Here is a 57,160-nt window from a genome sequence, read left to right on the forward strand (position 1 = left end):
CTGCGCTCAAGGACAATGCCGCGGTGAACGCGCCGGCGAGCGGCGGCGGAGACGACGGTAAGGACGAGTTGGTCATGCTGGAGGAGGAGATCGAGGGATACCGGGTGGTCCGGGCGATCGTGTGCAGCGAGGTTCCCACCGGTCGGATCGTCGCGCGAGATACCAAGAGCTACTTCGGCATCCTGCTCGACGACAACAATCGCAGGCCGATCGCCCGGCTGTGGTTCAACCGGACGAAGAAGTATCTCGGCATCTTTGACGAGCACAAGGTCGAGACCCGCGTTCCGATCACTGGGGTCGAGGACATCTACCTGCACGCCGACGCACTGCGAAAGACGGTAGGCAGATACCTCAGCAACGCCGGCCCAGCCGACGAGCCAATGCCGGCCGACCATCCCGTGCCGGACCCGAACCCGGTGCCGATCCAGGTGCCGTGAACCAAGCCGTAGGCATGACCCTTGAACGCACTGTGATCATCCCGTCACGCAGTGAATCGGATGGTGGATCATGGCGAGCACGGTTTTGGCCGGCGCCGTTCCGGACCGGGATGCCCGCCGCGATCGTCACGATCTGTACACAGTGGACACTGCGGCTGGTTCCCGGCCAGCGGGTCCGGGAGGTCGCCTCGGACACCCTGCGCCCCGACACGCTGCTCAGGACCGTCTCGGCCACCATGTGCGATCGCGGTCCATGTGGGACGGGCCGAAGGTGTGCGAGGATGGCCGGCATGACTGAACAGGAGCGGGCGGTCCGGGTCGGTGACATCGCGGCGTGGGTGTTACAGGTGGCACTTGCCGCGTACTTCGTCTACAGCGCGTTCTCCCTGTTCGGCGACGATTTCGTGAAGAAGTTCGAGGAGATCGGCCTCGGGCAGTGGCTGCGGTACCTCACCGGCGCGCTGGAACTGGCCGGCGCGATCGGCCTGCTCATCCCGCCGCTGTGCGGCCTGGCCGCGCTGGGCCTGGTCGGGATCATGGTCGGCGCGATCGGCACCGAACTGTTCCTGCTGGACAACGGGGACGCGAAGCTCCCCTTCCTGCTGCTCATCCTCGCCGCGGTGGTGGCCTGGTACCGCTGGGACACCGTGCGGACCCTGCCCCGGGTGCTCAGCCGGTCCTAGCCGGCCGTCACTCCCGGAAGGAGGCGGCGGCCACCAACGGGATCTCGGTCGGGCCGCCGGCGGGTCCCGAGACGAGCGTCCCGTTGACGGAGGTGGCGACGCCGTCGGCGGTTGATCCCATCGCCCACACGGTGCCGGTGTCCGGCGTCGTGCTCAGGTCGTGCAGGGAGCCGCCCCCGGGGCCGGTCGGCGGGCCGTCGATCCGGGTCCAGGCCGATCCCGTCCAGCGGGTGACGAGGGCCTTTCCGGGCTCACTGCGGTCGTCGTCGTCGCATCGCCGGATACAACCCCACCTACCCGCGGCCAGAACTCCACCGGTCCCGTCGGGGGCGAGGGTGTAGAGGTTGCTGTAGTCCGGTTCGGGAGGCAGGAAGTCCTGCCAGCGATTGCCGTCCCAGTGAAAGAACTTGTCCGCGGTGATGGCCCACACGTCGTCAGGTGCCAGCGCGACGACATCCCTCAACTCGCCCACTTCGGTCGTCACCGGAAGGACCGACCACTGGCGGCCGTCCCAGTGCAGGGCGAGCGGCGAAGACCCGGGGGCGGCGTCGGACACCCCGACGACCCAGACGTCATCGGCGGTTCGGGCGTAGATGTCGTGCAGGATCATGTTCTTCGCGCCGGGTACCGCCGGGGTCGGCGCCGTCCGCCACTCATTCCCGTCCCAGCGCACGATGTACGGGTGTGCGGCCTGTGGGTCGGCCGGGTCGACGCCACCGATCGCCCACGCGTCGTCCGCCGCGACCGCCGCCACCTTCCACAGTCGCCCGCCCATCCGGTCGCGCGGCACCGACGCGCTCTGCCATGCGCGACCATCCCAATGCATGGCAATGGGTTTCGGGTCTTGGGCCGTGCCGACCGTGCCGACCGCCCACACGTCGTCGGAGGCGACTCCGGACACACCCGTCAGCGGTGGCAGGTCGAACTGCTGCCACCGCTGCCCGTCCCAGTGCGCCGCCTTGGTGGAGCTGTCGTTGACGCGGCGGTAGCCGACGGTCCACACGTCGGAATCGCTGATCGCCGCGATAGCTGACGGGCGCTTGTTGTGAATACCCGGTGGGCGCAGCGTCCACTCGCTGGGAGCACCGGAGCCGACGTTCCCACCCCGTGCGGCAACCGCGGGGGTATCGCCGGTGTCCTCGAGGGAACCGACGGTCAGAACCAGGCCGGCGATCACGGCGCCAGTGGCCGCCATCGCGCCGGCCACCTCCCAGCGGCGCCTGCGCCGGAGCCTGGCGGTGGCGATGACGGCGTCCAGATCCACCCGGACGCTGCGCTGGTGACCGGGCGCCGCCAACCGGGAAATCAGCTGCTGCTCATTCATGACTGACTCCTTCCCGCGGCACCCGCGGTGGACTCCCGGTCCAGCCGGGTCAGCGCCGCCCGCAGGGTTTCCAGGCCCTTGGCGGCTTGGCTCTTGACCGTTCCCTCCGAGCAGCGCAACAACTCCGCCGTCTCGGACACGGACAGTTGCATCCGGTAGCGGAGAATCACGGTGGCGCGTCGTCGCGGCGGAACCTCGTCGAGCGCGCGGCGGAGCAACTCTTCCGAGCCGTCCCACTCCACCGACCCGGCGGGATCGGCCCGCTCGTCGCCGACCTCCGGCAGGACGCCGCTGCGGCTCTCCGCGCGCCGCCAGGGCCGGCGCTGCTCGTTCAGCCAGCACCGCAGCAGCGTCTTGCGCACGTAGGCGTCGGCGTAGTGCGGCCGCCGGATCCTGGGCCATACCCGGTAGACCCTGATCAGACAGGTCTGCACCAGGTCCTCGGCGAGGTGGTGGTCGCCGCACAGCGAGTACGCCAGCCGGCCGAGCGGGTCCATTCACCGCCTCGGCGAACTGGCGAAACTCCTCGTCGCCACCGGTGTCACGCAGGCTCACGGTTCCTACACACGCTCGACGCCGGCGCGGTTGCCCGGTCGTTGACACGGTTGCGCCACCGACTTACGTTCGAGGTACAGTCGAACAATGTTCGAAATATCGAACAGGGGAACGCCATGTGGCAGTTGTCCCGACGGAACGCGATGCGACTCGGCGCGTTGACCGCCGCCGTTCCGTCCGCCCTCACCGTCACCGGAACCGCGACCGCGGCGCCGCCGGCCCGGACTCCGACCGCCTGGGTGGTCAGACCCTTCGGAAACCATCAGGTGAGTCTCGCGCCCAGCCTGTTCGCCGCCAACCGGGACCGGATCGCCGAGTTCCTCCGCGGCTATCCGGCCGACCGGATGCTCGCCGTCTTCCGCGCCAACGCGGGCCTGGACACCCGGGGCGCCAACCCGCCCGGTGGCTGGGAGACCGCGACCGGTAACCTCCGCGGCCACTATGCCGGGCACTACCTCAGCGCGCTCGCCCTTGCCTACGCGGGCTCCGGCGACACGTTCTACCGGGACAAGCTCGACTACCTGGTCGGTGCGCTCGGCGAGTGTCAGGACGCGCTGAACGAGCAGGTCGGCCAGCCGGCGCCGCCCACTCCCCCGGTGAGCCGAGCGCCGGGCCGGTTCGGCAACGCGGTCCGGCTGTCCGGAACCGGCCAGTATGTCGCGCTGCCAACGGGAATCGTGTCCGGTCTGGCCGACTTCACGGTCGCGCTGTGGGTGAACCCGGCGGCCACGACCACCTGGTCGCGGATCTTCGACTTCGGCACCGGAACCACCCGGTACATGTTCCTGGTTGCGAGCGCCGGATCCGCGCCCCGGTTCGCGATCACCACCAACGGTGTCGGCGCCGAGCAGCGGATCAACGGCACCGCTGCACTGCCCACCAACCAGTGGACCCACGTCGCGGTCACCTTGCGGGGCAATACCGGCACGCTCTACGTCAACGGCACGCCGGTCGCCGCCAACGACGCGATGACCAGCACGCCGGCGAGCCTCGGCGCCACCGACCGGAACTGGATCGGCCGCTCCCAGTTCGGCGACCCGTTCCTCAACGCCGCCGTGGACGACCTGCAGATCCACGACCACGCCCTGACCGCGGCCGAGGTGCGCACGCTCGCCGGCGGGCAGCTCGGGGCGGGCAACGTCGCCTCGTACCGGTTCGACGAGTCCACAGGGGACGGTGCCGGCGACTCGTCCGGCAACGGGCGGGACGCCACCCTTGTCGCCGAACCGACCGGCGCCCCGGGTCCGAGCCATCGCGGATACCTTGCCGCATATCCGGAAACCCAGTTCATCCTGCTGGAGCGGTTCGCCACGTACCCGTCGATCTGGGCGCCCTGGTACACCTGCCACATGATCATGCGGGGCCTGCTCGACGCCTACCAGCTGGCCGGAAACCAACAGGCGCTGGACATCGTGCTCGACATGGCGGACTGGGCGCACAGCCGGCTGGCCCACCTGCCCCGCCCGCAGCTGGACCGGATGTGGCGGCTGTACATCGCCGGCGAGTACAACGCGATGGCCGCCGTACTGGCCGAACTGCACGCCCTGACCGGAAACCCGGCCCACCTCGAGACCGCCAGATGCTTCATCAACACCTACCTGTTCGAGGCGGCCACGCGGAACGAGGACATCCTCGACGGGCTGCACGCCAACCAGCACATCCCCCAGTTCCTCGGCTACCTGGCGATCTTCGAGCAGACCGGCGAGCGTGAGTTCTACGACGCGGTGGCCAACTTCTGGGATATGGTCGTCCCGCACCGGATCTACACCGACGGCGGCATGGCCGGCACCGGCGAGCTGTTCGGGGCCCGCGACGTGATCGCCGCGACCATCCAGGAGACCAACGCCGAGACCTGCCCGTGCTACAACATGCTCAAGCTGAGCCGAAACCTGTTCTTCCACGACCCGGACCCCAAGTACATGCAGTACTACGAGCGGGCCCTGTACGGCCAGATCCTCGCCTCCCGGCAGCACGCCAGAAGCGGCACGAACCCGCTGCTCACCTACTTCGTGCCGATGAGCCCCGGCACCCGGCGCAGCTACGGCAACCTGGGCACCTGCTGCGGCGGAACCGGCCTGGAAAGCCACGTCAAGTACCAGGACTCCATCTACTTCCAGTCCGCGGACGGCGACACGCTCTACGTCAACCTCTACCTCGCGTCCACTTTGGACTGGACGGAGCGGGGGTTCACCGTCGAGCAGACCACGGACCATCCCACCGATCCGACCGGTACCACCACCATCACCGTCAACGGCACCGGCCAGCTGGACATCAAGCTGCGGGTGCCGTACTGGTTGACCGGTGGTTTCACGGTCACGCTGAACGGCGTGCGGCAGAAGGTCGACGCGAGCACCGGCGACTACGTCACGCTGCGCCGGGACTGGCGGCCCGGTGACCGGATCGTGCTCACCATGCCGTTCACCCTGCGGGCCGAACGCGCGCTGGACGATCCGGCCAAACAGAGCCTGGCCTACGGCCCGGTGCCGCTGGTCACCCGCGCCGCGGAGACGACGTACCGGGAGTTCTCCTTCTACCGCGACATGGACCTGCGCGGCGACCTGTCCCGGGCTGTCGTCCCCGGTCCGGAGCCGATGACCTTCAGCACGCACGGCTACCCGGTCACGCCGTTCTACCTCGCCGACACCGCCCCCTACCACGCCTACTTCACCCGGCACGAGCCTCGGGTGGTGTTCGGTGCGGTCGACAGCGGCGTGCCGAACCTCGCCCGGGCGGACGGCCGGACCTTCCTCGACCAGGTCTGGGCCAACGCCCCGTTCCCCACCGGGGACCGGTTCCTGCGCACGGTCGACCGGGCCGGCACGCAATGGCGGAACCTCGGCCTGTTCACCCCGGAGCAGCACCAAGCCGTCCTGGCCGCCGCCGAGGCGGCGCACCTCGAACGCTGAGCCGTCCCGGCTCAATAGTCCACACGGTGCGCGTGATTGTCCACGCGACCGTTCCTAGCCTGGAGATTCATGATGCGATGGCAAGCGCTCCTTGCGGGCACGATCCTGCTGACCGGTCTGGTACTGGCGACGCCCGCGGCGGCCGTGCCACCGCACCTGGAGGCCGAGGATCCGCCGGCGATCTGCACGGGCACGATCGACAGCAACTGGCCGGGGTTCTCCGGGGCCGGGTTCTGCAACGGCACCAACGCCACCGGCGCGTTCGTGCAGTTCACGGTCGTCGCCACCGGCTCCGGCGCCGGGATGGCCACGGTCCGGTTCGCCAACGGCGGCACCACCGGCCGGCCGGCCGACCTGATCGTCAACGGCACCAGGCTGTTCTCGGTGCCGTTCGAGCCCACCGGCGCGTGGTCGACCTGGGCGTCGAGGAACGTGGGGTTCTTGGTCCCCGCGGGCACTTCCACGATCCGGCTCAATCCGACCACCTCCGGCGGCCTGCCCAACATCGACTACATCGACTTCGTGTGGGAGAGCCCACCGCCGCCCGGGAACTCGTTGTACGTGGCCCCCGGCGGTAACGACAGCAACCCCGGCACGCTGGCCGCACCGCTGCGCACCGTGCAACGGGCGGTCGACCTGGCCCAGCCCGGCTACACCATCAACCTGCGCGGCGGCACCTACGCACCGGCGACCAACATCCAACTGATCAAGAACGGCACGCCGAGCCAGCCCATCACCATGCGCAACCACAACGGTGAGCGGGTGATCATCGACGGCGAGAACATGCCACACACCCCGGCGCCGGTGGACGGGAGCATCCCGCGTCCGGAGCGCGGCGCCATCCACATCGAGGGCGACAACTGGCGGCTGATCGGTCTGGAGATCATCAACGGCCCGTACGCCATCTTCGGTCTTGACACGAACAACAACGTCTTCGACCGGCTGATCACCCGGGACAACTATGAGTCCGGACTGCACATCCAGGGTGCGTCGAGTAACAACCAGGTGATCAACCTGGACAGCTTCGGCAACCGCGATCCGCGCAACAACGGGGAGAGCGCCGACGGCCTGGCCATCAAGGAGGGCTCGGGCAGCGGCAACGTGGTGCGCGGCGCCCGGCTGTGGAACAACTCCGACGACGGCCTCGACTTCTGGGAGTTCCTGTCCCCGGTCACGGTCGAGAACAGCCTCGCCTGGGGCAACGGGTTCAACCGCTGGAACCTGCCCGACTACACCGGCGACGGCAACGGCTTCAAGCTCGGCGGCGGTGACGAAGACCTGCCCGCGGCCCACATCGTGCGCAACGGCATGGCGTGGGACAACTCGGCCGGCGGGTTCATCGACAACGCCAACCCGGGCCAACTGGTCACCGACCGCAGCACCGCCTGGCGCAACGGGGGCACCGGGTTCGACTTCGCCGACGCCGACGGAACGCTGACCAGGAACCTGGCCGTTTCCAACGGAACCAACTCCTCGCTGGGCGGAAACTCCAGCGGCAGCGGCAACTCCTGGGACCTCGGCGGCTCCTGGTCGTTCGTCAGCACGGATCCGGCCACCATCACCGGCGCCCGGAACGCGGACGGCTCGATCCGGTCCAGCACGTTCCTCCGCCCGACCAACGGCGCCGACGTGGGCGCCCGCTTCTGAGGTCAGACCTCCCGCCACTCCTTCTTGTGCAGGTACATCGGCGAAATCAACTCCTCGACGTCCTCCACCAGGACGGCCCGGCGCGGCGCGGCCGGGTCGTAGGCGATCGTCGCCCGCAACCCGATCACCGGCGGCGCCGTCGCCCGCTCCACCACCCGCACCGGCCGGTCGAGCGCCCGCGACTCGAACGTCAACCGGTACACCCGCCGACCGTTGATCCGGGTATTCGTCCCCGCGACCCCCACCAACTGCGCCGGAATCCGCAACCCCTCCGCCACCAGCCGGTCCCGCTCCACCGACCGCCGACGCCACCGCACCGCCAGCCACCCCACCCCCACCGCCATGGCCACCCCCAACCCGCCGAACACCAACATCAGAACCAGATACGTCGTCGGCCCGCTGTAACACGTGGCTCCCCCACGACACGGATAGCTCCGATCCACCTCATCCGTGGTGCGCCACAGAAACCCCAGGTACAACGCCGCCGGCAGCATCCACGCCACCTGCGCGACCAGCACCCACACAATCACCTTCCGAGCAGACCGCGGCATGGCCGCACGATAACCGCCGCACCCGCCCCGACCGCCCGCTCCGCCCCAACGACCGCCCCAAAGGACATCCGGCTGCTCACTGCAGGCGACGACGCACCCAGTTCACGAACAGCCGGATGGTCATCGCGAAGAGGATCAGGAAGCCGATCGAGCGGACCAGGTCGCCGGTGTCGCCGCTGAGACCGGTGTAGGCCGTCATGCCCCAGACGAACCACGCGATGTCGATGACCAGGAGAATCAGCAGCACCTTGGTGTCACGCTGGATTCCCTTGGGCCGCACGGGCGTAGCGTGGATGGTGTTGTTCGCGTTGATGGTGTTGAAGGTCTGGCCGCCCTGGTAGACGTTCTGGGTGCCCTGGTTGGCATTCACGACGCCGCCCGGCCCCGGCGTGCTGTGCTGATTGTTGTACACCCGCCCGGGAACGTTCCGGCCGCTCGGCGTTGTCATGGCCGCGGGACTCCTTCCGTTGCGGGGTAGATGTTCTGGGTGCCCTGGTTCGCGAACACCGTGCCGCCGGAGCCGGCCATGTTGTGTTGATTGTGGACACCCGTCGGGTTCGGTTCGGCAGCGAGATCGGATGACCCCAGGCCCGGCACAAGAGCGGTGAGGTGTTCCACGAGCGCGTCCAGGTCGGTGCGAAGCTGCCGGTGCCGGACCCGGTGTGCCTGGGTCAGGCCAAGTTGCCTGATGTCGTCGGGAAGTTCGCCGGGAGCCGGCGGAGCGGCACCGTCGAGAAGCACCGGAACGACCGGAACCTTGTGGCCGAAGGCGAACTTGAGCTCGCGGCGGACCCAGTCCCTGGTGTCGTCGAGGCGCCGGCGGCCGGACCCCGCGGTGGCGGTGAGCCAACCCGGGCCGATGACGACCACCAGCACGCGGCAACTGGCCAATGCCGCGCGGATGCTGTCCGGGTAGACCTGCCCCGGTCGCATCGAGTCGCAGTCCCGGAACACCCGGTGACGACCGAACCGCACACCGAGCACCGTGTGGAGCTGGGCAGCGACATACGGGTTGTCGTCACTGCGGTAGCTGACGAAAACGTCCACTGACGGAAAATCGCCCACCTGCCGACATGCATTTCGACGCGTTGTCACCGCACCTCCGACGATTGCCGACACACCTTTTAGTCGATCGTCGGTGCCAACCGTTACCACGGCCGGCTGGTGACCACTTTTTGTCCTCGTAACGCGGCCGGTGCCGTGATCGATGCGTCGTCATGACGATACGGACCCGCGGCCTTGACCAGCGGACCGTATCCCTCGAATGGAGGGAAGAGTGTCGCCAATCCGTTCCGTTCTCGCCTCGGATTCATGCCTTACATGTGGCGCCGAAACGGCCTCCGAGGACAGGTTCTGCGACCAGTGCGGGTCACCGGTGGCGCACGGCCGTGCCGACCCGACACCGACCGTCCACACGGAACGGAAACGCACGCGGCGGCGCCCCGAGGTCCAGACCAGTCCCGGTCCCGACGTTGCGACCGCCGCCGCGCTCGCCGGCCGGTCGACTCCGCTGCCACTTGCTCAGGTCCACGGCGGCCAGCCGGACATGTGCGTGGTGTGCGGAGCCGACATCGCGGTCGGTGCGGCCGCGCAGTCCTGTCCCGCATGCGGAAACTCGCTCGTCCTCGTTCCGGACCGCGCACCACCCGGCGGTCAGGCGGTCCTCGGCACGCTTTTTCGGCGCCGCACAGGACTGCGCCGGAAATGGGCCATGATCGTCGGGCATGCCACGGCCGGGCACAACCTGCTGCTGCACGACGGACAGGTTGTCGTGCTGCCCAACGACGCTCTGCCCGCGCCGGCAGAGCCCGAGCTGACCGGAATGACCGCGCCCGACCCGCTCAGCCCGGCCGGGCGGATACTGCTCTACGCCACAGCCGTCTCCGCCGGCGCGGTGTCACTGCCCTGGACTGCGGACCTGCTGCTGAACCACGCCTTCACCGTGATCTCCGCCGCGCCGTGGTTCAGTCGCGCCGCGGCGATCGACGTGCTCGAACTGGGCCGGCCCGACCTCTTGGCCCGCTGCGGTCTGAACCGAACCGAGATCATCTGGTTGACCCTGATCCATGCGGCGCGGCGGGACGACCCGGCCGCGGTCGTCGACGCCGCCGCCGCGCTCCCGCCGGACCGGTACCGCCGCAAGATCGCGGTGCTCGCCGCGTTCACCGGTCGAATCGAGCACCTACCCGGTGCGGCCGAAAAGCTGTCCGGCGCCCTGCGGGCATTCGCGCCATCCGATCCGCTGGCGGCGGCGCTCCGCCGCCGGCTCGGCACCACCGACACAAACCCGGCACAGCGGTTGGACGACCTCGCCCTGATCAGCACGCGGCTCTGCGCACCCCGCCAGATCATCCAGCTCACCGGGCTGGTCAGCGCGGTGCATGCGGATCCCGATGCACTGGCCCTGCTTGGCCCGCGCGGCCGGCTCGCGGTGACGCACGGCGGAGGTCACACGCCGGGCAAGGACTGCGGTCCCGTCGCGGTCGACACGGCACCGCTCGCCGTGCTCGACGACCTGATCGACCGTGGCACGCTCAAGGCGGAAACCCTGTCCGGCACGACCCGCCGGACACCGGAGCGGATCTACCTACTCGGCCGGCTGGCTCCGGAACAGCTCACCGGCGAACAGTTGGACAGCCTCGGCCACCGGGACGAAGCGATCCGGCGCACACTGGCCACCGGCCAGACCCAACTGTCCGATGAGGACCGGGCGGCTCCGATGGGCAGGCATGTCACGGCGCTGGACCTGATCCTGCGCAGACGGCACACCGCGGTGTCCGCCGACGACGTGCTGCCGGCGCACCGGCAGGCCGCCGAGCGGTTGGTGCGGATGCTGCGCGGGTCGGATGACGGCCAGGATCCGGCGACCCTGCTCGACGAGGCCCTGTTGTCCGACCGCAGCACCTGGCTTCCGCTGATCGGCCTGTTCGGGTCCGACCGGCTGCACACCAACGATCCCGGGTCGGCCGAGCGCTGCTCCGAGTTCTACGAATGGCTCGCCCTGGTCGCCGCGCGCGAACACCTGTTCCTCGCCGACTGGGCGGCCGGAGTGGCGGCCGCGCGCCGGTGCCTCGACCTCGCCACCGCCGAGCCGATCCGGGACGAGGCGCAGAACCTGTTGGCCTGCGGGCTGCACCACCTGGGTGACCACGCCGGTGCGCTGCGGGAGCTCGAGTCCGCGATCGAGGGGGAGTACTCGGTGGCGCTGCTCGCCAACATCGGCGTGGTGGCGGCACGACTCGACCCGGAGCGCGCCGCCGGGCACCTGGCCAGGATCGTCCGCGAGGCACCGACCGCCGCGATGCGCGTGAACGCCGCGCGGCGGGCCTTGGACATGTGGCGCAGCGACGCCACGAACGTCTGGCAGGGCGAGGAAGGTGCCCAGCTGCAACTGCCGACGGTGTTGCGGGAGCCGTTGCGGGCGGTGGTGACCGAGCGGATCGACATCGACGACTTCCGGGCGATCGCGGAGGCGATGGCCCTGTTCGATCCCGTCTGGCTGCGCGCACCCGGCAGCCTGGCCGGCTCACCGCACCGCAACTCCCTCGAGGCGCGGTACTTCGTCGCGCGCGCCGAGGACGGCCTGCTGCCGGTGGTCGAGATGTTCGGCACCGTCAAGGCCTGGGACACCGCACCGGCCTGGCTCGGCGACGCCCGCGACAAGCTCGTCGACGACACCATCGAGTTCCTCATCGATCACATCAACGATCCGGACAACGCGGCCGGCGTGATCGCGAAGGCGCTCGTGGAACAGGTCCGCGGCCTGGCCCCGCGGGCCAGGGTGATCCTCGCCCTGCTCGCGGTCGCGACGCTGACCTACCATCTGTCCGAACAGGACCTCGAGATCTCCGACCTGATCATCGAGCTGTTCAACACCCACGAGCGCAAGATCCCCGCGTTGGAGCCCGACGAGGGCAAGGTTCCCGCGAATCTCGCGGAGCTGTGTGTCCGCCGGATCGCGCTCAACCTTCAGCAGGCCAGGGGCAACGAGCTGGAGTCGATGCGGGAGCCCTACAACACCGCGCTGACCGTGCTCGACCGGGTACCGCGCGGCACGCCGCCGTGGTTCCAGGCGCGGGCCCAGGTGGCCGAGTTCGTCGCGGCATGCCAGCGCACCAGAACCCAGCTCCGCCCCTGGCTGCGCCGGTTGGCGGACGCCGATGTGCGGGAAACGGTGATGGATTTCCTTGAGCGTTGCCACGAGGTCGAGCTCAGGGCCGACAGAGTCCTGCAGAACTGAGGAGTCATGGCCGATCGCAACCCCTACCTGCTGCTCGGTGTCGACTACGGCTGCCCGCCGGACGCCGCGCGCAAGAGCTTCGCCAGGGCGGCCCGCCGGATCAGGCGAGCGGGCACCACCGAGATCACCACCGAGGATCTCACCTGGGCGCTGCACGAGATCCAGCACGAAGACGGCGACCCGTTCGACGCGGTCGACCTCTTCCGGGTACCGGCGAACCCGGACGTGTTCACGCCGGCCGGAACCGGGCTGTTCGCCCCGCCACCGGTACCGCTGCCCCGCGCCACGGTCACCACGGCCGCCGATGTGGACACGCTGGTGAGCGGTCTCGCCGACGACGTGTCGGCCCTGCTCGGCGCGGCCGCGGCCCACCTCGTCCGATTCGACTACGGCTACCAGACTCCTGGAGGAACCCGGATATGACGCGATACAAACGCGACCTGCTCGCCCGGCTCGACCGGCTGGAGAAGGCGGTCGACGCAATCGTCCGCTCGATCGAGAAGATCGAGGTGGCGACGATCGTGCGGGACCCGTCCTCGCAGCTGTCCGTCGACGCCTACGACGGGTTGCGCCGGCAGATCGTCGCCGCGGCCGGCGAGCGGATGGCGCATCTGTACCAGCTGGCCCGGTTCGCCGAGGCGGCGTCGGCGGCCACGCCCGCCGACGAGCTCGCCCCGCTGATCGACGAGTGGATGGGACAGGCGGGTCTCGAGCGGGTGACCGATCCGCACGACACCCGCTACTACGACGTGCTCGGCGGCGACGGTCCGGACTTCCGGGTCCTGCGCCACGCGTACCGGGACACCGTGACATCCCGGGCGGTCGTCATGGGCCAGACCGAACGGATCGGCGTGCCCGCCGGCAACGGGGAGGTCGTGGCGTGAACCCGTTCGGTATCGACTTCGGGACGACCAACTCCGTTCTGGCGCAGTGGAACGGGGTGGAAGCCGAGGTGCTGTCGATCGACACGCCGCCGGGCCAGTGGCAGAACATGGGCTTCGACCGGGTCCTCCCGTCCGTGCTCGGCATCGGCGACGCCGGCGAGGCACTGTTCGGCTGGAACGCCAAGCGTGCGACCGGCGGAAAGCTGAACGCGGTGAAGCGGCTGTTCGCCACCGAGAACACCGTGGACATCAACGGTCACGTCGTGTCGGTCGAGGAGGCCGCCGCCCTGCTGTTCGCGCACATCCGCAGCGCATCGGCGGGAGTGACGGTGAACCGCTCGGTGGTTACGATTCCGGCCAACAGTCGGGGGCTTGCCCGCTACCGGACCAAGGTGTCCGCCGGGCTGGCGGGGATCGAGGTGCAGGCACTGGTCAACGAGCCCACCGCGGCCGCCATGGCGTTCTCCATCGACGCCACGCACGACCAGAACGTCCTGGTCTTCGACTGGGGTGGCGGCACGCTGGACGTCACCGTGCTGGAGACCATCGAAGGGGTCTTCATCGAGCGGGCGTCCAAAGGGATTCCGCGCTCCGGTGGCATCGATCTCGACGAGGTCTTCGCCAACGCCATCACCGCGCAGCTGCCGTCGGCGCCGTCCTGGAGCCCGGCGGAGGAGGCGCAGTTCCGGCTCGAGGTGGAACGGGTCAAGATCCTGCTCTCCGACCAGCACGAGACCAATCTCCAGCTGCCGTCCGGTCGCTACGTGCCGGTCACCCGGGAATTGTTCATCAAAGCCATCAGCGGCAAGCTGCACGAGGCGATCCAGCCGATCAGGCAGTGCCTCTCCGACCTGTCGATCGATCCCAGAGGGATAGACCAGCTCGTGATGGTCGGTGGCAGCAGCAAGATCCCGGCCGCCCGGCAGCTCGTCTCCGAAGTGCTCGGCCGGGAACCGGCCACCGGCGCCGATCCGATGACGGCCGTCGCCCAGGGTGCCGCGATCGCGTCGGCCATCCTGCTCGGCCAGCTGGACAAGGACTTCTTCGTGGCGACCGAGCACGCGCTGGGCACCGTCGTACACAACGACGGTAGGCCATCCTTCAGCGTGCTCATCCCGCGCAACCACCAACTGCCGGCCAAGGCGACGGACAGCTACGTGCCGGCCGCGGAGGGACAGAGCTCCGTCCTGGTGCGGGTGATCGAGGGCGATCCGACCAAGCCGGTCGAGCACGAGGACAACGTCGTGCTCAAGGAGTGGCCCATCCCCGTCGAGCCCACCCGGAGCCAGGCCGACGCCTCGTTCACCATCACCTACGAGTACAACGTGGACGGGATCCTGCACATCACCGTGGTCGACCAGCTCACCGGCCGGCAGATGCTCCGGGACGACGTCTCCTTCGGCGTGACCAAGGACAAGACAGCGCTGGTGGAACTGGCCAAACGGGTGCACGCCACGATGCAGACCGGTACGGTGAACGGCTCCGGGCGCCGGGTGCCGGTCCCCATGGTGGACGCCGAGGCCGCCCGGCTGGTGGATCGGGCCAGAAACAAGGTGATCCCGTTCGTCGACGACGAGGAAGCCAAGCGGTTGGAGGCGATCTGCGGCGACCTCGAACACGCGTCTGGCGACGGGCTCGTTGAATGCAAAGGGGCGCTCACCGAGGCGCTGCGGCAGTACGCGTACCTGATGGTCTAGGTGAGTGGCCGTGCACCGGACGGATGCGATCACCACCGAGCACGCCGCGATCCTGCCCATCTACCTGGTGTGCGACCTGTCCAGCTCGATGCGGGAGGACCGGCGGGTGGAAGCGTTGCGCGACGCGCTCACCGGGCTACGCGACGCCGTCTGGGCCAACCCGGTGGTGAGCGACTGTGCCCGAATCGGCGTGATCGGTTTCGCCGGGCGGGCCTGGCTCTGCCTACCGCTGTGCGACATCGCGACCGTCGGCGACCTGCCCGTGCTCGAACCGGACGGCCTGACCAGTTACGCGGCGGCGTTTCGGCTGCTCCACCGGACCGTGCGGAGCGACGTCGAGCAACTCGCCGCGGACCAGTACCGGGTCTTGCGGCCGCTGGTCTTCTTCGTCAGCGACGGCGAACCGACCGACCGGACGGCCGAGTGGGTCGCGGAACTCGCGATCCTGCGCACCGCCGCCGTCCGCCCGGAGATCATCACGTTCGCGATCGGCGAGGCCAGCGCGGCGACGCTCCGGCAGGTCGCCACCGCCCGGTGCTTCGTGGCCAGCGTGGGTACCGCGGTCCGCGACGCGATCGCCGAGATCGGCGCGGTGGTGATCCGCAGCGTCGTCGCGTCCAGCACGTCCGGACAAGCCGCCGTAGCCGGTCCGCCGCCGGACGGCTTCGACGAGTTGGACTTGTTGTGACGCAACCACTCGCAATCGACGGCGCCGGCCTGCGGGCGGGTGCGGAGCTGGGCAGGGGCGGGCAGGGTCGGGTGGTCGAGGTGCTCGGCGGCGCGGGCCGGCCGGCCGGCGAACCGCTCGTCGCCAAGTGGTATCTACCATCGGTCGACTTGGATGCCGCGGCACTCACCCGGCTGGTGGCCTGGCGGCGCTCGCTCGCCGACGCCGATCGATCCACTGTGGACGATATCGCCGCATGGCCGCGGGCGGTGCTGCTGCGGCATGGTCGAGCCGCCGGCGTGCTGCTGCCCCGGGTGCCGCCACGGTTCTCGATACCGGTCCGGCTGCCGTCCGGATCGGCCGGCCAGGTGCTCAGTGAGCTGCAGTTCCTCATCGCCGGTCCGGATCTGCTGACCCGGCGCGGTATTCCCGACCTCGACCGCCCGGTCCGGCTGCGGGTCCTGGCCCGGTTCGCCGCCGCCGTCGCCGTGCTGCACAACCATGGGGTGGTCCTCGGCGACCTGTCGGTCAAGAACGTGCTCTGGTCGGTTGCCGGCGGCGAGCCGGCGGTATACCTGTTGGACTGCGATGCCCTGCGACTGACCGGAACCAACCCGGCGGTGCGGCAGCCGAACTCGCCGGGCTGGGACGACCCGGCATTCCCCGGCACCCAGAACCAGCAGTCCGACCGTTACAAGGTGGCGCTCACCGTGTTGCGCGTCCTGGCCCGTGACTTCCATACCAGGGACCCGGAGCGTGCCAGGGCCGCGCTCGGCCGCGAGTTCCTGCCGTTGCTCCGTGCCGGGTTGAGCGGCCGTCCGGACGTCCGGCCGGCCGCCTCCGCCTGGCGCGAACCGCTGTCCACGCTGTCAGAAGAAGGGATGTGACCGATGGGTGAGGAAAAGGCGAAGCTCCTCCCGTTCTATCTCGTGATCGACGTGTCCTGGTCGATGGACGGGCCGAGCATCGACGCGGCCAATGACATCGTTCCCAGCCTGCTCGAGGCGCTCGAGCAGAATCCGATTCTCAGTGACAAGGTGCGGTTCGGCCTCGTCGACTTCTCCGACGACGCCCGCGTCCAGCTGCCGCTGTGCGATCTGCTCGAGCCGAATCTCTTCGTGCCGACGCTGTCCACCCGGGGCGGAACCTCCTACGGCGTCGCGTTCCGGTTGCTGCGCAAGCAGGTCGAGCTGGACGTGATGCAGCTCAAAGCGGACAACTACAGCGTCCACCGGCCGGTGGTGTTCTTTCTCAGTGACGGCGCTCCGACCGACGAGGAGCACGACTGGCGCAGCGCCTTCGCCGAGCTGACCCAGTACGACCGGCAGAGCAAGGTCGGATTTCCCATGTACCCCAATGTGATTCCGTTCGGCGTCGACAACGCCGATCCGGTCATCCTGCAGTCGCTCATCCACCCGGCGACCGGCAACAAGCAGATGCGTATGTTCCTTATGGACAAAGGGAACACTCCGGCCGAAGCGATCAAGGCAATGGCCGAGATCCTGATCTCCAGCGTGCTCAGCTCCGGTATGAGCATGGCCAACGGTGGGCCGGGCGTCGTCCTGCCCGATCCCGGCCAGCTTCCGGCCGGTGTCTCCTCGTTCACCGCCGATGACGAGGACTTCCTATGAGCGGCACGGTTTCGGGCGGCAGGCACGCGTTACGCGATCCGCGACCGGAAGTCGAACCGGTGGCGATCGGCGATCCAGGGCGGGCAGCCAGGGCGGTGATACCCCAACCGGACCGACGATTTCCGTTCCGCCCCGCCATCGTGCTCGACGGCGTACGGATCGAAGGATCATCCGACGCCGGCGGCCTCGAGGTCCGGGCGGCCAGCCGGCGCGGGCTGTCCCATCAGTACTACGGCACCACCCGGCAGGACGAGTTCGGGTTCCTGGTCACGCAGGATCGCCGGTGGCTGGTCGTGTCGGTGGCCGACGGCGTGTCCGCAGGCGAGTACTCCCACCGGGCCGCGGAGATCGTCACCCGCGAAGGCTGCACCCGGATCGCCGGGCTGCTGACCGGCGTGGCACCCGCCGCGCTGGACTGGAACGCGGTCCTCGGCGAGGTGTCCGCCGTGGTCGTCGGTCAGGTCCGGGCGGAGCTGGACCTGCCCGGCGCGGATCTGCGGCAGGTGGCCGACCGGGCGGCCGCCACCGCCCTGTTCGCGGTCGTGGCGGTCGATCCGGACGACGGTGGCGGACGCACCGTGCACGTGATGTCCCTCGGCGACACGTCGGCCTGGCTGCTGCACTCCGAACGGGAGACCCGGTGGACCCCGCTGCAAGCGGTGAAGAACGCCGGAGCGGCGGTCGCTTCGTCGGCGACCGCGGCGGTGCCGCTGATCCCGCGGGAGCTGCCCCCTCCGGTGGCCGCCCGCCTCGACCAGGACGGCGTCCTGGTGCTGATGACCGACGGGGTGGGCGACGCACTCGGCGGCGGAACCGGTGAGGTCGGCGACCACCTCGCGCGGGCGTGGCAGCGGCCCCCCGATCCGCTGAACTTCGCCGCCCAGGTCGGTTTCGCCCGCCGCAGTTACGACGACGACCGCACGGTGGTCGCCGTCTGGCCGACACCGGCGCCGTCGTGAACGACGAGCTGGACCGGTCCGAGCTCGGCAACCTGGGCGCCGAGCTTGGTCAGGGCGGCCAGGCCGTGGTGTACCTGGTTCCCGAGCTGCGCCTGCCCGACGCGACCGGACAGCTCGTCTTCAAACGCTACAAGGGAAACCAGGTGTCGCCGAACGGACTCCGGGCCATCGTCGGAGTGCGCAGCCGGCTCGAGCCGCGAACCCGGGAGGCGCTCGACACGGTGGCCGCTTGGCCGGTGCGGGTGGTACGGGACAACGGCACGGTGTGTGGCGTGATCATGCCGCTGATCCCGGACACGTTCTTCCAGGAGCGTGTCCTGCCGTCGTCGGGCCGGCGCACCCGCGATCCGCGGGAGGTGCAGAACCTCTTCGTCGACCCGACGCTGGCGAACCGGCTCGGCATGCCTGATGTGTCGCTGCGTGACCGGTTCGCGATCTGCCGCGACCTGGCACTCGCGCTCGCGCTGCTGCACCGCAACGGCGTCGTGTTCGGCGACGTGAACGCCAAGAACGCGCTGTTTCGGCTCAACCCCGAGCCAACCGTGATGCTGGTCGATTGCGACGCGGTGCGGATTCGGGGCAACGCACCGGTCGTCCGGCAACTGAACGCGCCCGACTGGGACCCGCCGGAGGGACGGGTGCTCACCCAAGCGACGGACCTGTACAAGCTGGGACTGTTCGTCCTGCGGACGCTCAACCCCGGCCCGCGGGCCTCCACCGCTCGGGACCCCGGCCGGGTAGTGGGTCAGCTGGATACCGAGGGCCGGGCCATGCTGACCGCCGCGTTCGGCCCGCCGGCGACCCGCCCCGCGGCCGCGGCCTGGCGTGCCTACTTCGCCAAACGCGTGGTCCCGGCCGGTTCGCCAAACCTGGTGGCGGCCGTGCCGGTCCGTGGTCCGGCAGTGCCGGCCAGGTCGTCCGGTTGGCGTCGGGACCCGGCCACCGGCAAGTGGATCGCGATCCGGTGAGCCGCTTTCCGCGTGCGCCGGGTGGCCTCCCCCGGTGTGTCGTCTGCGACCGGGCCCCGTTCGGGCCGGTGGCAGAGTCGTTGCGGGGGGAGCTGACCTGCCTGTCGCACCCCGTATCCGGCCACTGCGCGTTCTGCGCGGCCGTGGCAACCAATCCACGCGGTCCCGGCTGGCAGGACGTCGGCGCGGGCCGGCTGCGGTGCCCCGGCTGCGCGGCCGAGGCGGTGAACACGGTCGAGGACGTCCGGGCCCGGCTAGGCGGCATCCGGAAGGAACTCGCGGATCTGGGATTCGCGCTGCACAGCCGGGTGCGGGTGCTGCTGGCCACCGCGGCCGAGCTGTCCGGCACACCGGTCGGCCGCCAGCACGGTCAGCCGCTCGGCGTGACCGAGCTGCGCCCGACCGGCGGCAGAACCGCCGACGTGGCAAGGATCCGCGTGCTGGCCGGACTGCCCGGCACCATGTTCGGCCGGGTCATCGCACACGAGCTCGGCCACGCCTGGCTCGCCCAGTTCGGCGCCCGTCCGCTCGAACCCACCATCGAGGAAGGTGTCTGCGAGCTCATCGCCTACGCCTGGCTCAAACGCGCCAACACCCCGTTCGCGCTCGCGTTGCGTGGGCAGCTCCTGACCAACCCCGACCCTATCTACGGCACCGGTGCCCGCACCGTCCACGCAGCCACCCGCCGCCACGGCCTCGAAACCGTCATCACCAGCCTCGCCACCTCCGGCCACCTCCCCAAGTGAGACTCCCATGGCCGGCGTCACTTCGGGCGGAGTTGGGTGGAGCCCTCGTAGGGTTGGGTGTGGGAGATGAGTTTGGCATAGCAGTCGTCTCGGGGGATCAACTCCGCGTTGCACCAGGTGTTGGCGGACGCTCCGTCCGGATAGGTCGACGATTGGATGGTGATCCAGAAGTCCGGGTACTTGAAGCTGGTGAAATCGCCGGACCAGAGTAGCTTGGCTCCGGGGTAGCGGGCCTTGAGTGAGCGGTGGTCACGCAGGATCTCCACGTAATTGTAGGTGATCCCATTCGCCACCAGACCCGGGCGTTTGCCGGACAATTGTGGAACCCAATACCCGACAAGCGATTCGACGGCAGGCCGGTCGGCCACCACCTGCCGTTCGAGTTCCGCCTTCGCCGTGGCGGCGTCGGTCACTTCGGGAACACGGGACGTGGTCGTCGTCGTGGTGGGCGTGGCCGGCGGTGCCACCACCGCGTTGCCGGGAGCGGGGATCACGGGTGGGACGGCCTGGGGTGTGGGCGGTGCCGACGTCGACGTTCCACTTCGGCCGATCATGATGGCCATCATGATCAGAACGAGCACGGCTCCGGCCGCGATGGGGCCACGTAGCTGACGCACGGGGCGTGGCCGGCGCGGCGACGACGTCGGCGGCGGTGTCCTGAGCGCGGCCGGCGGATTCGGCCGGGCGGGGGTGACGGACGGCTCCGGCCGCACCGGAGCGGCGGTTGGAATTGTGGCGCCACAATGTGTGCAGAACCGGGCCCGCGGACGGCCGGCGTGACCGCATTCCCGACAAGAAGCCATAACCCACCTCTTTGGCAGCGACTCACCCGGTTCTACAGGATAGGTGTCGCGCCGGCCCGGCAAGTGTTACCCGGAAACCTCGCGGAGGACAACATCTCAGGCGGTTCGAGCGATACACCGGTAGGCTGCACACCGCGAAACAGAAAAGGACAAACATTGTCACCGTCGCAGATATTCGTTGTCCACTTGCGGCCGCACCGGGACACCAATCCGTGAGCCCCCGGAGCGGCCGAACCGGGCCGCAAACACCGCTTCTCCTGTTGGCCGTGTTTCTTGGCGGATTCCTGGCCTCGGGGATCAGCGTTCCCACGCAGGTGTCCGGGTCGGCAGAACCGGTCGCGGCGGAGCCGCCCCCGAGGGCCGTCCCCGCGGCCACACCTCCACGGCCGACGACCGCGGCTGCCCGGAGCTGCGCCGAGGTGATCGCCACGCTCTCCGTGCGGCAGAAGCTGGGCCAGCTCCTCATGGTCGGGGTGAACCCGGCCAGCGCGGACGCCGCGGCAGCCGTGGTCCGCACCGGCGCCGTCGGCGGCATCTTTCTCGGCGGCACGGCTACCGACCTGCTCACCGAGAACGGCCTCGGCCCGGTCCGCGCCGCCGCGAATCTCCCCCTGGCCGTCGCCGTCGACGAGGAGGGCGGTCGGGTCCAGCGGATCGACGCCGTCGACGGGAAGATCCCCAGCCCGCGGACGATGTCCCGCACCATGAACCCGGACCAGGTCCGTGACCTCGCCAGGACGCGTGGCAGAGCCCTCCGCGCCAGAGGCGTCACCATGGATTTCGCGCCGGTCGTCGATATCACCGACCAGCCCGACGGCGCGGTCATCGGGGATCGCTCGTTCGGGTCCGATCCCGCCGTCGTCGCCACCTACGCCCTGGCGTTCGCGCAGGGCCTGCGCGAGGCCGGCATCCTTCCGGTGGTGAAACACTTCCCCGGCCATGGCCGCACGTCCGGCGACTCCCATCGGGGTCCGGTCACCACGCCGCCGCTGGCTCAGCTACGCACGCTGGACCTCCTCCCCTACCGCGCGATCCAGCCCACCCGACCGACCGCGGTCATGATCGGCCACCTCGACGTGCCCGACCTCACCGGTGGCCGGCCCGCCTCCCTCGCGCCGGCCACCTACCGCCTGCTGCGCACCGAGTACGCCTTCACCGGTCCGGCCATCACCGACGACCTTGGTGGCATGCGGGCCGTCACCACCCGTCATCCCCTTCCCGAAGCCGTTCTGCTGGCGCTGACCGCAGGTGCCGACATCGCTTTCTGGTCCTCGGGCGATCGGTTGCCCGAGGTGATCACCACCCTCGAGCAGGCTTTCACCTCCGGCCGGCTCCCGCTCGCCCGAGTCGACGAGGCACTCCACCGGACCCTGCGGGCAAAATCGATCTGCTCGGGTTCGTGAGCGCGAAAAGTTCGCTCTGCGAACTGAGGGTAGGCTGGGACGGTGCGAAAGGGCGCTGGGCAGGTCGGGGTGGTGACCGGGTTGGTGCGCACTTCGTTTCTGGTGAGTGCGGTATATGCCGAATCGGCTCGGGAGCATGGGTTGACCGCGCAGCAGGGGCAGTTGCTGTGTGTGCTGATGGCGCAGCCGTACGGAATGGGAGAGCTGAGTACCGTATTGGGGCTGGCCAAGTCGAGTTTGACCGGGTTGGTGGACCGGACCGAGCGGAATGGGTTGGTGCGTCGGGAAGCGGATCCGCGGGACACCCGGGCGGTGCGGGTGGCGCTCACCCGTCAGGGCAGCCGGCGGGTGGCGGAGTTCTATGCCGAGACCTGCCGGCGGGTCGACCGGTTGGCACAGGGGTTCGGGGCCGGCGACCGGACCCGACTGGCGGCGCTACTCGGCCGGATCGTGGCGGACAACATGGTTCCGCTGGTCTTTCTCGACCTCGACGAGGACTCCGATACCCGTTCATAGTTCGTTGCACGAACTAGTATTGTTCGTGATACGAATGGTTTCGGAGGAAACTCGTGCGAGTGATTTTTGGTTTCGGGGCGCACCCGAGCATCGGGGGCAGGGCCTAGTTGGTGCGCATGGCACGGCAGGCGGACCAGGACGGGCTCGATCTCTTCTCGGTGTCCGACCATCCCTACCTAGGTGAACGGTTGGACGCCTACGCCGCCATCGGGTTCGTGCTCGGCCGGACCCAGCGCATCTCGGGCCTGGCCAACGTGACCAACCTGCCGACCCGGCCGGCTCCCCTGCTGGCCCGGGCGGTCACCTCGCTGTCGGCGCTGTCCGGTGGGCGGATCGTGCTCGGCATGGGAGCCGGCGGGTTGTGGGACCGGATCGTCGATCTCGGCGTGCCGCGGCTCGCCCCCGGCGCGGCGGTGGACGCCTTCGAGGAGGCGATCATGCTGGTACGGAAGCTTTCCGGGGGCGGCCCGCCGGTCACCCACCACGGCCCGTACTACCGGGTGGACAAGATCGAACCGGCGCCGGTGGCGGCGCCGCCGGTGTGGACCGGGTCGGTCGGCCGGAAGTCCCTTGCCGCGACCGGACGGGTGGCCGACGGCTGGATTCCCGGCCACGCGGCGGACTGGCGCAGCCAGCGGTACCGGACATCGCGGCCGGTCATCGACGAGGCGGCGGCCGCCGCGGGCCGTCCGCACGGTGTTCAACCTTCCCGGCCGCATCACCGACCGGCCGCTGCCCGCCCCCCGGGACGACACCGGCCGCTGGATCGGCGGCTCGGTCGAGCAATGGGTCGCCGAGCTGACCGAGGCCGCGCTCGAGCACGGCGCGGGCGGCTTCACCCTGTTCTCGCCCGGCGGCGGCAGCCCGAGCCCGACCTCGCTCGGCCGCTGGGCCGCCGAGATCGCCCCGGCGGTCCGCGCGGCGGTCGCCGATGTGACCGAAACCGCTTGACCGCAAGGTTATGGCCCGGCTCGCACTACCGCGGTGGCGAAGCCGGCCGCGACCGGTTGGGTCGGGGTCTCCCGGCCGAAGGTGCGGTGCTCGGTCAGGGTCAGGCCGAGCGGGGTGAGGAACCGTTCGACCTGCGAGCGCGCGGGGGGCGGGAGGTCCAGTCCGAACATGAACGGCTCGCGAGTGAGCTGGACCATGGCCCTGGCATACCGCATGACCGGGTCCTTCGAGGCGATCAGCGCGGCGTTGAAGTAGTCGAAGGCCACGACGCTGCCGGGCGCGGTGCCGGCGATGGCGCGCAGCGTCTCCTCGACCGAGCGGCGGTCCAGATACATCGTGACCGCCTCCCACAGGAAGAACGCCGGCCGCCGCGGGTCGAAGCCGGCGGCGGTCAGGTTGGCCAGCCAGTCGTCGGTGCGGAAGTTCGCCGGCACGAACGTCACCCGGTGCATGTCCAGCCCGGTGCGGGCCAGCAGGTTTCGTTTGGTGCGCTGGGTATCCGGCTGGTCGAGCTCGAAACACCGGATGTGGTCGGGGATCCGGAACGCCCGGGTGTCATAGCCGGCGCCGAGCACCACGAGTTGATCGACCTCGGCCAGGTGCCGGTGCAGCGCGGTGTCGAAGAAGGTGGTGCGCGCGGCGGACTGGTGGATCATCGGCGGCACCCCCGGATACGGGTAGCGGTACAGCCGCTGCACGTACCCGGTGATCCGGTGGCCGAGCATCGTTCCGCCGGTGGTCAGCGTGAGGCCGACCCGGGAGGCGCCGGGCAGCACGGCCATCAGCCGCGCGCACGGCACGTCCGGCCTGGTGCCCAGCCGGTGCTGCATCCACCGGGTGTAGAGCGATGCCAGCGTGGTGGCCGACGTCCCGGATTCGCGGGCGAACACCAGCATCCGCACCAGGATCAGCACGTACCCGACGAGCGCGATCGGCAGCCAGGCGAGCTGGATCGCCCGGAACAGCACTGCGGAACCCATCGCCTCATGGTGGCACGGCGCCCCGCGCTTGGCGCGGGGCGCCGGCCGGGCTTCACCGGGGCGCGCTCGGCTCCCGGGCCAGGGTCTCGATCAGCTCCGCCGCCGCCGGCCACGGCCCGTAGCCCGAGGCCGGGTTGAGATGGCCCGCGGGGCCGATCGGGACCAACCGGCTGCCCCAGTCGCGGGCCAGGCCGGTGACGCGGTCGAGCGTGGCCAGCGGATCGTTGGTGCTGGCCGCGACGATGCTGGGGAACGGCAGCGGGTTCCGGGGAACCGGCAGCCAGCCGTTGCGATCCAGTTCGTCGAGGGTGGGATAGCCGTCGGGCAGCGGGGTGTCCAGATCCGGCGGGGTGGCCAGCAGCGCGCCGGCCACCGGACGGTCGTGCCGCCCGGCCCAGTGCACCGTGATGATCGCCCCGGCGCTGTGCGCGACCAGGATGACCGGACCGGTGACGTCCGCGAGCACCCGGTGGAGCGCGGCCACCCTTGCCGGCAGGGACAACCGGCCGTGCGCGAGCGGCGGCACGGTGCGGGCGCGGTCCGCCAGCCGCTGCGCCAGCAGCGTCTGCCAGTGGTCGGCGACGTGGTCGCGCAGGCCAGGGACGATCACCACGGTGGGACTGTTCATCGGGACTCCAGTCAGGCCGGCGGGCGTCCGGTCAGCTCGGCCAGCCGCCGCACCGCCGCCGGGTAGCAGCGCCTGCCGACCAGCAAGGCGACGATCGCCCCGAGGTAGATCAGCGGGGTCACCCGCAGGGCGCCGAGCAGGCCGATCCGGTCGGCGAGCACGCCGACCACGACCGGGCCGAGGGCCAGCCCGAGCAGGCTGTTGACCAGGGTCAGCGAGCCGAACCCGGTCGCCCGGATGCTCGGATGGGTCAGGTTGGCGACCATGGCGGTCACCGGACCGGACGCTCCGGCCGAGAAGAACGCGCCGAGCCCGATCAGCAGCAGCTGCGGGGTACCGGGGTCGAGGGCGAACCCGAGGCCGAGAGCCACCATCGCGATCAGGCCGTAGACGATCGCGGTGGTCCACTTGCGGGTCTGCGCCGCCCGGCTGACCCGGTCGGTGATGATGCCGCAGCCGACCATGCCGGCGCCGATGAGCAGGACGAAGATCGCCGCCACCGCACCGGCCCGGTCCGGCGCCATGCCGTAGTAGCGGTTGAGGAAGCTGGGCAGCCAGGCCAGCAGCACGGCCGCGACGAACAGGTTCAGCGCGCTGCCGACGTAGGCGAGGTTCACCGAGGCGATCCTGAACAGGCTGGACAGCGGGGCGCGGTAGCCGGTCTCCGGCGCGCCGACCGCGGCGCCGCCGTCGTCGATCTGGTGCCGGTTCACCCGGCGCTGGCTGACGAACGCCCCGAACAGCAGGGCCAGCACGAAACCGAAGATCGCCATGACGGCGAACGACCAGCGCCAGCCGAAGTTCACCGCGATCACGCCACCGAGCGCGACGCCGATCACGGAGCCGAACGACCCTCCGGCCATGAACGCACCGCTGAGGGACGCCCGGAGGCGGGGCGAGAAAACGCTGAGCACCACGGCGATGCCGACGCTGCCGTACGCGGCCTCACCGACGCCGACCAGGAACCGGGCGCCGAGCATCTGCCCGTAGTTCATGGCGACCGCGCACAGCAGGGTCGCCACGCTCCAGATGACCGCCATCAGCACCAGGCTCTTCACCCGCCCCCACCGGTCGGCCAGCAGGGACAGCGGGAAGGTGAGCAGGCCGACCATCAGCGCCACGACGCTGTTCAGCGCGGCGAGCCGGGAGTCGGACAGTTGCCACTCCCCCTTCAGCAGCGGAAAGACCGCGCTGAGCACCTGCCGCGACATGTAGTCGGACAGCAGCAGGGCGAAGGCGAGGCCGAACACGACCCAGGGGTAGATCCGGCGCCGTTGGGTCACGGTTCCGGATTCTCGCGCGACTCCGTCGACGGGTGGCGATTGCACTGCCATGGACTACTCCTCAGGCTGAACGGGAACTGACCTGCGTGAAACGAAACCCCCTGGGTGACACCGGATCCGGGGGCATGGACGGCCCCTGTGCCATGCCCCCGGCCCGGTATGACGGCGTCCGAAGTGGATGGTGCCGTCAGGCGTGGTGGGTGAATCCGACCTGACCCGGCTTGCGGTTCGGCGCGAAGCCGAGCTTGGCAAGGGCCTCGTCGGTGTCGGAGTAGTACTCGCCGATCTTGTAGATCTCGAAGGCGTCCTTACCCGTGGCCACCTCGCGGCCGAGCTCCCCCGCGATCCGGACCAGCTGCTCGACCTGCTGCACCGAGGTGAACTTCTGCCCCTTGCGGCCCCACAGCGTGTCCTCGTTGCCGCACCGGGTGTGCAGCCCCATGGCGATGGCCATCGTGTTGATCGGCAGCACGCTGCGCATCAGGGTCTCCAGCGTCAGGATCGCGCCGTCGGGCACCCGCCGGATGAACTCCATCATGTTGTACGGGTTCGGACCGTCGAACCCGCCGCCGATGCCGACCCAGGTGACGTTGAGCGGTCCGGTGTAGACACCGCGCCGGACCAGGCGCTCGACGGTCTCCAGCTGAGCGACGTTGGCAAGCTGGAAGTGCGGTTGGATTCCGTTGGCGCGCAACCGGCGCAGGTGCTCGGCGACCCACTGCGGCCCGGCCGGGACGTACATCTCCCGGTAGGCCTCGGCCAGCTCCGGCCGCTGCATCGAGGTGCCGGCGATGTCATCCGGAGTCATCAGCTCCATGATGTTCATCTGGTTGGTGTTGATGGCGATCGTCACCTGGTCCGGCGCCGGGTCCAAAGTGGTCAGCAGGTGCCGCGCCTCGTCGTCGAGCCACTTGGCCGACTCGCCGTCGTTCTCCGGGGCGAACGAGATCGAGCCGCCGATCTGCAGGATCATCTCCGGAACGGCCTCCCGCAGCCGGCCGAGCAGCTCGTTGAACTGGGACAGTCGCTTGGAACCCTTGCCGTTCAACTCCCGCACGTGGATGTGCAGCACGGTGGCACCGGCGTTGAAGCAGTCGACCGCCGCCTGGACGTGCTGGTCCATGGTGACCGGAAGGTCCTCCGGGAAGTCGCCCGGCTCCCATTCCGGGCCATACGGCGCCGCCGTGATGACCAGCTTCTCCTGGTTCTCCGGAAACAGTGCGTCGTCATGGAAATGCATGGTTGCCCTCCGGTCGAGTGTTCAGAATGGACGGTCGCCGACGATGCCCGCGCGCTCCATCTTGCGGACCGCCGGCCAGTAGTCCTGCACCGCGTAGTGCTGGGTGCACCGGTTGTCCCAGATCGCCACGCTGTTCGGCGTCCACTTCCAGCGCACCTGGTACTCCGGGATCGCCGCCTGGCTGATCAGGTAGCCGAGCAGGTCGGCGGCGCCGGGCGCGTAGTCGATGCCGTACCGGACGTTGGCCGGTGTGTGGAAGTTGGTGAAGTGCGTGGTGAAGGCGTTGACGAACAGCGCCTTCTCCCCGGTCTCCGGGTGGGTGCGCACCACCGGGTGCTCGGCGTCCGGGAACCGCTCGTGCAGCGCGTGCCGCTGCTCGATCGGCATCGCCGCACCGAAGCTGGCCTCGATGCTGTGCCGGGCCCGCAGCCCGTCGATCCGCTCCTTGATGTGGTCGGGCAGCTTCGCGTAGGCCTCGACCATGTTGACCCAGATGGTGTCGCCGCCGACCTTCGGCGTCTGCACGCACCGCAGCACGCAGCCCATCGGCGGGCTCTCCCGCCAGGTGGCGTCGCAGTGGTAGGCGTTCTCGTAGTGCTCGGCCGGGCTGTCCAGGTCCTTGTAGATCCGGACCAGGCCGGGGTGTTCCGGATCGCTGCCGGCCACCGGGTGGTCCTCGAGCTCACCGAACCGGCGGGCGAAGGCGACGTGCTCGGTGCGGCTGATGTCCTGGTCGCGCAGGAACAGCACCTTGTACTCGAGCAGCAGCAGCTTCAACTCGTTGAACAGCACCTCATCCCTGGCCACCTCGCCCAGGTTGACGTCGAACAGCTCGGCCCCGATCGAACAGGTGAGCGCCTGGTACCGGATGGTGGGCGCCACCGTGGCCGGCGGGTCCTGCAGTGCAGCGGTTTTGGACATCACGCACTCCTGTCGGGGATGGGGTTACAGCGAGAAGACCGAGGAGCCGATGCTGCGGCCGGACTCCAGGTCGCGGTGCGCCTGCACGGCGTCGGCCAGCTCGTAGCGCTGGTTGATGCTGATCCGGATCCGGCCGGCCTGGACGTGGTCGAACAGCTCGCCGGCCAGCTCCGCGCGGTCGGCGGGGTCGGCGATGTAGTCGGCCAGCGCGGGCCGGGTGACGAACAGCGAGCCGCCGGTGACCAGCTCCATCGCGTCGATGGGCGGCACCGGCCCGGACGCCGTGCCGAAGCACACCAGCAGGCCGCGCCGGGCCAGCGACTTGAGCGAGGTGGCGTAGGTGGCCGCGCCGATGCTGTCGAACACCACCGGTACGCCCGCGCCGTCGGTGATCTCCCGGACCCGGGCGGCAGTGTTGTCAGGGGAGTCCGCCCGCGGGCACACGAGCACGTGGTCGCAGCCGTTGGCGTGCGCGACCGCGGCCTTCTCCTCGGTGGACACCGTGCCGATCACGGTGATGCCGAGCAGCTTGGCCCACTGCGTGAAGATCAGTCCGACCCCGCCGGCCGCGGCGTGCAGCAGCACGGTGTCACCGGGCTTGAGCGGGTGGATTCGGCGCAGCAGGTAGGCGCAGGTGAGCCCGCGCATGGTCATCGCGGCCGCGGTGTTGCAGCCGATCCCGTCCGGCAGGGCGATCAGCGGCGCGGCCGGCATCACGCGCTCGGTGCTGTAGGCGCCGAGCGGGCTGCCGGTGTAGGTGACCCGGTCGCCGGCCCGCACGTGGGTCACGTCCGGGCCGACCGCCTCGACCACGCCGGCCGCCTCGACGCCCATGCCGGCCGGCAGCTGCACCGGGTAGAGGCCGGTGCGGAAGTAGGTGTCGGCGAAGTTGAGGCCGACCGCCTCGTGCCGGATGCGGACCTGGCCGGGGCCGGGATCGCCGACCTGGATGTCTTCCCAGCGCAGCACTTCCGGGCCACCGGTCTGGTAGTAACGAACGGCGTTTGGCACGGTGTCTCCATCCGTGTCGACGGCTGTGATGACGCCCACGGTAAGCAGCGAAAACCTCGATCGCTTATCCTCAAGTGACAAAGTGCTATTCATTCTGGGACAGGAGGGCAGCTGCCGATCATGAAGACCTTGGCCAGATACGCCGCCCTGACCAACTACGTGGAGGTGTGCCAGGGCCTCGGCGTCGCCGACCCGGCCACGCTGATGCGGGATGCCGGCCTCGACCCGGCCGGGCTCGACCTGCAGGACCGCTGGATTCCGGCCACGGCGATCGCCCGGCTCCTCGAGCGGACCGCCGCCGCCTCCGGGCGCCAGGACTTCGGCCTGCTCCTGGCCACCCGCAGGCGGCTGGCCAACCTCGGCCCGCTGAGCCTGGTCATCCGCGAGGAACCCGACGTGCGCAGCGCCCTGACCCTGCTGGTCCGGCACCAGAACATGTACAACCAGGCACTGCGCAGCCGGCTGTCGACCCACAACGGGCTGGCCACGGTGCGGCTCGGCTTCGACTTCGGCGAGCCGACCCCGGCCCGGCAGGCCATGGAACTGGCCGTGGGGGTGCTGCACCACCTGCTGCGCGGCTTTCTCGGGCCGGCGTGGAAACCGGTGTCGGTCTGCTTCACCCACACCGCACCCGACTCCGTGGCCACGCACCGGAAGTTCTTCGGCCCGACCGTGAAGTTCGACCACGAGTTCAACGGGATCGTGTTCTACGCGGGCGAGCTGGACACCCCGAACCAGATGGCGGACCCGCAGCTGCGCACCTACACCCGCCGGTTCCTCGGCTCGTTCGGCCCGGGCCGGGACGAGACCACGATGGACCGGGTCCGGGAGCTGATCGAGCTGCTGCTGCCCACCGGCCGGTGCTCGGTCGAGCAGGTCGCCCGCAGCCTCGGCATGGACCGCAGGACCGTCAACCGGCACCTGGCCCGCGCGGGCGAGTCGTTCTCCTCGATACTCAACACGGTCCGGATCAAGCTGGCCACCCACCTGGTCGGCGGCCGGCGCTACTCGCTGACCGAGGTCGCCGAGCTGCTCTCGTTCTCCTCGCCGAGCAATTTCTCCCGCTGGTTCCGTGGCGAGTTCGGCATGCCGCCCAGCCGGTTCCGCGCCCGGTCAGCCGAGCAGGAGCAGGCCGCCGAGCGCGGTGCCGGCCACCAGGAGGGTGGACAGCAGCCCGAGCAGCAGGGCGCGCGGCCCGGTACGCAGAACCGACCGCAGGTCCACCGCGCAGCCAAGGCCGAACAGCGCCGCGCCAAGCAGCGCGGTGGTCGCGGTCCTGGCCACGGCGAGCGCCGGGTCGGGTAGCCACCCGGTGGTGCGCAGCGCCGCGGCGGCCAGGAAGCCCAGCACGAACAGCGGCACGAGCGGCGGCCGCCGGGTGGTCGAACCACTGTGCGCCCGCCGCTCCACCAGGCTCATGCCGGCCACCATGGGGGCGAGCAGCACCACCCGGCCCAGCTTGACCACGGCGGCGACGGCCACCGCCGCGGCCCCGGCCGGCGCGGCCGCGGCCACCACCTGCGCCACCTCGTGCACGGCCAGCCCGGCCCACCGGCCGACCAGCGCGTCGCCGAGGCCGAGCGCCGATCCGGCCAGCGGCACGGCGAAGATCGCCAGCCCGCCGTAGAGGGTGACCAGGGCGATCGCGGTGGCCACCTCGTCGTCCCTGCGGCGCACCACGCCCTCCATCGCGGCGATGGCCGACGCGCCGCAGATCGAGAACCCGGTGGCCACCAGGACGGTCAGCCCGCGCGGCAGCCGGAGCAGCCGGCCGAGCGCCATCGTGCCGAGGAACCCGACCGCGACCGTGACCGCGATCGCGGCGATCGTGCCGGCGCCGAGGCCGAGCAGCTCCGGCACGGCGAGTTGCAGGCCGAGCAGCACCACGCCGGACCGCAGCAGGGTGCGGGTGGCCGAACGCAGGCCGGGTCGGGCCGCGGCCGGCAGCACGGGCAGGTTGCCGGCCAGGATGCCGAGCAGGACGGCGGCGGTGAGCACGCTCACGGCGGGCACCGCCAGGCTGACCAGATAGGACACGGTCAGGCCGGCGGCGATCACCCCGGCAGCGGGCAGCGCCGTCCGCGCCGGAGCGGTGGTGGTCATGGCTCCACGATCGGTTGGGCGGCGCGTCCTGGGTAGGCGTGATTTCGCCGCACCTCATACCCTCTGGCTATGAGTCAGGTCCCGGACCTCGAGTCGCTGCGCCTGCTCGTGCTGATCGGCGAGTGGGGCAGCCTCGGCAAGGCCGCCGCCGAGCTGCACATCGCCCAGCCGTCGGCGAGCAAACGACTGTCTACTTTGGAGCGCCGGTTGGGCCTGGCACTGGTGGACCGGACCCGCCGCGGATCCACGCTCACGCCGGAGGGCAGCGTGATCTGCGGGTGGGCGCAACGGGTGCTCGAGGAGGTCGACGGGCTGATCACCGGCGCGGAGGCGTTGCGGGCCCGGCGCCGCGCGGAGCTGCGCGTCGCGGCCAGCATGACCGTGGCCGAACACCTTGCGCCGGCATGGATCGGCGAGTTGCGCCGGGCCGATCCCGAGCTGTACGTGGGATTGCAGGTGACCAACTCGGAGACCGTCGGCGAGTTGGTGCGCTCCGGCGAGGTGGACGTCGGGTTCATCGAGTCACCCACCGTTCCAGCCGGACTTTCCACCCGCCGGGTCGGCGTGGATCGGTTGGTGGTCGTGGTTCCGCCGGCCCATCCGTGGGCCCGCCGCCGTCGTCCGGTGAGCACCGCCGACCTGGTCGCCGTGCCCCTGGTGGTGCGGGAACGCGGATCGGGCACCCGGGAGACGCTGGACCGGGCACTGCACCGGGCCGGGGCCGCGGCGGTGGCGCCGGTGGTGGAACTCGGCTCGGTGGCGGCGATCCGCGGTGCGGTGGTGGCCGGAGCCGGGCCGGCAGTGCTGAGCGAACTGGCGGTGGCGGTGGACCTGGCCGAGGGGCGGCTGGTCGAGGTGACGGTGGCGGACCTGGATCTGCGGCGAACACTGCGGGCGGTGTGGCCGGCCGGGCGGCGGCTGGTCGGCGCGGCCGCGGACCTGGTGGCGGCGGCGAGCCGGGCACGAGGTGATGTCAAGAAAGCTTGACATGGTGTCCGCACCGCTTTACATTGGCCCATGTCAACTTTCTTTTACATGGGGAGCGGCCGTGGCCTTCGAGGAGAAGCGCACGTGGATCATGCTGGTGATGGCGATCGTCACCTACGTGATCTACGCGATCATCGTTCTCGGCCGGATCGGCGACTACCCGATCAGCGAGCTTCCTTACGCCGCAACGCTGTTGTGGACGCTGGGGATCTCCATCGTGGTCTCGATCGTGCTCACCATGGTGGCCGGGATCACCTCGCCCAAGGGTGACGTCGGCCGGGACGACCCGAGGGACCGGGAGATCAGCCGGTTCGGCGACCACATCGGCTCGGCGTTCGTGGTGATCGGCGCGGTGGCCGCGCTCGCCATGGCGATGCTGGAGTGGGACTACTTCTGGATCGCCAACGAGATCTACCTGATGTTCACCCTGTCGGCGGTCCTCGGCTCGGTGGCCAAGATCGCCGCGTACCGCAAGGGTCTGCACCCGTGGTGAAGCCGACCAAGGTCACCAACTCGATCCGGTCGCTGCGCTTCGCGCACGGCGAGATGACCCAGGCCGAACTGGCGGAACGCATCGGCGTGACCCGCCAGACGATCATCGCCATCGAGCAGGGGCGCTACTCGCCCTCGCTGGAGATGGCCTTCCAGATCGCGCGTGTATTCGACGTCGGGCTGGACGACGTGTTCCAGTACCCGCAAGGAGAGGCAGAGGAATGAAGGCTATCGTCCAGGACGCTTACGGTTCGTCCGACCGGCTGGCGCTGCGGGACATCGACCCGCCGGTGCCCGGCGCAGGCGAGGTGCTGGTCAAGGTGCGCGCGGCCGGAGTCGATCCCGGCGTGTGGATCCTGATGGCCGGTATCCCTTACGTGGTCCGCCCGTTCGTGGGGCTGCGCACGCCACGCACCCCGGTCCGGGGCCGAGAGGTCGCCGGGGTGGTCGAGGCGGTCGGCCCGGACGTCACCCGGTTCAGACCGGGCGACGAGGTGTTCGGCATCGGCGAGGGCACCTACGCCGAGTACGTGAAGGTGCGGCAGCGGAAGCTCGCGCCGAAGCCGGCGAACCTGAGCTTCGAGCAGGCGGCCGCGGTCCCGATCTCCGGCTGTACCGCCCTGCAGGCCCTGCGCGACGCGGGCCGGATCCGGTCCGGACAACGGGTTCTGGTGATCGGCGCCGCCGGCGGGGTCGGCACTTTCGCCGTGCAGCTGGCCCGGCACTTCGGCGCCGAGGTCACCGGCGTGTGCAGTACGTCCAAAATGGACCTGGTGCGCTCGCTCGGTGCCACGCATGTGATCGACTACACCACCACGCCACTCACCGGAACCTACGATCTGATCATCGACACCGCCGGCAACCGCCGCCTGTCCCACGTGCGCCGCCTGCTCACCCCGCGCGGCACCCTGGTCCACGTGGGTGCCAGCCTCGACGGCAAACGCTGGTCCCCCGGACTCGGCCGCCCGTTCCTCGGCATGCTGCTGTCCCCGTTCGTCCGGCACCGCATGCCGTGGTTCCTCGCCCGCGAAACCACCGAAAGCCTGACCACCCTCGCCGACATCATCGCCACCGGCGCCGTCACCCCGGTCATCGACCGCACCTATCCCCTACCCGACGCCCCCGCCGCCATCGACTACGTGCACAACGGCCACACCGCGGGCAAATCCGTCATCACGATGTGACGAGAAGTCGCCCACTGAGTCAAAACCGGCCGGAGGCCGGCGCCTGCGGCGTCGGCCTCCGGCCGGTTGTGCGTGCGCATAAGTACGTATTACTCGTAGATTGTCCGTGGCTCGCCTGCTGGCGTTGCTCGCGACGTTTGCGCAGGCCGGCACCATGTTCACGGGTCTGGGCGTCGCGTCGGCAGCCGGAAACACCGCCACCACAGCGGCACCGGGCGTCCAGACACTTGAATTCCAGATTCGCTCGCGGTACCGCCCGAGCAAATGCCTCGACAACTCTCAACCCGGCGCCGTCACGCTGCTCACCTGTGCCGACCCGTCCCCCAACAGCCAACGGTGGCAGGTGGTCGGGTCGGGCGCGCCGCGCTGCCGCCGGATGGGAAACCCGGGGGTCAACGGAATCGCCTCGCCATCCTTGATCTTCCCCAGTCGCTCGACCAGCCCGCCGACCAGATCGGCAACGCTGGAGAACTTGCGACAATGCACGATCGCGTGCCGGTCATCCGGATCCCAGCTCAGGTAGGTGATCTCCACCAACTGATCCATCAGGCCGATCGCGGCGAGGAGTCCCAGCGGCTCGTCGCCGGTCAACCCCGGCAGATCCACCCGGTGCACTGCGGTCACGCCGGAACATTACGCTACTGACGCTGGACGACGATCGCGTTGACCCGCCAGAACTCCACGATGTCGATGGAGAATTGGAGGTCGAACGTGGTACCCGCGGTTCCGCCGTCGAGGGTGAACTGTTCCCAGGCCCATTGGTTGGCGGCCAGCGGAATGCCGCCGTTGACCAGACGCTGGCCGTTGACGGTGACGATCAGCGGGCGGGCCTCGAACTGGATGTCGCCGCGCAGCAGGGAAACCAGGTGCCGGCCGGCCGGGATCCGCAGCCGCAGTACCGCGGGTTGCTGCCCGGTCGCCATGTCCCGGCGCAGCGCGTCCGGTCCGCCCCGGTCCCGGGACTGCGGTGCGGTGCCGACCCAGCCGAACCCGGTGGTCGCGGAGTACGCGGTGGCCGGCTCCAGCCTGCGGTAGCCGGCCAGCAGCGAACTGGTTGCGCTGCCGGCGTCCAACGCATATACCGCGTCCTGGCCGGCGGGAACCAGATAGCTGCGGGCCAGGGGCACCCCGCCGGCCACCTGGCCCGGCACGGTCACCCGGGCCGTGATGTCCACTTCGGATAGTCGGCCGGGGAGCGACGTGCCGGCCGGCGGGGTGAGCGGGACGGCGGCGGTGGCCGTGGCGTTGGCACCGATCTGGACGCTGACCGGGGAAGTCGTCCAGCCGGCTGGAACCCCGAGGGTGACCGTGGCGGTCACCGCGCTCGCGGTTCGGTTGGCCACGGTCACCGCCGCCGTGGACACGCGCCCGGCCGGCAACGGAACCGGCACCGACAGCGCGGTAGCCTCGATCAGCGGTGCGAACTCCAGCCAGTCCACATTGAACAGATCTGCGGTGCTGGAGGTGTTGCGAGCGACCAGGAACAACTCACCGCTGCCACCGGGATCGGTGATGTCTGCGGTCACCGTGGTCCAGGTGCGCCACCCGCCGGTCACCGGCACGGCCACGCTGGCCAGCAGCTGCCCGGTCGGGCTTCCCCGGCGGATGTCGAGGAAACCGCCGGCGCCGGCGCTGGCCACCCGGAGCCGCAGGGCATCCACGCCGGCGAGGTTCACCGGCTCGAAGCTGATCCAGTCGCCGTTGGCGACGCTGCCGACCAGTTTGCCCGCGGTGCCGTCCTGGAGGTCGAACAGGTTGGTGCCGCTCTGCCTGGTGTAGTGGTCGGCCTCCTTGTGTCGCGGTTGCAGGATCGCCGAGTCGCCCCCGGTCAGCCGGGACACGCCGGCCGCGCCCCGGTCGGTGTACCGGGTGTCGACCACGTAGAAGATGTTGTCGTTCGACGTGTGCCCGTCGTCGACGATCGTCTGGATCACCCCGGAGCAGCCGCGGTACTGCTCGAGCGGATGCGCGTGCTGTGCATGGCCGAGCGCCGGCTGAGTGATCACCTGCTGGCAGTCGACGGTGCCGTCCTCGGGATCGGTCACCGTCGCCGAGAAGCCCACCGGGCCGCCGAAATCGAAGATCTGCCCGTCGACCGGCGTGGTCAGCACCACGCTCGGCGCGGTGTTCCCCACGGTGACCGGTACGTTGGCGACCGTGGACCGGCCGGTCGGGTCGGTGACGGTCAGCCGCGCGGTGTAGTCGCCGTTGGCGGGGTAGGTGTGGCCGGGGTTGGCCGCGGTCGAGTCGGTCGTGCCGTTTCCGTCGAAGTCCCAGGCGAACCGGATCGCCTGGCCCTGGTCGGGATCGGACGAGCCCGCGCTGGAGAACGCGACCGCCAGCGGCGCCCGCCCGGACGTCGGGTTGGCGGTGGCCCGGGCCAGCGGCGAGCGCTCCCCCGGCCGGACGTAGTTGATTTTGTACAGACCCGAGTCGAAGTTCGGGTCGCCGCGTCCGGACCCGCCGTAGTTGCTGCCCCACTCGATGACGTACAGCGCGCCGTCCGGGCCGAACTCCAGGTCGATCGGGCGCAGGAACTGCATGTTCGGCAGCACCCGGTTGATCGAGAACGGCTGCCCGTTCGCGTCCGGCCGGACTTCGAAGATGGCGTTGCGGGTCCAGTCGGCGACCAGCGTGGCGCCGTCGTAGTAGGCCGGGAACTTGTTCTCCGAGTTGAGGTTCGCGTCGTAGGGGTAGGTCGGGCCGCCGATCGCAAGGCGCCCGCCGCTGCCCAGCTCCGGCCAGGTGCCGGACACGCCGTACGGGTAGGGCAGCCAGGCCGGTCGGGCCGGTGGCAGCGTCTGCCGGCCGGTGTTGTTCGGCGAGTTGTTGGTCGGGCCGGCGGCACAGTTGAACGGCGCGCCGGACGCGCCGGTCGTGAAATTGAAGTCCACATAGGACAGGTTGGCGCCGATGCAGTACGGCCAGCCGAAGTTGCCGGCCGCGCGGGCCTGGTTGAACTCGTCGTAGCCCATCGGACCCCTGGCCGCGGAGTCGGTCTGGGCATCCGGGCCGACCTCGCCCCAGTACAGCCAGCCGGTCCGCTGGTCGACGTGCAGCCGGTAGGGCTGGCGGTTGCCCATCACGTAGATCTCCGGCCGGGTCTGCGCGGTGCCGGGCGGGAACAGGTTGCCGGCCGGGATCGTGTAGGTGCCGCCCGGCTCCGGGTGGATCCGCAGGATCTTGCCGCGCAGGTCGTTGGTGTTGCCCGAGGAGCGCTGCGCGTCGTTGGACTCCTGCCCGGGCCGCTCGTCGATCGGCGCGAAACCGTTGCAGCACGGGGCGGAGTTGTCGCCGGTGCCGATGTAGAGGTTGCCGGCGGCGTCGAAGTCCATCCCGCCGCCCTCGTGCGCGTTCACCTGCCGTTGCGCGGCGAAGGTGAGCAGGATCCGTTCGCTTGCCCGGTCGATCGTGCCGGTCGCCTCGTCGAAGGTGAGCCGGGAGACCCGGCTGGCCGGGTCGCCGAGCGGCGAGTAGTACAGGTAGAGCCAGTGGTTGCTGAGGAAGTCCGGGTCCAGCGCGATGCCGTGCATGCCATGGGTGTGCTCGACCAGCACGTCGAACCGGGCGGCCAGCCTGGTCAGCCGCGCCGCCGGGTCGTACACCTTGACCGCGCCGCCACGCTCGACCAGGAACACCCGTCCGGTCCGGTCGATGTCCATGTCCAGCGGGTCGTCGGTGTTGCCGTCCAGCTGGATCTTCTCGTAGCGCTCGTTCTCGGTCGGTCCGCAGTCGCCCGCCGTGGCGCCCGCCGCCCACTCGATGCCGCCGAGCAGGTGGGCCCGGAACAGCGGCTCGGCGTAGGCGGCGATCTCGTGGCCCAGCCCGGTGTACCAGGACCGGCCACCCTCGAAGTCCTGGCACCAGGAGATCGGGTGGTCGGCGCCCATCTGGTGCCCGGCGTAGCTTCGGGTGTCGAAGCTGGCCAGCACGTGCACGCCGCCCCGGGGGTTGACGTTGAAGTCGTAGGGTTCCTCGGTGCGCACCCAGTTCTGCGGCAGGTTCCGGGTCGACGGGTGCACCCGGTCGTCGACCTGAACGCTCACCTGCGCGATGGCCGGGTGCGTGGTGAACTTCGCGCCGAGCATGCTGTCGTACCACGGCCAGTCCCGGTCGCTGCCGCTGGCCGAGTGGATCCCCACGAACCCGTTGCCGGCCCGCACATACCGCTGCAGGGCCGTCCGCTGCGCGGTGTCCAGCACCGCCCCGTCCCGCCCGTTGGTGTTGTTGAAGATCACCGCGTCGAACGGGGCCAGCCCGGCGTCGGTGAACAGCGCCGCGTCGTCGGACACCGTGACCGCGAAGTCGTGCTGCGTGCCCAACTCGGCGATCGCCGCCTTCCCGGCCGGGATCGAGTCGTGGAAGAACCCGTTGACCTTCGAGAACACCAGCACGTTGAACCGCGGCGCTGGCTGCGCCGACGCCGGCAGGACAGCCAGGCTCATCAACACGGTCAGGCAGACACCCAGCACCCGAAGAGATCGCCCCATCGTCGCCACCCCGGTCTTGGCAAACGGCTTCCGGCAACGGTATTGCGCCGGGACCCGACCGGGCACCGCCGATCGGGTAGCTCAGTTCGGCCGCCGGGCCAGGCCGGCGGCGATGACCGACTTCTGGATCTCGGTCGTGCCCTCGTAGATGCGCAGCGACCGGATCTGCCGGTACAGGCGCTCGGGCACGCTGCCGGCGACAAGGCCGGCGGCGCCGAAGATCTGCACGGTGGCGTCGACGATCTCCTGGGCGGCCTCGGTGGCGTGCGCCTTGGCGATGCTGGAGTGGTGGGCGAACCGGCGCTGGCCGGTGTCCGCGGCCCAGGCGGCCCGGGCGACCAGCAGGGCGGCGGCGTTCAGCTTGATCTCGATGTCGGCCAGGCCGGCCCGGATCGTGGGCAGGTCGAAGAGCCGGCCGTCGCCGAGCGGTCGGGTTCGGGCCCGGGACAGGGCGGCGACGGCGGCCCGGCGGGCGAAACCGACGGCCGCCGCGCCGACGGTCATCCGGAACCGCTCGAGCACGTCCATGGCGAGCACGAACCCGGCACCGGGGCGGCCGAGCACGGCATCGTCCGCAACGCGGCAGTCCTCGAACGTGAGCTGGGCGCAGGACCGCGGGGCGAGCAACGCGATCGGCTCCGCCCGGACGCCGGGCGTGCCGGCCGGAACCAGGAACGCGGTGAGGCCGAGCGGGCCGGGACCCTCACCGGTGCGGGCCACCACGCAGTGCAGACCGGCGATGGTGCCGTTGGCGACCCAGGCTTTGTGTCCATTGAGGACGTAACCACCCGGGACCCGGTCCGCCCGCACCGTGAGGCCGGCGAGGTCGGAGCCGCGATCCGGCTCGGACAGGGCGAACGAGCTGACCAGCTCGCCGGCCGCGATGCCCGGCAGGTACCGCCTGCGCTGCTGCTCGGTGCCGTACCGCAGGATCGGCCGGGCGGCCAGCGCCTGGATCGCGAAGGCGTTGTCGGCCAGATCGTCGTGGTAGGCCAGTGCCTCGCGGATCAGGCACAAGGACCGAAGGTCCACTTCGGACTCGGTGTCGGCGTCGAGGAACGCGAGCCAGCCGTCCCGGCCGAGGGCCCGCTGGATCGCCCGGCCGGTGTGCGCCTCGTCCCCGGCCGGCTCGTCCCAGAGCGCCGTGTTGGTCGCGCACCAGTCCTGGATCCGCTTGGCGGTGTCCCGGTGCCGTTCCTCGTAGCACGGCAGCGCCAGGATCTCCTCGTCCAACGACATGGTCAGATCGCCAGCTCGGTGTCCGCGGCAGCGGCCGTGCCGGCCAGCTCGCGCCGGAGCCGGTGTTCGGCGAAGTAGGCGAACGACGCGTAACCGCGCCAGATCCGCCGCCACTCGCCGGGCACGGCCGCGGCCCCGAGAGTGCGCTGGACGTCGTCGAGATATGCGGTGATCACGTCGGTGGCCTGCCGCGAGTGGCCGGCGGAGATGTTGTCGATGGACAGGTGCGCCTCCTCGTAGGCGGTGTCCAGGCCGTGCCGGCGCAGCTTCTCGATCTCGTGCATGCGCAGTTCGCCGAGGCCGTACATCTCGATGGCCAGGTTGTAGCCGAGGATCTCGTTGTAGAAGGTGTCCGGGAACAGCGACAGGCAGAGCTGGTGGATCGCGGACTCGTACTGGCCGTGGGTCTCCGGCAGCAGGTCCTGGTCGCGGAACGCGGCGTCCCGGATGTGCGGCAGTGGGACCGACAGGTTGTGCAGCACCTGGTGGATCAGCGTGAGGTGGTTCTTGCGCAGATCGCCGCGACCCATCTCGTCCAGGTAGATGGAAAGCAGCAGCCCGTCGCTGCGCCGGTGGTAGCGGCCGGCGTTGCCCATCCGGTGGGCCCAGGCGCCGTCGATCAGGTTGCCGAGCGCGAACGCGGTCTGTCCGAAGATCACCTCGTCCCGGTCGGGGATGTCGGTCAACGGCCGGTACGGGCCCATCAGCTTGTCCCAGTAGATCCGCTCGACCCGGTCGAGCAGCGCCGCCGGGGAGTAGTCGAAGAAGCTGGCATCGGTGTACCGGCCGCGTGCGCCGTGCTCGAACAGGATCTCCGCGGCCAGCAGGCCCTCGATCGCCCGCTGCCGGGCGAGCGGCAGCGTGTTGGCGAAGTGCTCGATGTTGACCAGCCGGTAGAGCAGCTCGCGGTCGCCCTCGGGCTCCGCATCGGTGAACCGGACGTCGGCCGGCCGGGCGGCGGCGACCGCCGCGCGCCAGGCCGCGGCCCGGTCGTCCCCGACCTCGTTGCGGCACAACCGGATCGGCGGCAGGTCACCATCCTGCGCGCGGCGCACCCACTGCGCGAGGGTGGCCGCCTCGTGCTCGTCGAAGATGCCGAACATCGGGCCGCCGAACCGGATCGAGTCGAGGAACCGGCAACTTCCGGTGCGCAACGGCTTCACCTGGCGGGACCGGCGGAACTCGTCGAGAAACGCGGCCACGTCGAACTCGGGATCGGCGAAGGTCTCGGTGAGCAGCCGGCCGCGCACCCGCACGCCGCGGTGGTGGTCACCGGCGAACGGCGCGTGCCGTGCCACGATCGCCGCGACCCGGGTGTCCAGCGGCAGGTCGTCGTGCCACTGCGCCAGTTCGGCCAGCATGGCGACGTGTGCACGTTCCAGGCCGAGCACCAGCCGGACCGCCGCGCGCAGCCGGTTCCGGTCGGCCGCACCGGTGACCGAGTCCCTGGTCAGCTCCAGGTACTCGGCCAGCGCCGCGCGCAAGGCCGGCTCCGGCAGCGGCCCGGGCGTGCCGGTCAGCAGATCGTCGGTGCCGAGGGCGAGGAAGGCGTAGTGCACGCCGACCACCTCCGGCAGGAACGCGGCCGGCAGCCGGGACAGCGCGAGGTAGCAGCACGCAAACGCGGCGGTGAGCGGCCGAACCTCGGCCCGGCGCAGGAAGTCCTCGGCGCCGACCGGCGGCAGGTAGATCCCGGACTCCGCCAGTTCGCGGTGCCGAACGTGCTGCACCGAACGCTGGATGTTCCCCTCCCCCTTCAGCACGAAATGGTCCTGGAGCAACCGGTTGACGATCACCGAGGGCTGGGTTGCCGGCTGGGACAGCATGTCCAGCCAGCAGCCGGCGAGCAGGGCGAGCGGCGCGCGCTCGCGCAGCAGCATGCGGCGCCGGGACTCGTCCGGCACCAGCTCAGCCGCCGTCGCGGCGAGCTCGGCGCGGGCGGCGAGCACCTCGGCGGCGATGCCGTCCGCCGAGTCCGGGCCGGCGCCGTCCGCTTCGCCCAACATGGCGTGCAGGATCTGGCGCGCGGCAAGAAGAACCGGCTCGGACTCCTGGTCCCGCATGATCCGCTGGAAGGTCTCCGCCGGGCCTCCGGAAAGGATCTCGGCGGCCTCCACCCCCGCCCCCGGGCTGAACTCGAAGGCGGCCAGCGCCGAGGAGGTGATCCGGTCCGGCAGGCGGAAGGTGGCCAGCGCCATGGTGTCCCCTCTGGTCGACACGTCACAGACTCCGCAGCAGCACGCCGATCCGGGACCCGGGCACGCTCGCCGCGAGCAGGTAGTGCCGGCCGGCCAGCACGTGCCCGGCCGCCGTCCGGTCGACCAGGTTGATCAGCGGGTCGGCGGCGAAACAGTGCCCGACCCGCGTGATGTTGTCGGTGTACAGCTGGGCCGGCGTGCAGCCCGCCTGCATCTCCTTGAGCAGCACCACCGGCGTGAAGATGTTGGCGTGCATCAGCCCGGACACCTGGTCCAGCGTCAGGCCGAACGGTTTGAGCAGCTGATCGTTGACCCGCCGGGCCAACTCCACGCTGATCTCGTTGGACCAGTCCAGCTCCCGGACCCGGTTGGCCGCCGCGCAGGCCAGCAGCTCGAATCCGCCGGCCGGGCCGGGATCGTCGACCACCAGGCAGCTGGCCGCGCCGTCGCTGAACAACGCGAACTTCTCCATCCGCATGGCCTCGTCGGTGACCCGGTCGGTGGTGACCACCAGCACCCGGCGGTGCCGGCCGGCCCGCACCAGCGCATCGGCGACCTGCAGGCCGGCCAGCAGGTTGGTGCACCGGTTGATGCCCACGCCGAGGTAGTCCGCGTCGTCGGTGCCGATGCCGGTCAGGACGGTCTGCGCGAAGCTCCCGTGAATCCTGGTACCGACCGGAAAACCCGTCGAGCACAGCACGACCGCGTCCACCGAGACCGGGTCGAGCCCGGCGGCGCGCAGCGTCGCCGAACCGGTCTCGATCGCCAGTTCCTCGATGCTCCGCTCGGTGCGGCGCACCGTGCCCCACCCCCACAGGTCCGGCTTGGGCAGCATGCCGAACTCGGCGATCCGCTCGGCGAGGTTGACGATCGCGGTGTGCTCCTGCTCGATCTCGCCGAGCACGTAGTGCGGCGCGGTCAGGAAGACGGGTGCCGTTGGCATGGTCATGGCTAGATGACCTCGACGTGCTGATCGAGCGATTCGTCCAGTTCGGACACCAGGGTGGCCAGCAGTCGCGGCACGGCGGTCGGGTACTCGTCGAAGTAGAAGTGCCCGCCGTCGTGCCAGTGCTGGGCCGGCGGGGTCGTGAACTCGGCCCGCCACGGTTCGAGCAGGTTCTCCGCCACATGCCAGTCGTCGCGCCCGTTCACCAGCGTGGCGCCGATCGCGAGCGGGGCGGCCGGCCGGTACCGGTACCCGGCGATCAGGCGCAGGTCGGCTCGCAGACCGGGCAGCAGCAGCTCCTGCAACTCCTCGTCGGCGACGATCTCCGGCGCCAGACCCTCGTACCGGCCGGCCGCCTCGGCGAACTCACGCCCGTCCAGACCGGCGGCCCACACCAGGTACTCGGTCGGCAGCAGTGCCGGCGCGACACAGCCGGACAGCACCACATGGCGCGGGGTTGCGGTGTCCCGCAGCAGCCGGGCCACCTCGAACGCGACCAGTGCGCCGAAACTGTGTCCGAACAGGACGATCGGCGCGTCGGCGTGGCCGGCGATCGCATCCGCCGCACCGACGGCGAGCTCACCGATGCTTTCCGGCGGCGGCTCGGCGAACCGGTGCCCGCGTCCCGGGGCGCAGACGGCGAGCAGCTCCGCGTCCAGGCCGGCCTGCCAACCCAGGTAGCCGCGCGGATCGCCGCCGCCGTGCGGAAAGCAGAACACGTGCGCGCGCGGGTGTGCCGGCCGGTTGCCGGTCCGGAACCAGGAACCCGTCATCGGCCGCTATCCCTTGTCCACCGAGGCGACCGGCGCGGCCGGGCGCTCCGGTTGCCGCACGGCCGGTGCCGGTTGCCGGTCCCGCATCCGGGAGACCGCCACACCGGCCAGACACAGCAGGCCGCCGGCGACCGTCAGAGCACCCGGTACCTCGCGCAGCACGATCCAGGACAGCGCGACCACGAGCACCGGAACCACGTAGGTCGTGGCGCCGAGCGTTCCGGCCCGCAGGCGGTGCAGCGCGTACCCCCAGGTGGTGAAGGCGAGTGCGGTGGGAAACAGGCCGAGGTAGACCATGTTCAGGACGGCCGGGGCCGGCGCGGCCCCGACCTCCGTGACCAGTTGCCCGGCGAACGGCAGGCAGGCGACCGAGGCGACGACGCAGCCGAACGTGGTGACCTGCACCGCGGACGCGTGCCGCAGGGCCGGTTTCTGCGCCACCACACCGCAGGCGAACGCCGCGGCCGCGACCAGGCAGAGCAGCATCCCGGCCACCGAGCTGCCACCGCCGTCGGACACCGAGATTCCGATGACCGCGGTGCCGGCGAACGAGACGGCCAGTCCGATCAGCAGGAAGCGCGTGATCCGCTCGTGCAGCAGCCGAGCGCTCAGCAGCGCGATCAGGATCGGGCCGACCCCCATGATCAGCGCGGCGGTTCCGGCGTCCACGCTTTCCTCGCCCCAGTTCAGGGTCACCATGTAGAGCCCGAACCACAGCACCCCGGAGGCGATGATGCCCGGCCACGCGGCGCGGGACGGCCAGCCCTCGCGGCGGATCAACAGGATCGCGCCGAGCACGACCGAGGCCACCAGCATCCGGCCGAGCGCAAGCGCACCGGGTGAGAAGTACGGTGCGGCGGCGCGAATGGCGACGAACGCCGATGCCCACAGCAGCATCGTGGCTCCGGCGGCAACCAGGGCGGCCTGCTCGGTCCCCTTGGTACGGTTCATGTTCGCACCCTCCTGACGGTGCCGAATCTAACCCCGCGGCCGGCGACACACCCGCGTGCGAAGGACGTTGGCAACTTCATGCCATCCGAGCCGGTACGGCTCGGAATTCCGGCTTCCGGCCGTAGATTTCCGGTGCCCATCGAGCCAGGGAGGTCGAGCGCCGTGACCGTTGTCGCCGAGGAGCGCAGGAACGAGATCCGCACGATCGTGTGCGCGATCCTGGAGATCGACCCGGACGAGGTTTCCGACGCCAGCCTGTTCCGGGAGGACCATGGCGCCGACTCGTTGCGGGCCATCGAGATCCTGGCCGCGCTCGAGGAGGAGCTGCGGATCAGGATCGATCAGAGCGAGCTGGCCCGCATGGTCAACCTCGACGGTGTCTACCAGGTGGTCGCGGCCGCTCCGGCCCGGACGTGACCGGCGCCGCCGGCCGGCGCGTGGTGATCACCGGGCTCGGCGTCGTCTCCAGCATCGGCGTCGGGGCCGTCGAGTTCGGCGCGGCACTGCGCGCCGGGCGGAGCGGGGTGCGGCCGGTCACCGCGTTCGACACCACGGGATTCGAGCATGCCGTCGCGGGTGAGATCGTCGGGTTCGACCCGGCGCCGTGGATCGAGCGGCTGGCCCCGGCGGAGCTCGGCCGGGCCGGCGGGCTCGCGGTCGCCGCGGCCCGGATGGCGGTGGCCGACGCCGGGCCGCTGCTCGACGGGTTGCGCGCCCGGCACAGCCTGGTCGCGGTCGGCACCACCAACGCCGAGTCCCGCGACTTCGACCAGTTGGTGGCGCAGACCGTCGCGCACGGACCCGTTGGCATCGCGCCCGAACCGGCCCGGCGCACCAACGCCGGCCGGCTGTCCACGCTCATCGCCCGCGAGCTGGGGCTGACCGACGTCGAGGCGCTGACCATCCCCACCGCGTGCGCGGCCGGCAACTACGCGATCGGCTACGGGTTCGACGCGGTGCGCGCCGGTGACACCGACGTCGCCCTGTGCGGCGGCGCGGATGCGTTGTGCCGCAAGACGTTCGCCGGGTTCTACCGGATGGGCGCGATGGCCCCGGAGCGCTGCCAGCCGTTCGATGCCAACCGGAAGGGAATGCTGACCGGCGAGGGCGCGGGCATGCTGGTGCTGGAGAGCCTGGACCATGCGCTGGCTCGCGGAGCGCGGATCTACGCCGAGGTGCTCGGGTTCGGCCTGAACTGCGACGCGGACAACCCGGTGGCACCCAACGCGGACAGTGTGGCCCGGTGCATGCGGCTGGCGCTGGACTGCGCCGGGATCAAGCCGGACGAGGTCGACCTGATCTCCGCGCACGGCACCGCCACGCGGGCCAACGACCTCGCCGAGGCGCGGGCGATCCACCAGGTGTACGGCGACCGCCCGCCGCGCACCGTCGCGATGAAGTCGATGCTCGGGCACACCCTCGGCGCCGCCAGCGCGCTGGCCGCGATCGGCTGCATCCTGGCCATCGTCGGCGGGTTCATCCCACCCACGATCAACCACGAGGAGACCGATCCGGACTGCGCGGTGGACTGCGTCCCCAACACCGCGGTCGCCGCCGACCTGCGCGTGGTGCAGAACAACGCGCTCGCCTTCGGCGGCAACAACGCGGTGCTCATCCTCGGCCGGTACCGGGACGAACCGTGAGCGTGCGAGTGGCACCAACGCGGCACCGCCCGGCGCCCGCGGCGCCGGGCGCCGCAGGCGCCCGGCAACCCGGGCCGGCCCGCCCCCCGACACCCACGCGCCGCACCCACCAACACAAGCCCGGCGCCCACGGCGCCCGACCCGCAGAACCCTGCACCGCCCGGCGCCCGCGGCGCCCGACCCGCAGAACCCTGCACCGCCCGGCGCCCGCGGCGCCGGGCGCCGCAGGCGCCCGGCAACCCGGGCCGGACCGCCACTCGACAACGCCCACCGCTACAAGACCCGACTCCCCAACAACGACACCACACCCCGCGCCGCACCAACAACACAACCGGCCCGCACGCTCGGCACCCACGGCATCGACGCGGCACCGCCCGGCGCCTGCGGCGCCGGGCGCCGCAGGCGCCCGGCCAACCCGGGCCGCAGGGCATCACCCGGAGCCGTTGCTTTCCTAGGAGCACAACGTGACGTTGCTTTCCCACCGGAGCGTGATCTCCCGGTTCGCTGCCGTGTCGCCGTACGGGATCGGGGCGGCCGCGTTTGATGCCGGGATGCGGGAACGGCGGTCGTGTGCGGCTCCGCTGGACCCGGACCGCTGGGCGGTGCCGTTCGAGCAGGCCTGCCTGGTGCCCGGGTTCGACATCCAGACAGTCCTCGGCGCGAAGGGAACCCGGTCGATGGACCGGATCACCGGGCTCGCCGTGGCGGCCACGGCCGAGTTGCTCCGTGGCGACGACGGCGAGCGGCTCGACGGGGTTGGCACCGACGCAGCGCTGGTGCTGGGGGTCAACATCGGCAGCGCGCAGAGCATCATGGACTTCACCAGGGATTCGCTCGTCAAGGAGCTGCCGTACCTGGTGAACCCGGCGCACTTCCCGAACACGGTGATGAACTGTGCCGCGGCCCAGTGCGGCATCCGGAGCCGGTTGCGCGGGCCGAACGTCACGGTGTCCGGCGGCCGGTCCTCGGCGCTGCTCGCCCTGAACTACGCCCGCCGGTTGCTGCGGGCGGGCCGGGCCGGGTCCGTACTGTGCGGCGCCGCCGAGGAGTTCTCGGTCACCCGCGCGTGGCTCGAGCACCACGCGGCACCGAACCGGCCGGCGACGGCATCACTCGGCGAGGGATGCGCGATGCTGCTGGTCGAACCAGCCGGTCGGCGCTCCGGGCTGGCCGAGGTGCTCGCGATCCGACTCGGTGTGTTCGGTGCGCGTCCGGAACTGCCCGGTGTGCTGGCCGGCTGTGTGCGCGGCGTGCTCACGGAGTCAGGCACCGCGCCGGCGGAGGTCTGGGCGATGGCGGCCGCGCACGATCCCGAGCTGGCCGCCGCCGACCCGGATCGGATCGTGCTGGAGTCACTGGGTTGCCGGCCGCCGGTGCAGCTCCCGGTGACCGACCTGGTCGGTGACACCCAGGCCGCGTCCGGGGCGTTCGGGCTGGCCGGCGTGCTCGCGCTCGCGGCGCACGAGCCGGCCGCCGCCGGGCGCACCGCCCTGGTGTCCACTGTGGACCGGGACGGCACCGTGGGCTGCGTGCTGGTGCGGCTGGCATGACCGGGGTGACCGAGCGGGCGTGCGGTCCGTGGGTGGCCGCGACCGGCGGCTGGGACGTGGCCCGCGCCGGCGACACGGTCACCGCCGTGCTGCCGGTCCGGCCCACCGAGCCGGTCTTCACCGGTCACTACCCGGGTTTCCCGGTGTTCCCCGGCGTCTGTGTGATCGAATGTGTGCATCGCACCGCGCTCGCCGCACCGCCCGGCCGGATCGAGCCGGCGCTGGTCGCGGTGCGGCAGGCCCGGTTCCTCGCGCCGGTCCGCCCCGGTGACGAGTTGACCATCACCCTCGCCTGGTCGCCCGCCGGCGAAGAGTGGTGCTGCGCGGCCGAGGTGGCCACGGCCCGCGGCGTGGTGGCCCGGATGCGGCTGACCTACCGGGAGACCGGTGAGCCGGCCCCACCGGCCGCCGAGCCGGAGCGGCCGGTGGGTGGGCCGGCGTTCGGCCTGGACGGCATCGCCCGGCTGCTGCCGCACCGGTACCCGATGCTGCTGCTGGACCGGGTGACCGGTCTGGTTCCCGGCGTCCGGCTGACCGCAACGAAGGCGGTCAGTGGCAACGAACCCTGGTACGCGGGCGGCGGACCGGGCTTCGCCTACCCACCGGTGCTGGTGGTCGAGTCCTGGTGCCAGGCGGCCGGCGTGCTCACCGGATGGGACGACCCGGCCCGGGTGTTGCTGCTCGGCTCGATGACCGGCGTTCACCTTGCCGGACCGGTGCTTCCCGGCGACGTGGTGGAGCACCGGGTCCGGATGGTCACCGCCGCCGGCGGAGCGGCGGTGTTCACCGGTGAGTCCATTGTGGCCGGCCGGACCGTGCTTTCCGTGCGGCGGCTGGTGGTGTCGATGCGGGACGAGGGAGGCGAAACGCCGTGACCAGGCGGGTGGCGCTGGTGACCGGAGGTTCCCGGGGCATCGGCCGCGCGGTGGTGCTGCGACTGGCCGAGGACGGCTTCGATGTCGGGTTCTGCTACCGCACGGACGCGGACGCGGCCCGGATGGTGGCGAAGGAGGCCGGCGAGTTCGGCGCCCGGGTGCTGTGCCGGCCGGTGGACGTGACCGACCCGGACGCGGTGGCCGGCCTGGTCGCCGACACCGGCACCGAACTGGGACCAGTGCACACCGTGGTCACCTCGGCCGGCGTGGTGCGCGACGGACCCCTGGTGATGATGAGCCGGCCGGACTGGGACCGGGTGCTCGACACCAACCTCGACGGCACCTTCCACGTGTGCCGGGCAGCCGTCTTCGAGATGATGAAACGCCGGTCCGGCAACGTGATCACCATTTCGTCGGTGGCCGGCGTGCACGGCAACCCGACGCAGACCAACTACTCGGCGGCCAAGGCCGGCATCATCGGGTTCACCAGGGCGCTGGCCAAGGAGGTCGGCCGGTACGGCATCCGCGCCAACGTCGTGGCGCCGGGCTTCATCACCACCGACATGACCGCCGGCCTCGGCGACGCGGTGGTTTCCGATGCGGTGCACCGCATCCCGCTCGGCCGGTTCGGCCGGCCCGAGGAGGTGGCCGGGCTGGTGGGTTTCCTCGCCTCGGACCGGGCCGCTTACATCAGCGGCGCGGTGTTCCAGGTGGACGGTGGCATGGGCTGACCGTCGTCCGGCGCGCCGTGCAGCAGGCGCAGCTCGGCGGCCCGCGCGCCGGCCTGGAACCGGGACGCCGCACCCATGTCCCGCATGATGTCCGCGACGTAGCGCCGGTAGGTGCGCACCGAGACGCCGAGTCGGCGCGCCGCGACGTCGTCCTTGTAGCCGGCGCCGAGATAGTCCAGGATCCGCCGGGTCAGCCGGTCCCAGCCCGAGGCGGCCGGCACGTCCGGGTCCGCGGCGGTGCTGGCCGCCCGCCAGGCACCGGTGAACAACGCCCGCAACACCCGCAGGATGGCCGGGGTGTGGGTGAGGATCGCCGGCTCGTCGGACGTCGGATCGGCGTACACCAGGGCGACCCGGTCGTCGACCAGCACCAGTTCGTGCAGCGGCGCCTCGGCCACCCGGACCTGGACCCCGCTGCCGGCGGCCTCGTCCAGGAACCGCCTGCCAGCGGCGGAGAGCAGCGCGTCCGGCGAGCACAGCATGCGTACCGGTATGCCCGCTGCCGGCAGCCGGGCCATCTCGGCCAGCGCGGCCCGCGACTCGTCCGCGCGACACCGGGCCAGCGACGGGACGCACACCAGTTCCGCGCGGGTGAGCGCTACCAGCCGGTGCAGCGTCGCGCCGACGGTGTCCTCGTCGAGAAGTTGGTCGATCATGATCGCTGCCCTGCCACGCTCGCCATGCGGTGCAACGAAAACGACCGCGGCGCGCCGGTCGGGTCGCCGCCCGGACGAACGTACAGCTCACCCGACGCGGGCAGCAGCACCACGGTCGCGACCGTGCGCTCCCTGGTGATGTCGCCGTGGTCGGGCACGTGGACCGGCGGCGTGGACAGCACGGCGAGGTGGTCGGACACCCGCGCGGAGTCGGGCAGCGCCGCGACACCGGCCCGGCAGGCGGCCAGCCGGCGCACCGAGGAGTTGCGGGCGAACACGTTCAGCTCGTCCAGGGGCACGAGGTCGGGATGCAGCAGATGGTTGGTGTGCGCGGTCCACCGGGCCCGCACCACCCGGCGCCGGTCCCCCACGATCTCCAGCACCGCCGCGCTCGTCCGGTCGCACAGGGTGATCGACCGGGAGCTGGCCAGGCGCAGACCGCGTAGCACCGCGAGCGCACCGTCCACATCGGACGCGGTGTCGAGCACGTGCCGGATGGCCAGGTACGGCGGCAACCCCGGACCCCACCGGCCGCCGAGCACCAGGTTCAGCCCCACCGCCAGTCCGTCCGAGTTGACCCCGAGATAGCCGAGCAGTCCGGCGAAGCTGAGCACCAGCGCCCGGCGGCCCGACCCGGCGCGAGCCACGTCGAGCACCGCGATCTGGTCGTCCAGGTTGCCGTTGAGATCGATCGTCTGGGCCAGCACCGGTTCCGGCCCGGACACCGCGTAGGTGGTGCAGTCGCCGCCGGCCGGCACCCGCCGGTAGCCCATGATCTCCCGGCGCAGCTGCAACAGCAGCGCCTGCTCGTGGCTGATCCCGGCGCCCTCGGCCAGACCCCGGATCTCCGCGGCCAGATCCGGGGTGGCCGCCTCGATCTCGACCGCATGCGCCGCGATCGTGGCGCTGAGCCCGGCCATGATCAGCTCCGGGCCGGGCACCACGTGGTTGAGCCGGGCCAGCCCGTCGTCGAGGAACGCGCGCAGGTCGGACGCCCGCGCGGCGCCGTGCTGCCGGCCGATCGCGAACGGATCGCCCTCGGCGCGGACGAACGCGACCGGGCCGGTCATCCCGCGCCCATTCGGACCTTCGGCGCGGCCGCCAGCGCCCGCTTGACACCCGGCCACTCGGCGCGCAGCACGCTGTAGAACACCGCGTCGCGGCGCCGGCCGCCGGGCATGTAGTTGAAGCTGCGCAGCACACCCTCCTCCACCGCGCCGATGTTGCGCAGCGCGCGGCGGGCCGGCTCGTTGCGCTGGTCGGTCTTGAACTCGACCCGCTCGGCACCCAGCCGCTCGAACGCGTGCTCCAGCATCAGGAACTTCGCCCAGCGGTTCACGCCCCGGCCGCGGAACTCCCGGCCCAGCCAGGACCAGCCGATCTCGATCCGGGCGTCGGCCTCGGCCATGTTGCCGAAGCTCATGCTGCCGGCGGCCCGGCCGGTGTGCTTGTCGGTGATGTGGAACACGGCCCGGTGGCCGGCCATGTGGTCGGCCAGCGTGGCCTCGAAGTAGGCGTCGTACTCGGCGTCGGTGCGGACCAGCGACACGAAGTACCGCCAGATCTCCGGATCCATCGCGATGGCGCGCAACGAGTCCCGGTCGGCATCGGTGAGCGGCCGCAGCCGCACGTGCACGTTCTCCAGCGTCACCGCCGCCAGATCGGTCCAGGTCATCGCGCCGCCGCCTCGCCGGCCAGTGCATGCCGGGACAACGCGGCGACGACGTCGCGCAGCGTGCGCAGCGCGGCCAGGTCGTGCTCGGTGAAGTTGCCGACGCCGACACCGGTCGCGTCGCACACGGCGGTCACGAACAGCACCTTGTTCAGCGAGGACAACCCGTACTCGTTGACCATGTCGAGGTCGAGCCCGATGTCCGCGGGCGCGATCCCGGTGTCCAGCGTCCGGGCCAGACAGCTCCGGGCGGCGCGCTCGATCGCGCCGGTGTGGTCATCGTGCATGGATACCCCTTCGGTGGTCCTCGATCTCCGAGCGGTAGAGGTCGAAGATCCGGTTGCGTTGCGGTTTGTACTGCGACGTGAGCGTGTTGTTCTGGATGCTGAACCGGGGCCGGGCGATGACGATCTTGCGGATCCGCTCGTCGCCGCCGAACGCGGAGTTGGTCTGCCGCAGCGCCGCGGTGATCGCGTCCTCGTCGGCCGGATCCTGCGCCGGGGACACGACCGCGACCAGGTTCGTGCGATCCGCGCAGAGCACGACGCACTCCTCGATCGCCGCGCTCGCCTTGAGGTGCTCCTCGATCGGCCGCACCACGATCTTGCGCGCGTTGTCCAGCACGATCACATCGTCGGCCCGCCCGCGGATGTAGAGGAAGCCGTCCTCGTCGAGATAGCCGAGATCACCGGTGCGCACCACGCCGTCGGCGCCGAACACCCGCTCCGACTCGCCGGGCGCGGCGTACTCGTAGCGCCGGTTCACCGGATGGTCACTGCGCACGCTGATCACGCCGCCCGCGTCGAACAGCACCTGCTTGCCCGGCAGCACCTTGCCCACGCTGCCCTCCCGGTGCGCGCCGGGGTGGTTCTTGCTCACGATGCAGGTCTCGTTGAGCCCGTAGCCCTCGTAGAGCGGCAGCCCCGCGTCGGTGAAGAAGCGCAGCACCTCGGCGCTGGCCGGCGCAGATCCGGTCCACAGGTACCGGATCCGGTCGCCGAACAGGCCGCGCGCGGCCTCGACCCGGCAACCCGGCCTGGTCTCGATGTGCTTGCGGGCCGCCTCGTAGAACCCCGGCACGCCCATCACCACGGTCGGCCGGGTCTGCCGCAGCGCGACGAACGCGGCCTCATAGGTGCTGACCGTGACGTCGTGGCCGAAGCACAGCGCCGAGTAGATCCAGTACCGCTGCTGCAACAGCGACAGCGGCAGGAACACGAACAGGTCGTCCGCCGCGCCGTGCGCGAACATCTGCTGCACCGCGCGCAGCGAGCCGTCGATGCTGCCCACGCTCGCCGCGAGCGCCTTCGGCTGCCCGGTGCTGCCCGAGGTGAACTTCAGCGTGGTCACGTCGTCGACCGCGTACCGGGCCGGCGGCAACGCTTCCGGCGCCGGCCCTGCGGCCAACTCGCGGACCATCCCGATCGGACGGACGCCAGGTGCCCCGGCCGGCCGGTCGGTGAACAGCAGCCGCAGCCGGTAGCGGGCAAGCAGCTCGCCGTCCGCCGCGAACTTGCCGGACTCGAACCCGGCGGTCACCGCCATCAGGCGCAGGGCGGCCAGATCAAGCAGGACCCACTCCAGGCAGTTCGGGGCCAGGATGCCGATCCGGTCCCCCGGCCGGACACCGAGCCCGCGCAGCCCGTGCGCCACCCGCCCGGCCATCGCCCACAGCTCGGTCAGCTCGAACGACTCCGTGGAATCCAGCCGCACGAAGCGGATCCGGTGCCCGGCCTCGGGTGCGGCCGTGACGATCCGGTTGACGATCGAGTACGTCATCGGTCCCGCTCCGGCCGCTCGGCGTCAACGTACCCGGCCATCGCGCGGGCGGTGACCAGCTCGGTCAGCCGTTGCAGGGGGATGCTCACCCCGAACTCCTTGCGCACCCGGGTGACGATCCGGGCTGCGTCGATCGAGTTGCCGCCCAGCTCGAAGAAGTTCTCGTCCGGGTCGACCCGGTCGGTCCTGAGCACCGCCGCCCAGAGCCGGGCCACGCGGTGCGCGGTCTCCGACACCGGGCCGCCGACCGGTGCGGCGGCCGGGCGGTCCGGCGCGGCCCGGGCGGCCAATGCCCCCCGGTCGACCTTTCCGTTACGGGTCAACGGCAACCGGGCGTGCCAGACGAACGTGGCCGGCACCAGGTAGGCGGGCAGCACGGCGCCGAGCAACTCACGCAGCCGGCCGTCGGCCGGGCGCTCACCGTTGTCCGGCACCAGATGCGCGACCAACCGGTCGCCGCCGGCGCGCTCCTGCCGGACCACCACCGCCTGCCGCACGGCGGCCAACCGGGCGAGCTGGGCCTCGATCTCCCCGGCCTCGACCCGGTACCCGTTGACCTTCAGCTGGTGGTCGGCGCGACCGAGGATCTCGATCTCGCCGTCCGGCAGGTAACGGCCGATGTCCCCGGTCCGGTAGAGGCGCTCGCCCCGGCGCTCGTCGAACGGGAACTTCTCGGCGGTGCGCGCCTCGTCGGCCCAGTAGCCGCGGGCCAGACCGGTTCCGGCCGCGCAGATCTCGCCGGCGACCCAGTCCGGGGTGTCCAGGCCGTCCTGGTCCAGCACGTAGGCCCGGTTGTTGGCGTTGGGCCGGCCGTACGGGATGGTGCCGCGGTGCTCGTCGCCGGGAGCGATCGGATGCAGGATGTTCCAGATCGTGGTTTCCGTTGGGCCGCCGAGCGAAACCAGCTCCAGGTCGGGGTTGAGCGCGCGCAGCGCGGCCGGCAGGGCCGGCGGGATCCGGTCCCCGCTCAGCATGATCAGCCGGAGCGTCGCCAGCCGCTCCGGCCCGTCCGCCGCGGCCGCCTCGTGCAGCAGCGTGGCGATGGCCGGCACCGAGTTCCACACGGTCACACCGGCCGCGCCGCACAGCCGCACCCAGTGCGCGGCATCCGCCGCCCGGTCGGCGTCCGGCAGCACGATCGCCGCGCCCGCCGACAGCGCGCCGAACACGTCGTAGACGGACAGGTCGAAGGTGAACGCGCTGATACCGAAGAACCGGTCCGCCGATGTGACGGCGAACCGCGCGGTGCAGTCGGCGATCACGTTGACCGCGCTGCGATGGCTGACCATCACGCCCTTGGGCTCGCCGGTCGTTCCGGAGGTGTAGAGCACGTAGGCCAGGTCGTTCGGTCCGGCGCCGGGCAACGGCTCCAGGTCGGCCGGATCGCCGTCCGGCACCGGGCCGCCGCAATCGAGCCGGAGCACGGAAAACGTCTCGCCGGTCCAGTCGGTGTTGGTCAGCGCGTATCGAACCTTGCCGTCCCGCAACAGGAATTCACGCCGGGCGGCGGGCAGGTCGGCGTCCACCGGCAGGTAGGCGGCGCCGGCCAGCAGCGTGCCGAGCATGCCGACGATCTGCTCCGGCCCCCGGGTCATCACCAACCCGACCAGCTCGTCGCGGGCCACCCGTCCGGACCGCAGCCAGGCGGCGACCTGCCGGGCCCGGCGCAGCAGCTCGCCATAGCTCATGGTCCGGTGTCCGGTGATGATCGCCGCGGCGTCCGGGGTGCGTTCGGCGGCCGCGACGAAGGCGTCGGCCAGCATCGCGCCGGCCACCGGGGTGGCGGTGTCGTTGGCCGCGACCCGCCGCGCACGCTGCCCGGCGGGCAGCAGGTCGAAGTCCCGTGCCGCCCAGTTCTCCGCGTGGCACAACAGGTTCAGCATGGCCCGGTAGCCCGCGACCAGGTCTTCGACCAGCCCCGCCGGGAACAGCTCGTCCACCGCGTCGATCTTCACCAGCAGGCCGTCCGGCCGCTCGGCGGCGAACACGTTCACCCACACCTGGGGGGTCTGGCTGACCGAGTAGACCTCCGGCCCGAACAGCTCGAGGCAGGAACCGTCCAGTCCGTCCGGTGTGTTGCCGATGGTGCAGTTGAACGTGAACGGCATCCGGGCCGCTGTCGGGTCGGCCCGCCTGCGGGCCAGTTCGCGCATTACCTCGATGCCGGAGAAGTGCCGGTGGTCGAGGTCGCGGTGCATCCGGTCCTGGAGGGCCGTTGCCCGGTCCGCGAAGGAGATCCCGCGATCGACGGCAATGTCGACCAGCATGGTGTCGGAGAAGTTGCCGATGGCGTCGGCGATCCGCGGGTGGATCGGCAGCCGGTGCGCGACGGTGGTGGTGACGGTGAACCGCCGGCCGGCGCCCCATACGGACAGGGTCTCCGCGTAGGCGGCGAGCAGCGCCGTGGCCGGGGTCAGCCCGGCCCGGTGCGCCTGAGCCTTGAACGCGGCCCACGCGGTCAGGTCGAGGCGCACCGCCCTCGGGACGAACCGGGGGTGGGTGATCGCCGCGGGATCCTTGGCCAGCGGCAGGTTCGGGTGCGGTGCGAGGTCGTCGATCCGGTCCAGCCAGTAGCCGCGCGAGCGCCGGGCCGGGGCTCTGGTCGCGGCGTCCCGCAGCGCGGCGACGAACTCGGCGAACGGCAGCTCCGCGGTGTCCGGGAGGTTCTCGGGTCCGTCCCGGTACGCCCGCCACCAGTCCCGGTAGAACAGCAGGAAGCTCATGCCGTCGGCGACCAGCCCGTCCAGGCCGATGTGCAGCACCATCCGGTCGTCGGCCAGGATCGTCACCCCGACGGCCAGCAGCGGCGCGCGGTCGGCCGGCAGGATCCGGTGGGAGCGCTCGTGCCGCAGCCGCAGCCGGTCGGCCCGCTGCTCGGCCGGGGTGCGGTCGCGCAGGTCGAGCCGCTGGATCCGCACGTCGATCGGCCACGGTTGCTCGATCTGCGTGCCGTCGACGAACCGGGTGCGCAGCATTCCGTGCCGCCGCACCACCGACCGCAGCGCGGCCGCCAGCCGGTCGATGTCCCAGACGCCCTCCACCTCGGCGTAGGCGTGGTTCGCGACGTTGCCCAGCTCGAAGTCGCCGCCGCGGCCGAGCAGATAGCTCTGCTGCAACGGGGTCAGCGGGAAGCCGGCGGCCGGGCGCTCGGCGCCGGGCGTGCTCAGATGGGCGATCAGCTCCGCCTTGTGCGTCTTGATCGTCGCGATGAGCGCGGGATCCATCCGTTCCCGCGGTCCGCGCAGCCGGAGCTCGCTGCC

Annotated in this window: 51 protein-coding genes and 3 pseudogenes (1 of these 54 cut by a window edge); 28 read left to right on the forward strand and 26 right to left on the reverse strand. The window is 70.9% G+C overall.

All coding sequences use genetic code 11. From position 1 onward, the window contains the following. Positions 1-437: pseudogene (locus tag VFV67_RS05975) on the forward strand (hypothetical protein); the annotation flags it as partial. A 290-nt stretch (positions 438-727) separates the two neighbouring features. Next, positions 728-1,120 (forward strand): DoxX family protein, encoded by a 393-nt coding sequence (locus VFV67_RS05980; RefSeq protein WP_326467840.1) that lies wholly within the window; start codon positions 728-730, stop codon positions 1,118-1,120. Positions 1,121-1,127: 7 nt separating this feature from the next. Here the strand turns inward: VFV67_RS05980 and VFV67_RS05985 are convergent, their stop codons facing one another. Continuing rightward, on the reverse strand, positions 1,128-2,444 hold the full coding sequence (locus VFV67_RS05985; RefSeq protein ID WP_326467842.1) for a hypothetical protein: 1,317 nt from the start codon (positions 2,442-2,444) through the stop codon (positions 1,128-1,130). Continuing rightward, positions 2,441-2,941 (reverse strand): RNA polymerase sigma factor, encoded by a 501-nt coding sequence (locus tag VFV67_RS05990; RefSeq protein ID WP_326467844.1) that lies wholly within the window; start codon positions 2,939-2,941, stop codon positions 2,441-2,443. Before VFV67_RS05990 ends, VFV67_RS05985 begins: the two co-directional genes overlap by 4 nt. A 183-nt stretch (positions 2,942-3,124) precedes the next feature. Between VFV67_RS05990 and VFV67_RS05995 the strand changes: the two genes are divergently transcribed. Both VFV67_RS05995 and VFV67_RS06000 read left to right on the forward strand, forming a co-directional pair. Continuing rightward, positions 3,125-5,905 (forward strand): beta-L-arabinofuranosidase domain-containing protein, encoded by a 2,781-nt coding sequence (locus tag VFV67_RS05995; protein ID WP_326467846.1) that lies wholly within the window; start codon positions 3,125-3,127, stop codon positions 5,903-5,905. Positions 5,906-5,974: 69 nt separating this feature from the next. Then, complete coding sequence (locus VFV67_RS06000; RefSeq protein WP_326467847.1) at positions 5,975-7,552, forward strand: right-handed parallel beta-helix repeat-containing protein; 1,578 nt, start codon at positions 5,975-5,977, stop codon at positions 7,550-7,552. Between the two features lie 2 nt (positions 7,553-7,554). On the opposite strand, the gene VFV67_RS06005 is transcribed toward VFV67_RS06000, so the two are convergent. The 3 genes from VFV67_RS06005 to VFV67_RS06015 form a co-directional block, all read right to left on the reverse strand. After that, complete coding sequence (locus tag VFV67_RS06005; RefSeq protein ID WP_326467849.1) at positions 7,555-8,103, reverse strand: DUF3592 domain-containing protein; 549 nt, start codon at positions 8,101-8,103, stop codon at positions 7,555-7,557. Between the two features lie 76 nt (positions 8,104-8,179). After that, complete coding sequence (locus VFV67_RS06010) at positions 8,180-8,551, reverse strand: hypothetical protein (RefSeq protein WP_326467850.1); 372 nt, start codon at positions 8,549-8,551, stop codon at positions 8,180-8,182. Further along, positions 8,548-9,150 (reverse strand): toll/interleukin-1 receptor domain-containing protein, encoded by a 603-nt coding sequence (locus VFV67_RS06015; protein ID WP_326467852.1) that lies wholly within the window; start codon positions 9,148-9,150, stop codon positions 8,548-8,550. Before VFV67_RS06015 ends, VFV67_RS06010 begins: the two co-directional genes overlap by 4 nt. 664 nt (positions 9,151-9,814) lie before the next feature. On the opposite strand from VFV67_RS06015, the gene VFV67_RS06020 reads away from it, so the two are divergent. The 10 genes from VFV67_RS06020 to VFV67_RS06065 all read left to right on the forward strand — a co-directional run bounded on the left by VFV67_RS06020 (position 9,815) and on the right by VFV67_RS06065 (position 19,895). Further along, on the forward strand, positions 9,815-12,343 hold the full coding sequence (locus tag VFV67_RS06020; RefSeq protein WP_326467854.1) for a hypothetical protein: 2,529 nt from the start codon (positions 9,815-9,817) through the stop codon (positions 12,341-12,343). A 6-nt stretch (positions 12,344-12,349) separates the two neighbouring features. Beyond that, complete coding sequence (locus VFV67_RS06025) at positions 12,350-12,766, forward strand: hypothetical protein (protein WP_326467856.1); 417 nt, start codon at positions 12,350-12,352, stop codon at positions 12,764-12,766. After that, positions 12,763-13,227, forward strand: coding sequence for a hypothetical protein (locus VFV67_RS06030; RefSeq protein ID WP_326467858.1), 465 nt, complete (start codon positions 12,763-12,765; stop codon positions 13,225-13,227). Before VFV67_RS06025 ends, VFV67_RS06030 begins: the two co-directional genes overlap by 4 nt. Further along, positions 13,224-14,924, forward strand: coding sequence for an Hsp70 family protein (locus VFV67_RS06035; protein ID WP_326467860.1), 1,701 nt, complete (start codon positions 13,224-13,226; stop codon positions 14,922-14,924). Before VFV67_RS06030 ends, VFV67_RS06035 begins: the two co-directional genes overlap by 4 nt. Before the next feature lie 10 nt (positions 14,925-14,934). After that, complete coding sequence (locus VFV67_RS06040; protein WP_326467861.1) at positions 14,935-15,612, forward strand: hypothetical protein; 678 nt, start codon at positions 14,935-14,937, stop codon at positions 15,610-15,612. After that, positions 15,609-16,478, forward strand: a complete 870-nt coding sequence (locus tag VFV67_RS06045; RefSeq protein ID WP_326467862.1) for a hypothetical protein — start codon at positions 15,609-15,611, stop codon at positions 16,476-16,478. The genes VFV67_RS06040 and VFV67_RS06045 overlap by 4 nt, the downstream gene beginning before the upstream one ends. Before the next feature lie 3 nt (positions 16,479-16,481). Further along, entirely contained in the window at positions 16,482-17,222 is a 741-nt protein-coding gene (locus VFV67_RS06050) for a vWA domain-containing protein (RefSeq protein ID WP_326467863.1), read from the forward strand. Continuing rightward, positions 17,219-18,181, forward strand: a complete 963-nt coding sequence (locus VFV67_RS06055; RefSeq protein WP_326467864.1) for a protein phosphatase 2C domain-containing protein — start codon at positions 17,219-17,221, stop codon at positions 18,179-18,181. Before VFV67_RS06050 ends, VFV67_RS06055 begins: the two co-directional genes overlap by 4 nt. Beyond that, on the forward strand, positions 18,178-19,149 hold the full coding sequence (locus VFV67_RS06060; protein WP_326467866.1) for a hypothetical protein: 972 nt from the start codon (positions 18,178-18,180) through the stop codon (positions 19,147-19,149). The genes VFV67_RS06055 and VFV67_RS06060 overlap by 4 nt, the downstream gene beginning before the upstream one ends. Before the next feature lie 68 nt (positions 19,150-19,217). Beyond that, positions 19,218-19,895, forward strand: a complete 678-nt coding sequence (locus VFV67_RS06065; RefSeq protein WP_326467868.1) for a protein DA1 — start codon at positions 19,218-19,220, stop codon at positions 19,893-19,895. Between the two features lie 17 nt (positions 19,896-19,912). On the opposite strand, the gene VFV67_RS06070 is transcribed toward VFV67_RS06065, so the two are convergent. Further along, a complete protein-coding gene (locus VFV67_RS06070) occupies positions 19,913-20,608 on the reverse strand; it encodes a hypothetical protein (RefSeq protein WP_326467870.1) in 696 nt (231 codons plus the stop codon). A gap of 509 nt (positions 20,609-21,117) precedes the next feature. Here VFV67_RS06070 and VFV67_RS06075 point away from each other — a divergent pair. From VFV67_RS06075 to VFV67_RS06090, 4 genes and pseudogenes are all read left to right on the forward strand, one after another. Beyond that, positions 21,118-22,101 (forward strand): glycoside hydrolase family 3 N-terminal domain-containing protein, encoded by a 984-nt coding sequence (locus tag VFV67_RS06075; protein WP_326467872.1) that lies wholly within the window; start codon positions 21,118-21,120, stop codon positions 22,099-22,101. A gap of 42 nt (positions 22,102-22,143) precedes the next feature. Continuing rightward, a complete protein-coding gene (locus VFV67_RS06080) occupies positions 22,144-22,617 on the forward strand; it encodes a MarR family winged helix-turn-helix transcriptional regulator (RefSeq protein ID WP_326467874.1) in 474 nt (157 codons plus the stop codon). Between the two features lie 116 nt (positions 22,618-22,733). Continuing rightward, a pseudogene (locus tag VFV67_RS06085) lies at positions 22,734-23,255 on the forward strand (LLM class flavin-dependent oxidoreductase); the annotation flags it as partial. A gap of 58 nt (positions 23,256-23,313) precedes the next feature. Then, positions 23,314-23,568 (forward strand): hypothetical protein, encoded by a 255-nt coding sequence (locus VFV67_RS06090; RefSeq protein WP_326467876.1) that lies wholly within the window; start codon positions 23,314-23,316, stop codon positions 23,566-23,568. A gap of 8 nt (positions 23,569-23,576) precedes the next feature. On the opposite strand, the gene VFV67_RS06095 is transcribed toward VFV67_RS06090, so the two are convergent. The 6 genes from VFV67_RS06095 to VFV67_RS06120 form a co-directional block, all read right to left on the reverse strand. After that, entirely contained in the window at positions 23,577-24,548 is a 972-nt protein-coding gene (locus VFV67_RS06095) for an SAM-dependent methyltransferase (RefSeq protein WP_326467878.1), read from the reverse strand. 52 nt (positions 24,549-24,600) lie between these two features. Continuing rightward, positions 24,601-25,176 (reverse strand): RBBP9/YdeN family alpha/beta hydrolase, encoded by a 576-nt coding sequence (locus tag VFV67_RS06100; protein ID WP_326467880.1) that lies wholly within the window; start codon positions 25,174-25,176, stop codon positions 24,601-24,603. Positions 25,177-25,187: 11 nt separating this feature from the next. Continuing rightward, positions 25,188-26,459, reverse strand: coding sequence for an MFS transporter (locus VFV67_RS06105; protein WP_326467881.1), 1,272 nt, complete (start codon positions 26,457-26,459; stop codon positions 25,188-25,190). 187 nt (positions 26,460-26,646) lie between these two features. After that, positions 26,647-27,699 (reverse strand): 3-keto-5-aminohexanoate cleavage protein, encoded by a 1,053-nt coding sequence (locus VFV67_RS06110; RefSeq protein WP_326467883.1) that lies wholly within the window; start codon positions 27,697-27,699, stop codon positions 26,647-26,649. A 21-nt stretch (positions 27,700-27,720) separates the two neighbouring features. After that, positions 27,721-28,620 (reverse strand): TauD/TfdA dioxygenase family protein, encoded by a 900-nt coding sequence (locus VFV67_RS06115; protein ID WP_326467885.1) that lies wholly within the window; start codon positions 28,618-28,620, stop codon positions 27,721-27,723. A 24-nt stretch (positions 28,621-28,644) separates the two neighbouring features. Further along, positions 28,645-29,631 carry a quinone oxidoreductase gene (locus tag VFV67_RS06120; RefSeq protein WP_326467888.1) on the reverse strand — a complete coding sequence of 329 codons (987 nt, stop codon included), beginning with the start codon at positions 29,629-29,631 and terminating at the stop codon, positions 28,645-28,647. A gap of 120 nt (positions 29,632-29,751) precedes the next feature. Between VFV67_RS06120 and VFV67_RS06125 the strand changes: the two are divergent. Then, positions 29,752-30,732: pseudogene (locus tag VFV67_RS06125) on the forward strand (AraC family transcriptional regulator); the annotation flags it as partial. 12 nt (positions 30,733-30,744) lie between these two features. Here the strand turns inward: VFV67_RS06125 and VFV67_RS06130 are convergent. Further along, on the reverse strand, positions 30,745-31,734 hold the full coding sequence (locus tag VFV67_RS06130) for a YeiH family protein (RefSeq protein WP_326467890.1): 990 nt from the start codon (positions 31,732-31,734) through the stop codon (positions 30,745-30,747). A gap of 69 nt (positions 31,735-31,803) precedes the next feature. Between VFV67_RS06130 and VFV67_RS06135 the strand changes: the two genes are divergently transcribed. The 4 genes from VFV67_RS06135 to VFV67_RS06150 all read left to right on the forward strand — a co-directional run bounded on the left by VFV67_RS06135 (position 31,804) and on the right by VFV67_RS06150 (position 34,397). Then, the gene (locus VFV67_RS06135; protein WP_326467892.1) at positions 31,804-32,721 is read left to right on the forward strand and encodes a LysR family transcriptional regulator; all 918 of its coding nucleotides are present in this window, start codon (positions 31,804-31,806) and stop codon (positions 32,719-32,721) included. Between the two features lie 61 nt (positions 32,722-32,782). Then, positions 32,783-33,214, forward strand: a complete 432-nt coding sequence (locus tag VFV67_RS06140; RefSeq protein WP_326467894.1) for a hypothetical protein — start codon at positions 32,783-32,785, stop codon at positions 33,212-33,214. Next, positions 33,208-33,438, forward strand: a complete 231-nt coding sequence (locus VFV67_RS06145; RefSeq protein ID WP_349256506.1) for a helix-turn-helix transcriptional regulator — start codon at positions 33,208-33,210, stop codon at positions 33,436-33,438. Before VFV67_RS06140 ends, VFV67_RS06145 begins: the two co-directional genes overlap by 7 nt. Then, on the forward strand, positions 33,435-34,397 hold the full coding sequence (locus VFV67_RS06150; protein ID WP_326467896.1) for an NAD(P)-dependent alcohol dehydrogenase: 963 nt from the start codon (positions 33,435-33,437) through the stop codon (positions 34,395-34,397). Before VFV67_RS06145 ends, VFV67_RS06150 begins: the two co-directional genes overlap by 4 nt. A 279-nt stretch (positions 34,398-34,676) precedes the next feature. Here VFV67_RS06150 and VFV67_RS06155 read toward each other — a convergent pair whose 3' ends face one another. From VFV67_RS06155 to VFV67_RS06185, 7 genes are all read right to left on the reverse strand, one after another. Then, on the reverse strand, positions 34,677-35,021 hold the full coding sequence (locus tag VFV67_RS06155) for a hypothetical protein (RefSeq protein ID WP_326467897.1): 345 nt from the start codon (positions 35,019-35,021) through the stop codon (positions 34,677-34,679). A 14-nt stretch (positions 35,022-35,035) separates the two neighbouring features. Further along, the gene (locus tag VFV67_RS06160) at positions 35,036-38,887 is read right to left on the reverse strand and encodes a ThuA domain-containing protein (RefSeq protein ID WP_326467899.1); all 3,852 of its coding nucleotides are present in this window, start codon (positions 38,885-38,887) and stop codon (positions 35,036-35,038) included. An 81-nt stretch (positions 38,888-38,968) separates the two neighbouring features. After that, positions 38,969-40,126 carry an acyl-CoA dehydrogenase gene (locus VFV67_RS06165; protein ID WP_326467901.1) on the reverse strand — a complete coding sequence of 386 codons (1,158 nt, stop codon included), beginning with the start codon at positions 40,124-40,126 and terminating at the stop codon, positions 38,969-38,971. Positions 40,127-40,128: 2 nt separating this feature from the next. Continuing rightward, positions 40,129-42,345 (reverse strand): iron-containing redox enzyme family protein, encoded by a 2,217-nt coding sequence (locus VFV67_RS06170; protein ID WP_326467902.1) that lies wholly within the window; start codon positions 42,343-42,345, stop codon positions 40,129-40,131. A gap of 1 nt (position 42,346) precedes the next feature. After that, positions 42,347-43,273 (reverse strand): hypothetical protein, encoded by a 927-nt coding sequence (locus tag VFV67_RS06175; RefSeq protein WP_326467904.1) that lies wholly within the window; start codon positions 43,271-43,273, stop codon positions 42,347-42,349. A gap of 2 nt (positions 43,274-43,275) precedes the next feature. Then, positions 43,276-44,043 carry a thioesterase II family protein gene (locus VFV67_RS06180; protein WP_326467906.1) on the reverse strand — a complete coding sequence of 256 codons (768 nt, stop codon included), beginning with the start codon at positions 44,041-44,043 and terminating at the stop codon, positions 43,276-43,278. 6 nt (positions 44,044-44,049) lie between these two features. Next, complete coding sequence (locus VFV67_RS06185) at positions 44,050-44,994, reverse strand: DMT family transporter (RefSeq protein ID WP_326467908.1); 945 nt, start codon at positions 44,992-44,994, stop codon at positions 44,050-44,052. A gap of 162 nt (positions 44,995-45,156) precedes the next feature. On the opposite strand from VFV67_RS06185, the gene VFV67_RS06190 reads away from it, so the two are divergent. The 5 genes from VFV67_RS06190 (at position 45,157) to fabG (ending at position 49,793) form a co-directional block, all read left to right on the forward strand. Next, a complete protein-coding gene (locus tag VFV67_RS06190; protein WP_326467909.1) occupies positions 45,157-45,411 on the forward strand; it encodes an acyl carrier protein in 255 nt (84 codons plus the stop codon). Beyond that, the gene (locus tag VFV67_RS06195) at positions 45,408-46,637 is read left to right on the forward strand and encodes a beta-ketoacyl-[acyl-carrier-protein] synthase family protein (RefSeq protein ID WP_326467911.1); all 1,230 of its coding nucleotides are present in this window, start codon (positions 45,408-45,410) and stop codon (positions 46,635-46,637) included. The genes VFV67_RS06190 and VFV67_RS06195 overlap by 4 nt, the downstream gene beginning before the upstream one ends. Positions 46,638-47,101: 464 nt before the next feature. After that, positions 47,102-48,187, forward strand: coding sequence for a beta-ketoacyl synthase N-terminal-like domain-containing protein (locus tag VFV67_RS06200; RefSeq protein WP_326467912.1), 1,086 nt, complete (start codon positions 47,102-47,104; stop codon positions 48,185-48,187). Next, positions 48,184-49,062: a hypothetical protein gene (locus tag VFV67_RS06205; RefSeq protein ID WP_326467913.1), complete on the forward strand. Its 879-nt coding sequence runs from the start codon at positions 48,184-48,186 to the stop codon at positions 49,060-49,062. The genes VFV67_RS06200 and VFV67_RS06205 overlap by 4 nt, the downstream gene beginning before the upstream one ends. Continuing rightward, positions 49,059-49,793, forward strand: coding sequence for a 3-oxoacyl-[acyl-carrier-protein] reductase (fabG, locus tag VFV67_RS06210; protein WP_326467914.1), 735 nt, complete (start codon positions 49,059-49,061; stop codon positions 49,791-49,793). Before VFV67_RS06205 ends, fabG begins: the two co-directional genes overlap by 4 nt. Here fabG and VFV67_RS06215 read toward each other — a convergent pair. The 6 genes in view from VFV67_RS06215 to VFV67_RS06240 are tightly spaced (each overlapping or abutting the next) and all read right to left on the reverse strand, a layout consistent with a single transcriptional unit that may run on beyond the window. Then, a complete protein-coding gene (locus tag VFV67_RS06215; protein ID WP_326467916.1) occupies positions 49,748-50,449 on the reverse strand; it encodes a hypothetical protein in 702 nt (233 codons plus the stop codon). The genes fabG and VFV67_RS06215 overlap by 46 nt on opposite strands. Further along, positions 50,446-51,519, reverse strand: a complete 1,074-nt coding sequence (locus VFV67_RS06220; RefSeq protein ID WP_326467918.1) for a C45 family peptidase — start codon at positions 51,517-51,519, stop codon at positions 50,446-50,448. Before VFV67_RS06220 ends, VFV67_RS06215 begins: the two co-directional genes overlap by 4 nt. Continuing rightward, a complete protein-coding gene (locus VFV67_RS06225; protein ID WP_326467920.1) occupies positions 51,516-52,124 on the reverse strand; it encodes a GNAT family N-acetyltransferase in 609 nt (202 codons plus the stop codon). The genes VFV67_RS06220 and VFV67_RS06225 overlap by 4 nt, the downstream gene beginning before the upstream one ends. After that, complete coding sequence (locus tag VFV67_RS06230; protein ID WP_326467922.1) at positions 52,121-52,408, reverse strand: acyl carrier protein; 288 nt, start codon at positions 52,406-52,408, stop codon at positions 52,121-52,123. Before VFV67_RS06230 ends, VFV67_RS06225 begins: the two co-directional genes overlap by 4 nt. Further along, positions 52,398-53,900 carry an AMP-binding protein gene (locus VFV67_RS06235; protein WP_326467924.1) on the reverse strand — a complete coding sequence of 501 codons (1,503 nt, stop codon included), beginning with the start codon at positions 53,898-53,900 and terminating at the stop codon, positions 52,398-52,400. Before VFV67_RS06235 ends, VFV67_RS06230 begins: the two co-directional genes overlap by 11 nt. Next, positions 53,897-57,160, reverse strand: partial view of an amino acid adenylation domain-containing protein gene (locus VFV67_RS06240; protein WP_326467926.1) — the 3' portion only. It continues 63 nt past the right edge of the window; 3,264 of the gene's 3,327 nt are visible here — the last part of the coding sequence; the start codon falls outside the window, past its right edge; its stop codon occupies positions 53,897-53,899. The genes VFV67_RS06235 and VFV67_RS06240 overlap by 4 nt, the downstream gene beginning before the upstream one ends.

It is taken from the genome of Actinophytocola sp., from assembly GCF_035762905.1.
In the GTDB taxonomy this organism is placed as follows: domain Bacteria; phylum Actinomycetota; class Actinomycetes; order Mycobacteriales; family Pseudonocardiaceae; genus DASYTH01.

What these genes read in the sequence shown, in the direction of transcription:
- VFV67_RS06175 (WP_326467904.1), bottom strand. Translation starts at nt 43,273, where the DNA reads ATGACCATGCCAACGGCACCCGTCTTCCTGACCGCGCCGCACTACGTG.
- VFV67_RS05980 (WP_326467840.1), top strand. Translation starts at nt 728, where the DNA reads ATGACTGAACAGGAGCGGGCGGTCCGGGTCGGTGACATCGCGGCGTGG.
- VFV67_RS06030 (WP_326467858.1), top strand. Translation starts at nt 12,763, where the DNA reads ATGACGCGATACAAACGCGACCTGCTCGCCCGGCTCGACCGGCTGGAG.
- VFV67_RS06185 (WP_326467908.1), bottom strand. Translation starts at nt 44,994, where the DNA reads ATGAACCGTACCAAGGGGACCGAGCAGGCCGCCCTGGTTGCCGCCGGA.
- VFV67_RS06095 (WP_326467878.1), bottom strand. Translation starts at nt 24,548, where the DNA reads ATGGGTTCCGCAGTGCTGTTCCGGGCGATCCAGCTCGCCTGGCTGCCG.
- VFV67_RS06235 (WP_326467924.1), bottom strand. Translation starts at nt 53,900, where the DNA reads ATGACGTACTCGATCGTCAACCGGATCGTCACGGCCGCACCCGAGGCC.
- VFV67_RS06130 (WP_326467890.1), bottom strand. Translation starts at nt 31,734, where the DNA reads ATGACCACCACCGCTCCGGCGCGGACGGCGCTGCCCGCTGCCGGGGTG.
- VFV67_RS06100 (WP_326467880.1), bottom strand. Translation starts at nt 25,176, where the DNA reads ATGAACAGTCCCACCGTGGTGATCGTCCCTGGCCTGCGCGACCACGTC.
- VFV67_RS06230 (WP_326467922.1), bottom strand. Translation starts at nt 52,408, where the DNA reads ATGCACGATGACCACACCGGCGCGATCGAGCGCGCCGCCCGGAGCTGT.
- VFV67_RS06025 (WP_326467856.1), top strand. Translation starts at nt 12,350, where the DNA reads ATGGCCGATCGCAACCCCTACCTGCTGCTCGGTGTCGACTACGGCTGC.
- VFV67_RS06180 (WP_326467906.1), bottom strand. Translation starts at nt 44,043, where the DNA reads ATGACGGGTTCCTGGTTCCGGACCGGCAACCGGCCGGCACACCCGCGC.
- VFV67_RS06205 (WP_326467913.1), top strand. Translation starts at nt 48,184, where the DNA reads ATGACCGGGGTGACCGAGCGGGCGTGCGGTCCGTGGGTGGCCGCGACC.
- VFV67_RS06160 (WP_326467899.1), bottom strand. Translation starts at nt 38,887, where the DNA reads ATGGGGCGATCTCTTCGGGTGCTGGGTGTCTGCCTGACCGTGTTGATG.
- VFV67_RS06135 (WP_326467892.1), top strand. Translation starts at nt 31,804, where the DNA reads ATGAGTCAGGTCCCGGACCTCGAGTCGCTGCGCCTGCTCGTGCTGATC.
- VFV67_RS06055 (WP_326467864.1), top strand. Translation starts at nt 17,219, where the DNA reads ATGAGCGGCACGGTTTCGGGCGGCAGGCACGCGTTACGCGATCCGCGA.
- VFV67_RS05985 (WP_326467842.1), bottom strand. Translation starts at nt 2,444, where the DNA reads ATGAATGAGCAGCAGCTGATTTCCCGGTTGGCGGCGCCCGGTCACCAG.
- VFV67_RS06020 (WP_326467854.1), top strand. Translation starts at nt 9,815, where the DNA reads ATGATCGTCGGGCATGCCACGGCCGGGCACAACCTGCTGCTGCACGAC.
- VFV67_RS06110 (WP_326467883.1), bottom strand. Translation starts at nt 27,699, where the DNA reads ATGCATTTCCATGACGACGCACTGTTTCCGGAGAACCAGGAGAAGCTG.
- VFV67_RS06000 (WP_326467847.1), top strand. Translation starts at nt 5,975, where the DNA reads ATGATGCGATGGCAAGCGCTCCTTGCGGGCACGATCCTGCTGACCGGT.
- VFV67_RS06050 (WP_326467863.1), top strand. Translation starts at nt 16,482, where the DNA reads ATGGGTGAGGAAAAGGCGAAGCTCCTCCCGTTCTATCTCGTGATCGAC.
- VFV67_RS06220 (WP_326467918.1), bottom strand. Translation starts at nt 51,519, where the DNA reads ATGACCGGCCCGGTCGCGTTCGTCCGCGCCGAGGGCGATCCGTTCGCG.
- VFV67_RS06010 (WP_326467850.1), bottom strand. Translation starts at nt 8,551, where the DNA reads ATGACAACGCCGAGCGGCCGGAACGTTCCCGGGCGGGTGTACAACAAT.
- VFV67_RS06150 (WP_326467896.1), top strand. Translation starts at nt 33,435, where the DNA reads ATGAAGGCTATCGTCCAGGACGCTTACGGTTCGTCCGACCGGCTGGCG.
- VFV67_RS06115 (WP_326467885.1), bottom strand. Translation starts at nt 28,620, where the DNA reads ATGTCCAAAACCGCTGCACTGCAGGACCCGCCGGCCACGGTGGCGCCC.
- VFV67_RS06165 (WP_326467901.1), bottom strand. Translation starts at nt 40,126, where the DNA reads ATGTCGTTGGACGAGGAGATCCTGGCGCTGCCGTGCTACGAGGAACGG.
- VFV67_RS06005 (WP_326467849.1), bottom strand. Translation starts at nt 8,103, where the DNA reads ATGCCGCGGTCTGCTCGGAAGGTGATTGTGTGGGTGCTGGTCGCGCAG.
- VFV67_RS06215 (WP_326467916.1), bottom strand. Translation starts at nt 50,449, where the DNA reads ATGATCGACCAACTTCTCGACGAGGACACCGTCGGCGCGACGCTGCAC.
- VFV67_RS06225 (WP_326467920.1), bottom strand. Translation starts at nt 52,124, where the DNA reads ATGACCTGGACCGATCTGGCGGCGGTGACGCTGGAGAACGTGCACGTG.
- VFV67_RS05990 (WP_326467844.1), bottom strand. Translation starts at nt 2,941, where the DNA reads ATGGACCCGCTCGGCCGGCTGGCGTACTCGCTGTGCGGCGACCACCAC.